The organism is Duganella sp. BJB1802 (assembly GCF_013369445.1).
In the GTDB taxonomy this organism is placed as follows: domain Bacteria; phylum Pseudomonadota; class Gammaproteobacteria; order Burkholderiales; family Burkholderiaceae_D; genus Rugamonas; species Rugamonas vulcania_A.
Window position 1 is genome coordinate 110,982 of the sequence record NZ_JABWEF010000004.1, and the last position, 55,589, is coordinate 166,570.

52 protein-coding genes, 1 tRNA gene and 1 riboswitch (2 of these 54 cut by a window edge) are annotated in these 55,589 nt (G+C 67.1%); of the genes, 28 read left to right on the forward strand and 25 right to left on the reverse strand.

Features of this window, described 5'->3' with window-relative positions:
- Window positions 1-435, forward strand: partial view of a nucleoside deaminase gene (locus tag HUX88_RS08215; protein ID WP_176361443.1) — the 3' portion only. Its footprint begins 45 nt before the window's first position; the window shows 435 of its 480 coding nt (coding positions 46-480); its start codon lies off the left edge, out of view; it ends in the stop codon at window positions 433-435.
- Window positions 436-676: 241 nt separating this feature from the next.
- Window positions 677-1,075 (forward strand): EF-hand domain-containing protein, encoded by a 399-nt coding sequence (locus HUX88_RS08220; RefSeq protein ID WP_229219246.1) that lies wholly within the window; start codon window positions 677-679, stop codon window positions 1,073-1,075.
- A gap of 18 nt (window positions 1,076-1,093) precedes the next feature.
- Here HUX88_RS08220 and HUX88_RS08225 read toward each other — a convergent pair whose 3' ends face one another.
- The 3 genes from HUX88_RS08225 to HUX88_RS08235 all read right to left on the reverse strand — a co-directional run bounded on the left by HUX88_RS08225 (window position 1,094) and on the right by HUX88_RS08235 (window position 6,780).
- Window positions 1,094-3,808, reverse strand: a complete 2,715-nt coding sequence (locus HUX88_RS08225) for a TonB-dependent receptor (RefSeq protein WP_176361444.1) — start codon at window positions 3,806-3,808, stop codon at window positions 1,094-1,096.
- 39 nt (window positions 3,809-3,847) lie between these two features.
- The gene (locus tag HUX88_RS08230; protein ID WP_176361445.1) at window positions 3,848-5,209 is read right to left on the reverse strand and encodes a glycoside hydrolase family 5 protein; all 1,362 of its coding nucleotides are present in this window, start codon (window positions 5,207-5,209) and stop codon (window positions 3,848-3,850) included.
- A gap of 74 nt (window positions 5,210-5,283) precedes the next feature.
- Window positions 5,284-6,780: a glycoside hydrolase family 30 beta sandwich domain-containing protein gene (locus HUX88_RS08235; protein ID WP_176361446.1), complete on the reverse strand. Its 1,497-nt coding sequence runs from the start codon at window positions 6,778-6,780 to the stop codon at window positions 5,284-5,286.
- Window positions 6,781-7,063: 283 nt separating this feature from the next.
- On the opposite strand from HUX88_RS08235, the gene HUX88_RS08240 reads away from it, so the two are divergent.
- From HUX88_RS08240 to HUX88_RS08250, 3 genes are all read left to right on the forward strand, one after another.
- Complete coding sequence (locus tag HUX88_RS08240) at window positions 7,064-11,431, forward strand: molybdopterin cofactor-binding domain-containing protein (protein WP_176361447.1); 4,368 nt, start codon at window positions 7,064-7,066, stop codon at window positions 11,429-11,431.
- A 179-nt stretch (window positions 11,432-11,610) separates the two neighbouring features.
- Window positions 11,611-12,192, forward strand: coding sequence for a ComF family protein (locus HUX88_RS08245; RefSeq protein WP_176361448.1), 582 nt, complete (start codon window positions 11,611-11,613; stop codon window positions 12,190-12,192).
- Window positions 12,193-12,195: 3 nt separating this feature from the next.
- Window positions 12,196-12,792: a hypothetical protein gene (locus tag HUX88_RS08250; RefSeq protein ID WP_176361449.1), complete on the forward strand. Its 597-nt coding sequence runs from the start codon at window positions 12,196-12,198 to the stop codon at window positions 12,790-12,792.
- Here the strand turns inward: HUX88_RS08250 and HUX88_RS08255 are convergent, their stop codons facing one another.
- Genes HUX88_RS08255 through HUX88_RS08265 form a run of 3 tightly spaced genes read right to left on the reverse strand, consistent with a single transcriptional unit; the run spans window position 12,793 to window position 15,091 of the window.
- On the reverse strand, window positions 12,793-13,218 hold the full coding sequence (locus HUX88_RS08255; protein ID WP_117012537.1) for a phosphate ABC transporter substrate-binding protein: 426 nt from the start codon (window positions 13,216-13,218) through the stop codon (window positions 12,793-12,795).
- A gap of 14 nt (window positions 13,219-13,232) precedes the next feature.
- Complete coding sequence (locus HUX88_RS08260) at window positions 13,233-14,330, reverse strand: hypothetical protein (protein WP_176361450.1); 1,098 nt, start codon at window positions 14,328-14,330, stop codon at window positions 13,233-13,235.
- A 20-nt stretch (window positions 14,331-14,350) separates the two neighbouring features.
- A complete protein-coding gene (locus tag HUX88_RS08265) occupies window positions 14,351-15,091 on the reverse strand; it encodes an ABC transporter substrate-binding protein (protein ID WP_176361451.1) in 741 nt (246 codons plus the stop codon).
- A gap of 192 nt (window positions 15,092-15,283) precedes the next feature.
- Here HUX88_RS08265 and HUX88_RS08270 point away from each other — a divergent pair, with 192 nt between their 5' ends.
- Complete coding sequence (locus tag HUX88_RS08270; protein ID WP_176361452.1) at window positions 15,284-16,183, forward strand: hypothetical protein; 900 nt, start codon at window positions 15,284-15,286, stop codon at window positions 16,181-16,183.
- A 3-nt stretch (window positions 16,184-16,186) separates the two neighbouring features.
- Here the strand turns inward: HUX88_RS08270 and HUX88_RS08275 are convergent, their stop codons facing one another.
- Window positions 16,187-17,011, reverse strand: a complete 825-nt coding sequence (locus HUX88_RS08275) for an arylamine N-acetyltransferase (protein WP_176361453.1) — start codon at window positions 17,009-17,011, stop codon at window positions 16,187-16,189.
- 114 nt (window positions 17,012-17,125) lie between these two features.
- Here HUX88_RS08275 and HUX88_RS08280 point away from each other — a divergent pair, with 114 nt between their 5' ends.
- Window positions 17,126-18,025 (forward strand): hypothetical protein, encoded by a 900-nt coding sequence (locus tag HUX88_RS08280; protein ID WP_176361454.1) that lies wholly within the window; start codon window positions 17,126-17,128, stop codon window positions 18,023-18,025.
- Between the two features lie 18 nt (window positions 18,026-18,043).
- Here the strand turns inward: HUX88_RS08280 and HUX88_RS08285 are convergent, their stop codons facing one another.
- The 4 genes from HUX88_RS08285 to HUX88_RS08300 are packed head-to-tail and all read right to left on the reverse strand — an operon-like array spanning window position 18,044 to window position 23,082.
- On the reverse strand, window positions 18,044-18,793 hold the full coding sequence (locus HUX88_RS08285; RefSeq protein WP_176361455.1) for a hypothetical protein: 750 nt from the start codon (window positions 18,791-18,793) through the stop codon (window positions 18,044-18,046).
- A 34-nt stretch (window positions 18,794-18,827) separates the two neighbouring features.
- Window positions 18,828-21,227 carry an apolipoprotein N-acyltransferase gene (lnt, locus tag HUX88_RS08290; RefSeq protein WP_373886765.1) on the reverse strand — a complete coding sequence of 800 codons (2,400 nt, stop codon included), beginning with the start codon at window positions 21,225-21,227 and terminating at the stop codon, window positions 18,828-18,830.
- Between the two features lie 56 nt (window positions 21,228-21,283).
- Window positions 21,284-21,967: a hypothetical protein gene (locus HUX88_RS08295; RefSeq protein ID WP_176361456.1), complete on the reverse strand. Its 684-nt coding sequence runs from the start codon at window positions 21,965-21,967 to the stop codon at window positions 21,284-21,286.
- A gap of 20 nt (window positions 21,968-21,987) precedes the next feature.
- Window positions 21,988-23,082, reverse strand: a complete 1,095-nt coding sequence (locus tag HUX88_RS08300; protein ID WP_176361457.1) for an SGNH/GDSL hydrolase family protein — start codon at window positions 23,080-23,082, stop codon at window positions 21,988-21,990.
- 304 nt (window positions 23,083-23,386) lie between these two features.
- Window positions 23,387-23,597, forward strand: a riboswitch (cobalamin riboswitch).
- 119 nt (window positions 23,598-23,716) lie between these two features.
- Here HUX88_RS08300 and HUX88_RS08305 point away from each other — a divergent pair.
- Genes HUX88_RS08305 through cobA form a run of 15 tightly spaced genes read left to right on the forward strand, consistent with a single transcriptional unit; the run spans window position 23,717 to window position 35,196 of the window.
- Entirely contained in the window at window positions 23,717-24,400 is a 684-nt protein-coding gene (locus tag HUX88_RS08305) for an energy-coupling factor ABC transporter permease (RefSeq protein WP_161098381.1), read from the forward strand.
- Entirely contained in the window at window positions 24,397-24,738 is a 342-nt protein-coding gene (locus tag HUX88_RS08310; RefSeq protein WP_117012523.1) for an energy-coupling factor ABC transporter substrate-binding protein, read from the forward strand. Before HUX88_RS08305 ends, HUX88_RS08310 begins: the two co-directional genes overlap by 4 nt.
- Window positions 24,728-25,462 (forward strand): cobalt ECF transporter T component CbiQ, encoded by a 735-nt coding sequence (gene cbiQ, locus HUX88_RS08315; RefSeq protein ID WP_176361458.1) that lies wholly within the window; start codon window positions 24,728-24,730, stop codon window positions 25,460-25,462. Before HUX88_RS08310 ends, cbiQ begins: the two co-directional genes overlap by 11 nt.
- Window positions 25,459-26,316 (forward strand): ABC transporter ATP-binding protein, encoded by an 858-nt coding sequence (locus HUX88_RS08320; RefSeq protein WP_176361459.1) that lies wholly within the window; start codon window positions 25,459-25,461, stop codon window positions 26,314-26,316. Before cbiQ ends, HUX88_RS08320 begins: the two co-directional genes overlap by 4 nt.
- The gene (gene cobM, locus HUX88_RS08325; RefSeq protein ID WP_176361460.1) at window positions 26,313-27,098 is read left to right on the forward strand and encodes a precorrin-4 C(11)-methyltransferase; all 786 of its coding nucleotides are present in this window, start codon (window positions 26,313-26,315) and stop codon (window positions 27,096-27,098) included. The genes HUX88_RS08320 and cobM overlap by 4 nt, the downstream gene beginning before the upstream one ends.
- Entirely contained in the window at window positions 27,095-27,997 is a 903-nt protein-coding gene (locus HUX88_RS08330) for a sirohydrochlorin chelatase (protein WP_161098377.1), read from the forward strand. Before cobM ends, HUX88_RS08330 begins: the two co-directional genes overlap by 4 nt.
- On the forward strand, window positions 27,994-28,671 hold the full coding sequence (locus tag HUX88_RS08335; RefSeq protein WP_117012518.1) for a precorrin-8X methylmutase: 678 nt from the start codon (window positions 27,994-27,996) through the stop codon (window positions 28,669-28,671). Before HUX88_RS08330 ends, HUX88_RS08335 begins: the two co-directional genes overlap by 4 nt.
- Window positions 28,668-29,858 carry a cobalt-precorrin-5B (C(1))-methyltransferase gene (locus HUX88_RS08340; RefSeq protein WP_176361461.1) on the forward strand — a complete coding sequence of 397 codons (1,191 nt, stop codon included), beginning with the start codon at window positions 28,668-28,670 and terminating at the stop codon, window positions 29,856-29,858. The genes HUX88_RS08335 and HUX88_RS08340 overlap by 4 nt, the downstream gene beginning before the upstream one ends.
- Window positions 29,859-29,860: 2 nt before the next feature.
- A complete protein-coding gene (gene cbiE, locus HUX88_RS08345; RefSeq protein WP_176361462.1) occupies window positions 29,861-31,177 on the forward strand; it encodes a precorrin-6y C5,15-methyltransferase (decarboxylating) subunit CbiE in 1,317 nt (438 codons plus the stop codon).
- Window position 31,178: 1 nt separating this feature from the next.
- Complete coding sequence (gene cobI, locus HUX88_RS08350; RefSeq protein ID WP_373886771.1) at window positions 31,179-31,973, forward strand: precorrin-2 C(20)-methyltransferase; 795 nt, start codon at window positions 31,179-31,181, stop codon at window positions 31,971-31,973.
- A complete protein-coding gene (locus HUX88_RS08355) occupies window positions 31,970-32,734 on the forward strand; it encodes a cobalamin biosynthesis central domain-containing protein (protein WP_176361464.1) in 765 nt (254 codons plus the stop codon). Before cobI ends, HUX88_RS08355 begins: the two co-directional genes overlap by 4 nt.
- Window positions 32,731-33,135, forward strand: coding sequence for a cobalamin biosynthesis protein (locus HUX88_RS08360; RefSeq protein ID WP_176361465.1), 405 nt, complete (start codon window positions 32,731-32,733; stop codon window positions 33,133-33,135). Before HUX88_RS08355 ends, HUX88_RS08360 begins: the two co-directional genes overlap by 4 nt.
- Window positions 33,132-34,115: a precorrin-3B C(17)-methyltransferase gene (cobJ, locus tag HUX88_RS08365; protein WP_176361466.1), complete on the forward strand. Its 984-nt coding sequence runs from the start codon at window positions 33,132-33,134 to the stop codon at window positions 34,113-34,115. The genes HUX88_RS08360 and cobJ overlap by 4 nt, the downstream gene beginning before the upstream one ends.
- The gene (locus tag HUX88_RS08370; RefSeq protein ID WP_176361467.1) at window positions 34,112-34,453 is read left to right on the forward strand and encodes a ferredoxin; all 342 of its coding nucleotides are present in this window, start codon (window positions 34,112-34,114) and stop codon (window positions 34,451-34,453) included. The genes cobJ and HUX88_RS08370 overlap by 4 nt, the downstream gene beginning before the upstream one ends.
- Window positions 34,454-34,479: 26 nt before the next feature.
- Complete coding sequence (gene cobA, locus HUX88_RS08375; protein ID WP_176361468.1) at window positions 34,480-35,196, forward strand: uroporphyrinogen-III C-methyltransferase; 717 nt, start codon at window positions 34,480-34,482, stop codon at window positions 35,194-35,196.
- 1 nt (window position 35,197) lies between these two features.
- Here the strand turns inward: cobA and HUX88_RS08380 are convergent, their stop codons facing one another.
- The 3 genes from HUX88_RS08380 to HUX88_RS08390 are packed head-to-tail and all read right to left on the reverse strand — an operon-like array spanning window position 35,198 to window position 37,717.
- The gene (locus HUX88_RS08380) at window positions 35,198-35,782 is read right to left on the reverse strand and encodes a TadE/TadG family type IV pilus assembly protein (RefSeq protein WP_117012509.1); all 585 of its coding nucleotides are present in this window, start codon (window positions 35,780-35,782) and stop codon (window positions 35,198-35,200) included.
- A gap of 4 nt (window positions 35,783-35,786) precedes the next feature.
- Complete coding sequence (locus tag HUX88_RS08385; RefSeq protein WP_158568756.1) at window positions 35,787-36,239, reverse strand: TadE/TadG family type IV pilus assembly protein; 453 nt, start codon at window positions 36,237-36,239, stop codon at window positions 35,787-35,789.
- A gap of 5 nt (window positions 36,240-36,244) precedes the next feature.
- Window positions 36,245-37,717 (reverse strand): pilus assembly protein TadG-related protein, encoded by a 1,473-nt coding sequence (locus HUX88_RS08390; RefSeq protein ID WP_176361469.1) that lies wholly within the window; start codon window positions 37,715-37,717, stop codon window positions 36,245-36,247.
- Between the two features lie 259 nt (window positions 37,718-37,976).
- On the opposite strand from HUX88_RS08390, the gene HUX88_RS08395 reads away from it, so the two are divergent.
- Entirely contained in the window at window positions 37,977-38,660 is a 684-nt protein-coding gene (locus tag HUX88_RS08395; protein WP_176361470.1) for a cytochrome b/b6 domain-containing protein, read from the forward strand.
- Here the strand turns inward: HUX88_RS08395 and HUX88_RS08400 are convergent.
- The 4 genes from HUX88_RS08400 to HUX88_RS08415 are packed head-to-tail and all read right to left on the reverse strand — an operon-like array spanning window position 38,657 to window position 44,488.
- Window positions 38,657-39,919 carry a TolC family protein gene (locus HUX88_RS08400; protein ID WP_229219248.1) on the reverse strand — a complete coding sequence of 421 codons (1,263 nt, stop codon included), beginning with the start codon at window positions 39,917-39,919 and terminating at the stop codon, window positions 38,657-38,659. The genes HUX88_RS08395 and HUX88_RS08400 overlap by 4 nt on opposite strands.
- On the reverse strand, window positions 39,916-40,236 hold the full coding sequence (locus HUX88_RS08405; RefSeq protein WP_176361472.1) for a DUF3240 family protein: 321 nt from the start codon (window positions 40,234-40,236) through the stop codon (window positions 39,916-39,918). Before HUX88_RS08405 ends, HUX88_RS08400 begins: the two co-directional genes overlap by 4 nt.
- A complete protein-coding gene (locus HUX88_RS08410) occupies window positions 40,230-43,316 on the reverse strand; it encodes an efflux RND transporter permease subunit (protein WP_176361473.1) in 3,087 nt (1,028 codons plus the stop codon). The genes HUX88_RS08405 and HUX88_RS08410 overlap by 7 nt, the downstream gene beginning before the upstream one ends.
- Complete coding sequence (locus tag HUX88_RS08415) at window positions 43,316-44,488, reverse strand: efflux RND transporter periplasmic adaptor subunit (protein ID WP_176361474.1); 1,173 nt, start codon at window positions 44,486-44,488, stop codon at window positions 43,316-43,318. Before HUX88_RS08415 ends, HUX88_RS08410 begins: the two co-directional genes overlap by 1 nt.
- Window positions 44,489-44,600: 112 nt before the next feature.
- Between HUX88_RS08415 and HUX88_RS08420 the strand changes: the two genes are divergently transcribed.
- The 4 genes from HUX88_RS08420 (at window position 44,601) to HUX88_RS08435 (ending at window position 49,258) form a co-directional block, all read left to right on the forward strand.
- Window positions 44,601-45,278: a response regulator transcription factor gene (locus HUX88_RS08420; protein WP_176361475.1), complete on the forward strand. Its 678-nt coding sequence runs from the start codon at window positions 44,601-44,603 to the stop codon at window positions 45,276-45,278.
- Window positions 45,275-46,687: an ATP-binding protein gene (locus HUX88_RS08425; protein WP_176361476.1), complete on the forward strand. Its 1,413-nt coding sequence runs from the start codon at window positions 45,275-45,277 to the stop codon at window positions 46,685-46,687. Before HUX88_RS08420 ends, HUX88_RS08425 begins: the two co-directional genes overlap by 4 nt.
- A 396-nt stretch (window positions 46,688-47,083) precedes the next feature.
- On the forward strand, window positions 47,084-48,091 hold the full coding sequence (locus tag HUX88_RS08430) for a porin (protein ID WP_176361477.1): 1,008 nt from the start codon (window positions 47,084-47,086) through the stop codon (window positions 48,089-48,091).
- Window positions 48,092-48,196: 105 nt separating this feature from the next.
- The gene (locus HUX88_RS08435) at window positions 48,197-49,258 is read left to right on the forward strand and encodes a type II asparaginase (RefSeq protein ID WP_373886622.1); all 1,062 of its coding nucleotides are present in this window, start codon (window positions 48,197-48,199) and stop codon (window positions 49,256-49,258) included.
- 59 nt (window positions 49,259-49,317) lie between these two features.
- Here HUX88_RS08435 and HUX88_RS32945 read toward each other — a convergent pair whose 3' ends face one another.
- Window positions 49,318-49,449, reverse strand: a complete 132-nt coding sequence (locus HUX88_RS32945) for a hypothetical protein (protein ID WP_301547061.1) — start codon at window positions 49,447-49,449, stop codon at window positions 49,318-49,320.
- Window positions 49,450-49,726: 277 nt separating this feature from the next.
- A tRNA-Arg gene (locus tag HUX88_RS08440) sits at window positions 49,727-49,802 on the reverse strand.
- A 204-nt stretch (window positions 49,803-50,006) separates the two neighbouring features.
- Here HUX88_RS08440 and HUX88_RS08445 point away from each other — a divergent pair.
- Window positions 50,007-50,558: a cytochrome c5 family protein gene (locus tag HUX88_RS08445; protein ID WP_176361478.1), complete on the forward strand. Its 552-nt coding sequence runs from the start codon at window positions 50,007-50,009 to the stop codon at window positions 50,556-50,558.
- Between the two features lie 55 nt (window positions 50,559-50,613).
- Here HUX88_RS08445 and HUX88_RS08450 read toward each other — a convergent pair whose 3' ends face one another.
- The 5 genes in view from HUX88_RS08450 to HUX88_RS08470 are tightly spaced (at most 22 nt apart) and all read right to left on the reverse strand, a layout consistent with a single transcriptional unit that may run on beyond the window.
- Complete coding sequence (locus HUX88_RS08450) at window positions 50,614-51,936, reverse strand: sigma-54 dependent transcriptional regulator (protein ID WP_176361479.1); 1,323 nt, start codon at window positions 51,934-51,936, stop codon at window positions 50,614-50,616.
- 1 nt (window position 51,937) lies between these two features.
- A complete protein-coding gene (locus HUX88_RS08455; RefSeq protein ID WP_176361480.1) occupies window positions 51,938-53,710 on the reverse strand; it encodes an ATP-binding protein in 1,773 nt (590 codons plus the stop codon).
- 22 nt (window positions 53,711-53,732) lie between these two features.
- Window positions 53,733-54,524 carry an ABC transporter ATP-binding protein gene (locus HUX88_RS08460; protein WP_117012497.1) on the reverse strand — a complete coding sequence of 264 codons (792 nt, stop codon included), beginning with the start codon at window positions 54,522-54,524 and terminating at the stop codon, window positions 53,733-53,735.
- Between the two features lies 1 nt (window position 54,525).
- Window positions 54,526-55,347, reverse strand: coding sequence for an ABC transporter permease (locus tag HUX88_RS08465; RefSeq protein ID WP_117012496.1), 822 nt, complete (start codon window positions 55,345-55,347; stop codon window positions 54,526-54,528).
- A gap of 15 nt (window positions 55,348-55,362) precedes the next feature.
- A protein-coding gene (locus HUX88_RS08470) for an ABC transporter substrate-binding protein (RefSeq protein WP_176361481.1) crosses the window boundary here: on the reverse strand, window positions 55,363-55,589 show its final stretch. 742 nt of this gene lie beyond the right edge of the window; only the last 227 of its 969 coding nucleotides appear in the window; its start codon lies beyond the right edge, outside the window; its stop codon occupies window positions 55,363-55,365.

Here is a 55,589-nt window from a genome sequence, read left to right on the forward strand (position 1 = left end):
CTGGCGTTGGCGCAGCGCTCGCGAGACGAGGGCCACCATCCCTTCGCCGCGATGGTGGTCGCCGCCGACGGCACGGTGATCGCCGAAGCGATGAACGCATCCAGCAGCGACCGCACCGCGCACGCGGAGATGAACGCGCTGCGCCAGGCGTCGCAGCGCCACAGCCCCGAGCAGCTGGCCACGGCCACGCTGTACGCCAACGCCGAACCGTGCGCCATGTGCGCCGGCGGCACCTACTGGAGCGGCGTCGGACGCGTGGTGTATGCGATGTCCGAAGCCAGCCTGCTGGCACTGACCGGCAGCGATCCCGAAAATCCCACCCTGTCGCTGCCCTGCCGCGAGGTGTTCGCGCGCGGCCAGCGTCCCACCGAAGTCATCGGCCCCATGCGCGAAGACGAGGCGCGCCTGGCGCACGTCGGCTTCTGGCACAAGTAAATTACTGATGCATTCCAACCGGACCCGGATCATAATTGTGATCCGGGCCGATGAGTCGCGCCCTGGTAAAGCGTGCGTCGTCGTCAATTTTTCTCAAAGATTAAGCAATTTGACAAGTGACGTTTCCAGACGACACTACAAGCCGAACCCTGCAATCGGATTTGATTAATTTCGTCAACAGCGTCACAGTGGCACCACCAGCCATGCGCCAGGCTGAATACACGGCGCGGGGGAGACGATAATGAAACAGTTCATCCACATTGCCATGCTGGCCACAACGGTGGCCTGCGCCTGCGCGCACGCTCAAATTCAGCAGCCCCAGCCGGTCGCCGCGCCGGCCCTGATGTCGGCGCCGGCCCATCCCGATCCCTACATCCCGCCGGCCATGCGCAAGCCACCGCGCGACGGCGCGCCCAGCCCCATGCTGCAATACCAGTCCATGCAGAAGCTGAAGCAGCGCTTTGAAGACGCCGACGTCGACAGCAGCGGCGGCCTCAGCCGCGAGGAAGCGCACAACGCCGGCCTGGGTTTCGTGGAAAAGAACTTCGACCATATCGACACCGCCCAGCGCGGCGTGGTCACCTTCGAGGATTTGAAGGCCTTCATCATCCAGCGGCGCGAAGAAGCGCGCTCGCGCTGAGCGGCGCGCTTCTCCGGCTTACAGCTTGTAGTTCACACCCAGCAGGAACTGGCGGCCGTAGGTGGTGTAGCGCTCCGGCGCATACGAACCGCCCGAGAACGGATCGCCCTGGCGCGTCTGGTACGGCGAGTTGTTCAGGTTATTGACCTGGAACAGGAACGACAAGCCCTTGTAGCGGCCTTCCTCGATCGCATAACCAAGCTGTAGATCAATTTGTCGCTCGGCCAGGATCTCGCTGAAGGAACGCTGCGCGAACAAACCGGTCACCTCGCCGCGATACGCCGAACGGTAGCGGCGGCTCACCCGCGCCTGATAGCCCGACTTCTCGTAGTACACCGTGAAGTTGGACACCACGCCCGACAAGCCCGGCAACTTCTCCTTGGTGCCCGGACCGTTCGGATGGATAGAGCTCTCGGTGCCAGACATGCTGCCCGTCACGCCGAAGCCTTCCAGCGGCGCGTACAGCAGGCCGCCGTCCAGCGCGCCCGACAGTTCCACACCCTTGACCAGGCCGCCGGCGCCGTTGGCCGGACGGTTCAGCGTGCCGATGTCCTGCAGCGGCACCACGGCCGACGGGTTCGGGAAGCCGGCGAAGCTGAACGCGGTCTGCTGGTTGTAGATGTAGCTCTGCAGTTTTTTATACCAGAGCGCGCCCGCGATGTAGCTGCGCTTGCCCATGTATTTTTCCATCGACAGGTCGTAGGAATTGGCGCGCCACGGTTCCAGCTGCGGGTTGCCGCCGCTGCCGTTCCACATGCGGGTGGTGGCGTCCACGCCGCCCGAAACGCCGGCGCGCATGTCCGACATCTGCGGCCGGGCCACGGTCTTGGCCGCGCCGAAGCGCAGGTTGGTGGTCTCCAGGTACTTGCCGAGGTCGAAGTTCAGGTTCAGGCTGGGCAGGTAGTCGGTGTAGTTGGAGCCGCCGGTGATCGCGCCCAGCTTGCCGGCGTTGACGATGGCGCCGCGCGACTTCTGGTCGACGTTGACCGCCTGCAGGCCGATGTTGCCGCGCAGCGGGAAGGGGCCGACGTCGGTGTCGATGCCCAGGCGGGCGTAGGCGGTGGTGACCTTCTCGGTCACGCCCCAGTCCTGCAGCGCCTGGTCGTCGGGACGGGCCGGCTGCATCGTGTAGTACTTGCCCAGCACGCCCATGACGTCATAGGTCAGCACGCTCGGGATGCCGGCGAAGGCCAGCGAGGTGGATGGCTGGATCAGGTCGGGCGACACCACGGCCGGCGTACGGCCGTTGTTCAGGTTCCAGTAATTGTTGGTGTCGGCGTGGGTCTTCTCGCGCTTGCTGTAGTTGACGCCGCCCTCCAGGCTGCGGAACATGCCGTCCAGGTCGCGCTTGGCCGACAGCTTGATCGAGCCCAGCTTGTCCTCCACCACCGGATGGTGCATGTCCGCGTCCTTGCCCCAGCCGCCGACGTCGGTCAGCTTGATGATGGACGGGTCGGCGAAGTTGATGCTCGGCGTGAAGGTCGGCAGGCCGCTGGCGGTCGGGATGCGGAACTGGAAGTTGTTGTCGGTGATGTGCGAGTTGGCCGGGCCCAGGCCGGCGTAGGTTTCCAGCACCTGCTCGCGGCGCTTGGCGGTCGAGTACGACGCGTCGCCCACCAGCGTCCAGCCGTCCTTGCGGTAGGTGTTGTTCCAGCCGACCGCGCCCAGCTGGTCCTTGCGGGTGTTGAAGTCGTTGCGGACGATGGGTTCCAGGTTGACCAGCGCGCCGCCCACCAGCAGGCGCGTGCCGCCCACGGTCTGGATCAGCGGGTTGTTGTAGGTGACGTCGCTCCACTGGTGCGAGTTCCACATCATGCCGCGCATGGTGGTGTCTTCCTTGAACTCGGAATAGTACAGGTCCAGCGTGGTGCGGAATTCCTTGGTCGGACGGTATTCGATCACGCCCATCAGGCCGTCGCGCTTTTGCTTGCGCGAGGTGGCCGTCACTTCGGCGCCCTTCAGCGCCACCACGTCCTCGTCGCCCTTGGGCAGCTTGTTGTCCGTGCCCCACCACCACGATTTGTATTCCTGCTGCTGGCCCGGCGAATCCAGGTGCGCGTAGCCGAACGCCACGCCCAGCGTGTTGTTCATGAACTGGTCCACGTAGGAGGCGCTGACGCGGTTGCCGTTGGCCGAGCTGTTCGAGTTCAGCTTGCCGTTGGAGTTGTGCTCGCCGCGCGCGTTGAACACGATGGTGCGCTCGCGGATGTCGAGCGGGCGCACGGTGTGCAGGTCCACCGTGCCGGACAGGCCGCCGCCGGCCAGCGACGCGTCCGGCGTCTTGTAGACGGTGACGCCGTTGATCAGCTCGGACGGATACTGGTCGTACTCGGCGCCACGGTTGTTGCTGGTGGAGACCAGCTCGCGGCCGTTCATCAAGGTGCCGGAGAAGTCCGGCGCCAGGCCGCGGATCGAGATCACCTGCGCCCGTCCCTCGACGCGCTGCGCCGTCAGGCCGGCCAGGCGGGCGATGGATTCGGCGATGCTGACGTCGGGCAGCTTGCCGATGTCCTCGGCGGTGATGGCCTCGACGATGGAGTCGGCGTCGCGCTTGACCGCCATCGAGGTCTCGATGCTGCGGCGGATGCCGGTCACGACGATCGTCTGGACCTCCTTGCCGTCCGCCGTGGCGGACGGTGCCTGTTGCGCCCATGCCGGGGCGGACGCGATCATCAGCGCCGCGCAGGCGGCGGCGATCGGTGTCAGTGCGAGTGCTTGTGTTGGCTTGCTCATCTTCTAGTCTCTCTTATAATTTTAGACGGGTTGATAGTGCTAACGGAAGGGTTGTGGTGCGGTGCTGCTGGTCATCCAGTCCTGCAGGGGCTGGTGGACCTCGTAAGCCTGGGTGCCGAACAACTTGAACAGGTTTTCGATGTCGGCGATGGGCGCTTTGGTGAAGTCGATGGCCGGCACGGCGGCGCCGGCCGCGTTGGTCACGAAGCCCCAGCTGCCGTTGCCCTGGCCGCCGCCGTTGCTGACCACCTTCCAGCTCCACGCCGTGGTGGCCCAGCCGTACTTGGCGTAGGTGTCGAACGAGGCGCGGCCGACCTGGCCGCCCAGGTCCAGGCCCATGCCCATCCACGGCTGGGTCTCGCCGATGAAGAAGGCGGTGTCGACGGTCTTGATCTTGTTGTCCCATTCGCAGACGCCGCTGTTGCTGCCGCCGGCGCAGGTGAGCCAGTCCTTGTGCACCTGCAGGCCGGTCTGGCCCCAGCCGAACAGGCCGGGATAGAAGTGCATCTCGAACGCGACATTGCTCATGCCCTGGTCGGACGGCTTGCCGTAGGCGGTGATGTTGCCGCTGTTGTGGCCGGGCAGGATCACCACGTGGTTGGGATCGACCGCGCGGATCGCCGTGTACAGGGTCTTGACCACGGCGGCCAGGTTGGCGGCGGTGGTGCCCCACGGTTCGTTGAGCACGCTGTAGCCGGCCACCGCCGCGCGGTCCTTGTAGCGGCCCGCGACCTGCTGCCACAGCCAGACCGTGCGGTCCTGGAATTCCGGCGTGGACCAGTACAGGTTCTTGTTGGCGCAGCCGCTGTGCTGCTCCCAGCCCTGCGATCCGACCGCGCCATGCAGGTCGAGGATCACGTACATGCCGCGCTTCTCGGCCTGGGCGATGGCGTCGTCCAGGTAGCGCCAGGCGTCGGCGCGCAGGTGGCGCGGGTTCTTCTCGTCCTCGACCACGCTGTAGATGAAGGGCAGGCGCACCACGTTCAGGCCGAACTTCTGCATCTGGTCCCAGTCGCGGGTGGTGATCCAGTTGTCGCGCAGCAGCTGCATCAGGCGCTGGCGCTCGGCGTAGCCGAAGCGGCTGTCGAAGTTGGCCTCCAGCTTGCACTGGTCGTCGATGCCGGCGCTGCCCTGGCCCATCATCCAGAATTCGTTGATCAGCCAGTTGCCGAGGTTGGTGCCCTTGAGCGCCACCTGGCCGCCGTCCGCCTTCAGCCACTTGGTGCCCTGCGTGTGCAGCATGGTCAGCGGCAGCGCCGGCACCGGCGTGACCGGGGTCGGCTTGATCACGGCCGGCGGTGGCGGCGCCGGCGGCGTCACCGGCGTCACCACCACGCTGGCGCCGCCGCTGCCGCAGCCGGCCAGCAACACCGCACACACCACACTCAGTAACTTGACCATCCGTATCTCCTCTTGTGGAAGCGCTTCCACTCCCGGGTTGAAAAAACTGCCGCGCGGTTGCACGGCAGTGCGTGTCAGGGTTGCCAGGTGAAGGTCGCGACGCTGGCGGCCGGCAGGGTGTAGCTGAAGCTGCGTAGTCCCGGCGCCAGGCGCACCGCGAAGCTGCGCGGCGCCTTGGCCGAGTTCACCACCAGCAGCGCCACCGAACCGTCGTCGGCGTTGCGGAAGGCCACCGTGTCGAGGTCGTCGTAGCCGCTGGTCGAGGCGATGCGGCGCGCGCCCTGGCGCACGAAGCGGCTGGCATGCGCCAGCGCGTAGTACTCCTCGTTGCGCGTGACCTTGCCGTCGCGGCTGTCGATGGTGACCACGCCGCGGCAATCCTTGCAGCCGCCCAGGTGCGGGCCGTCGTGCTCGTCCAGCGCCAGGTTCCACAGCAGCACGCCCCTGGCCCAGCCCCGCGTGGCGCCGATCACCAGCGTGCGGGCGAAGTGGTTCAAATTGTCCGACCACACCGGCGCCCACTTGCCGCCCGAGCATTCGGTGAAATACGTGTCCTTGTCCGGCCAGCGGTCGTGCAGCGCGGCCTGCACGCGCACGTCGCCGGCGTAGCAGTGCCAGGCCACGCCGTTGACGTACTTGCTCGCCACCGGATCCTGCAGCACGGCGGCCGGCGAGCCCGGCTCGTCCCAGTTGTGGTCCCAGTCCAGGATGCGGGTCTGCGGATGCTCCCTGGCCAGCAGCGGTCCCAGGTGGCCGCCGATGAAGGCGGCCCGCTGCGCCGGCTCGACCCGCATGCCGGGATAATCCTTGGGCTCGAAATGCGGTTCATTCTGCAGGGTCAGCGCAAAGATGGGCACGCCCTCCTGCGCATACGCGCCGACGTAGCGCGACAGGTAGGCCGCGAACGGCGCGTAGGCTTCCGGCTTCAGCGTGCCCTGGATCAGGCTGTCGGTGCTCTTCATCCAGCCCGGCGCGCTCCACGGCGAGGCCATCACGCGCAGTTTGGGGTTGATCGCCAGCGCGGCCTTGGTGACCGGCAGCACGTCGGCGCGGTTGGGCTCGATGGAGAAATGCGCCAGCGCGGGATCGGTCTGGCCGGTCGGCATGTCGTCGAAGCTGTAGTGGTGGCGCGAGAAGTCGGACGCGCCTATCGTCAAGCGGGTGAAGCTGAAGTTGGCGCCGGGCGCCTTGCCGAACAGGTCGTTCATCAGCGCGCCGCGCTGCTGCGGGTTCAGGCGGTTCTGGATCAGCCAGGCCGAGGCGTCGGTGATGGCGGCGCCGAAGCCCACCATCTCCTGGTAGCGCTGGGACGGATCGACCTCGATGACGGTGGCGGCCTTGGCGCCCGCGCCGAACGCGGCGTCGGCGCCGCGCGCCAGCAATTGCGCCTGGTCGCCGGTGGTGATCCATGCCTGCACCTTGCCCTGCGCCAGCGCGGCGCCGTGCGCGCACAACAGCAGGGCCGGGATGGCCAGCAGACACATCAGCCGGCGTGGCGGGCGCTGTGGATGGCGGTCGGGCGAGCGGCGCAAGGCCTGGTCGCCCGGCAGAGCGGGGCTGGCTGTGAACATTCTGTCTCCGTGCAGAAGGGTCCAGGCCCGTCTGTCTATGTGTTTTTTACGAGTGGAAACGCTTCCACTTATTAAATTCACTATAGCACCGTGAATTCTTGCATGTCAATCGCGGAAAATCGCGGACGGTGTTAATTGGTGAGTTTCTCTGGGAAAAATATGAGCAGAATAATGTTTATCGCCCGTCACGAAACCAGTATTCTTCCCGTGCGCCGCGGCCTGTTTGCCGCTGTCTCGAATTCGCCACGTTGAACCATGCCACCCATGTCACAGGAGCCTTTTCATGTCCACATCCGATCAAACACTTGACCTCGTGTTCTATCTCAACGGCGAGCGGGTCCAGCTGCCGACGGTCGACCCGACCGCGCTGCTGGCCGACTACCTGCGCTCGCCGGAAGTGGGCCTGACCGGCACCAAGATAGGCTGCAAGCAAGGCGGCTGCGGCGCCTGCACCGTCATGCTGTCGAGCTGGAACGAGGACACCCAGCAGGTCGAGCACCGCTCGGTCAATTCCTGCCTGCGTCCGGTGGCCTCGCTGGACGGCATGCTGGTGACCACGGTGGAGGGCACGGGCAGCGTCAAGTCCGGCTGCATCAGCAGCGTGCAGGACGGGCTGGCCTGCAACAACGGCACGCAGTGCGGCTACTGCACGCCGGGCTGGGTGATGAACATGACCGCCGCCGTGGCCCAGCGCGGCCCCAAGCCCGGCACCAAGCAGGAGATCGAGGCCATGTTCGACGGCAACATCTGCCGCTGCACCGGCTACCGTCCCATCCTGTACGGCTTCAAGAAAACCTTCGCCTCCGACTGGAATCCGCAGGTCGACGAGGCCGGCTGCATGACGTGCGAGGTCGATCCGGCCGAGAAGGTGGAGCGCGTCGCGCCGGTGGAGATCGCCTTCCCCGCCGAGCTGCGCAAGCCGCCGCGTCCGGTGCACTACTCGGCCAACGGCTACCACTGGTTCCGGCCGCTGACTGTGTCCAGCACCATCGGCCTGATGCGCGACTTCCACGACCGCGCCAACCTGCGCCTGGTCGGCGGCAACACCTCGATCGGCGTCTATCCGCGCACGGTGGAAAATCCGCACGTGTTCATCGACATCTCGCACCTGCCCGAGCTGCACACGCTGAGCCTGGCGGACGGCCAGCTGCGCCTGGGCGGCGGCCTGCTGTACGCCAAGCTGCTGGACTTCCTCGACGCCGCCAACGCGAAGGCGCCCAACGCCGGCCTGCAGGCGCTGGCCTACATGGCCGGGCGCACCGCCGGCGGCATCGTGCGCAACGCCGCCACGCTGGCCGGCAACACCATGCTGGTGGTCACGCACGCCGAGCAGGGCGTGCCCTTCCCTTCCGACCTGTACACGGCGCTGGCCGCGCTGGACGCCACGGTGACCGTGAGCGCGCCCGCGCATCCCGAGCCGAAGACGCTGCCGCTGCTGGACCTGCCCGCCTACTGGCGCCAGCACGCCGAAGGCTGCGTGCTGCTGTCCTACCAGGTGCGCCTGACCGGCGCCGACGAATACGCGCAGACCTACAAGACCGCGCAGCGCGAAGTCAACGCCCACTCCATCGTCAACAGCGGCATGCGCGTCAAGCTCGACGCGCAGCAGCGCGTGGCCGACATCGCGCTGGTGTACGGCGGCATGTCGCCGACCGCCACCCGCATGCCGCACACCGAGCAGGCGCTGCGCGGCCAGCACTGGGACGCCGCCGCGCTGGACCGGGCCATGCCGGTGCTGCGCCAGGAACTGGACGCGCTCGCCGACCGCTACGCCGCCCACTACGCGCAACTGCCCGACGAGGGCTACAGCGCCACCTACAAGCGCCAGCTGGCCGAATCCTACCTGTACAAATTCTTCATCGCGGTCAGCGAGTGGCGCGGCCTGCCGGTGCCGCCGGCGCTGCGCTCGGCCGGCGAGCGCGGCGAGCGGCCGGTGTCGAAAGGCACGCAGGCCTACAAGGCGTACGCCGACCAGTTCCCGGTGCACGTGCCCTACGTGAAGATCGAAGCCATGCTGCAGGCCACCGGCGAGGCCCAGTACATCCACGACATCCCGATGCCGCCGACCGGCATGAACGGCGCGCCGGTGCAGAGCATGGTCGCGCTGGGCACGTGCGTCTACCAGGTGCCGGGCGTGGACGGCCCGGCCTCGCCGGCCGAGGTGCTGGCGGCATTGCAGGCCGTGTATCCGGGCGTGAAGGACTACATCACCGCCATCGACGTGCCCGGCAAGGTGATCGACGGCATGGCGATGGACGATCCCATCTTCGCCGTCAGCGTGGCCGCCGCCGATTGCCCGGGCGGCGCGCTGCCGCCGAACTACGACGCGCGCGCGCCGCTGCTGCTGACCGGCTACGGCCAGTGCATCGGCATGGTGGTGGCGCGCAATGAGCAGCTGGCGCAGGAAGCGGCCAACCATCTGCAAACGCACTTCTGCCACTTCACCGCCCAGCGCCCGCAGATCGACCTGCCCGACACCGACGCCGAACGCAACAAGCTGGTCTACCTGGACAAGCCGGCCGGCGCGCCATGGTACTCGCACATCTGGAAGATCACCCGCAGCGGCACCAGCCTGGCCTGGATGCGGCCGCGCACGCCCGAGCAGCCGGACCTGTTGAAGCCGGTGGTCGACCACAAGATCTCCATCGACAGCGAGCTGTACGGCCCGGTCAGCTGCACCCGCGTGGCCAGCCGGCAGAAGGTCGGCAGCCAGGTCCACTTCTACATGGAGACGCAGTCGAGCTACGTCGAGCCGGTGGAGGACCGCCAGGTGCGCGTCTACGCCTCGACCCAGGACGCCAACGTGGTGCAGGGCGCGGTGGCCAGCGTGCTGACGCTGCCGGTCAACAAGGTCGACGTGCGGGTGCGCCGCATCGGCGGCGGCTACGGCGGCAAGTGCGGGCAGTCGGCGTTCGCCAGCACCATCGCCGCGGTCGGCGCGTGGAAGCTGAACCGGCCGCTGCGCATGGCCGCGCTGCGCCAGGTCGACACCGCCATGTTCGGCCACCGCCACCCGGCGCTGGGCAACTACAACATCGCCATCGGCGACGCCAGCAACCCGCTCACGCACGGCAAGCTGTTCGGCTTCCAGGCCGACTACTGGCTCGACGGCGGCCGCACCTACGACTGCAGCTTCATCATCAGCGACTGCATGGCGCTGCGCAGCGACTCGGCCTACTTCATCCCCAACTGGTCCTGCACCACCGACGTCTGCCGCACCGACAAGACCAGCAACACCTCGATGCGTACGGTGGGCATGATCCAGGGCGCCATCATCGTCGAGGACGCCATCGAGGCGGCGGCGCACGCGGTCGGCCTGACGCCCGAGCAGGTGCGCGCGCGCAACCTGTACGTGCAGGGCCAGGTCACGCCGTACGCCGAGCCGCTGGACTCGTGCTACATGCGCGAGGTGTGGGACTACACGCTGCAAAAATCCGACTTCGCCAGACGCGAGGCGGCGGTGGCCGAGTTCAACGCCGCCAACCGCTGGCGCAAGCGCGGCATCTCGGTGCTGCCCGTGAAGTACGGCTCGGGCTTCAACCTGGCGCTGCTGGAACAGGGCGGCGCGCTGATCGAGGTCTATTCGCAGGACGGCACCGTGCTGCTGCGCCACGGCGGCATCGAGATGGGCCAGGGCCTCAACACCAAGATGGCGCAGGTGGTGGCGTACGCGCTCAACGTCCCGATCGGCATGATCAGGGTGGCGGAGAACGACACCGCCGTCGTGCCCAATCCGGAAAGCACGGGCGCCTCGACCGGCACCTCGTTCAACGGCCTGGCCGCGCAGCAGGCCTGCGGCGAGCTGCGCCACCGGCTGGAGGCGTACTGCCTGAACCTGCTCACCACCGAGGGCCACGCCTGGTGCGTGAAGCAAAACATCAACTTCTGGGACTACAAGGAAGGCTGGCGCGCCAAGGTCATGCACAACGGCGCGATGACCATGATCTGGAACGTCATCGTCGGCATGGCCTTCAACGAACGGCTCAACCTGTCGGCGCAGGCGCGGGTGGCGATCGAGGGCGGCGAGCACCCCGACGGCAACCTCGAGTTCAAGCTGGTGGACGGCAAGCCGGCCAAGGAGGAAGTGGACTACTTCACCGGCTACACCTACAGCGCGGCCTGCGTGGAGGTCGAGCTCGACGTGCTGACCGGCGAGACCACCATCCTGCGCGCGGACGTGGTGTACGACGGCGGCAAGTGCCTCAACCCGGCCATCGACGTCGGCCAGGTCGAGGGCGGCTTCGTGCAGGGCCTGGGCTATGTGACCAGCGAAGACCTGAGCTACCAGCCGGCCGATTCGAGCACCGCGCCGAGCACCACGCGGCCGGCGCCGGGCGCGCTGTACACCACCAACACGTGGGAGTACAAACCGCCTGCGGCGCAGTCGATCCCCCTGGAGATGAACATCATGATGTTCCCGCGCGAGCTGGCGCCGAACGCGCCGGAGGAAGGCGACATCCTGTCGGCCAAGGAGATCGGCGAGCCGCCGATGACGTTGGCGGTGGCGGCCTTCTTCGCGATCAAGCGCGCCGTGCTGGCGGCGCGCCAGGACCGCGGCCATCACGAATGGTTCCAGATGGAGTCGCCGGCCACAGTGCAGCGCGTGCGCGAAGCCTGCCTGGTCGACACCGCCGACCTGCGTGCGGGCTAAGAGTCCGCGCGGCAGAGCATATGCGGCTATCTGGTTGCGGGGTGCAGGCGGAAATTAGGCGTTCACTACAACTGATTCAACCGCCTGCAGTGTTGAGAATTATTCGAGGCCAGCTTTTTGTGTTCCGGTACAGTGGGACCCGTACCTAGATCGGGTCCTACCACTACCAAGGAGCACGAATGAATACGCACCTCCGGGAAGTTCAAGGCGCTTTCGACGCGGGCTTCGTGCTCGACAAGCACACCATCCGCAGCATCCCCCTCGGCCCCAACGAGCAGGGCCACATGCAGTTCAACACGCTACGCACCGAGGTGGGAGAGGCGCTCTACCAGCTCAAGTACAGGCACGATCACAGCCAGGCGCTGGCGCTGGCAAAAACGCTGTATAACACCGTGGGGCCGAGGCTGCCGGTGGTCATCGACATCATCATTCCGATGCCACCGAGCACCGTGCGCGCAGTGCAGCCGGTAAGTGTGGTGGTGGCCCAGTTGGCACAGCTTATGCGCGCTCCTGTGCTGGATCTCGTACGGCGCCAGCCCGGTGGGCGCAAACTCAAGGATCTGCACACCAGAGAAGAGAAGGACGCGGAACTGTCCGGCAAGTTCTCGCTGCATGGCGCGGTCAGCGGACCAGGGAGTTATAATGTGCTGCTGGTCGATGACCTATACGACAGTGGCGCCACGGCCGATGCCGTCACCACCGTCCTGCGCAACGACCCCAAAATCAAAGGCGTGTACTACGTCGCCCTGACCTGGAAATAAACCATGACCACCGTCTTCGTCGCCGGCTCCATGTCCATCAAGCACCTTGATCTGCAAGTGCAGGAGCGCCTGATGAACATTGTCACCCTTGGGCATGACGTGGTGGTGGGAGATGCGGACGGAGTCGACACAGCTCTTCAGCAGTTTTTACTTGATTGCGACTACCGGAACGTTACTGTGTTCTGCACCGGCGCCCAACCCCGCAACAACGTCGGCAACTGGCCCGTACACATGGTGACGACTTATCATAAGCCAGGTACGCGCGCCTACTTTACGGCCAAGGATGTTGCCATGGCGGAGGCAGCCGACGCCGGCCTTATGATCTGGGACACAAAGAGTCCGGGAACGCTGAGTAACGTCATTGAGCTGCTAACGCGCAAGAAAAACGCTTGGGTGTTCGTCAACAAGGACAAGGTGTTCCACGCGATCAAAAATGTAACGGGCCTGGAGTCGCTGCTATCGTGCATGGCGCCCATAGCCCGCACCAAGGCCGACGATAAAATCGGGTTGACCGACAAGCTTGCCGCCTTGCAGTCTCGCGAACAGCAGATGGCTCTGTTGTCCGCCCGCCAACCTCAGGACGACCCCGCCCACGTTTGACTAGTGGATCGCCAGCACCGCGCGCACGCTGGCGTCGAGCGCGCTGCGGTCGATATAGCCCACCAGGTTGGGATTGTCGGCCACCAGGCGCTTGATGGCGGCGCTGTCGCCGGATTCCACCGGCGGCTGGCCGCGGCCGGTGAACAGCATGTGGGCCCAGTAGGCCTTCATCTGCGCCGGCGCCTTGCCGCTGCTCTTCAGGTAGAAGGCGTCGCGCACCGGCGAGCCTTCGCTCTGGTCGATCGGCACCGCGTGCAGGCCGTTGGGGAACTCGACCGCCTTGCCGAGGAACAGGTCGGACGCCTGCTCGCCGCTCAGGGCCTTGACCGGATTGCGGGCCGAGACGATCACCACCACCTCGGCGCTGCAACTGCCGGCCAGCAGCAGCGCCGCCAGCAGGCAATGGATGGAGACGGGTATGCGCATGATCGGCCTCCCCGTCAGTAAAGGAAGTCGGCCAGCAGGCTGACCACGTTCACATGGCCGCCGCGCGGCGTGCCGGCCACCACGCTCTGCAAGGTGCCGTAGGAATTGGCGCCCAGGTGCAGCTGGTCCCATTGCAGCTTGAGGTCGAGGTTGCGCGCCACGTCCCAGCGCATGCCGGCCGCGTAGGTGCGCTGGGCCACGGGGATGTTGCCGGTGTCGGTCAGCGGCCGCAGCTCGGACACGGTGACATACGGCGTCAACGTGCCGAAGCGCAGGCCGCCGTTCACATACCAGGCTTCGCGGATCGCCTTGACGCGCTTGCCGTCGAAGTTGGTGGCCCGCACCCATTCGCCGGCCACGAACCACTCGCCCGGATCCCACGACGCGCCCAGCGACGCGAAACGCCCGCGCGGCGGATTCTGGTTGTCGACATTGCGCTCCTGGTAGGCCGCGTGCAGGGTCAGCGGTCCCTTTTCCAGCGTGTCGAACACGCCCGTCACGGCGGTCGAATGGATGTCGACGCCACGCGTGTTGGTGACGGTGCGCTTGCCGTACAGGATGGTGGTGGTGTTGCTGATGTCGCCGGCGTGGACGCGGTACGAGGCGTCCACGCCATCGCTTTCCTTGAGCGCCAGCAGGCGGTAGACCTCGATCGGCGGACGCGCCGTGATGTTGCTGTAGCCGACCCGGCGCGAATCCGACAGCAGGAAGCTGGCCAGTCCGATCCGGCCCACGCGCACGCTGAGGTCCGGGGTGAACGCGTACTTCAGGTTGGCCCAGGTGACCAGCGGCCGGTAGCTGTCGTTCCAGCGGTACTCGGACACCACCTGCACCACGCCCGACAGCTGCGGCGTGAAGTTGGCGGTCAGCTGCACGCCCAGGCGGCTGTCGACATCGCCGGTCCACTGGCGGTTGCGGCCGGTGCCGTTCGGTTGCAGGTTGTCGAACACGTAGTCGGCGTTGTGCTCGTCCGAATGCGCCAGCCCGACCGTGCCGAAGCCGTTGACCGACAGCCACGGCCGCACCGGATCGGACGGCGCCTCGGCCGCCCGCGCGGACAAGCTCAGCAATGCCGCCAGCGCGGCCGGGATCAGGTAAGAGATGGCGGTCATCCGGGCTCCAGGCAGGTCGGTCATTGTTCCATGTAATGGTCCAGCAGCTTCTCCAGCTCCCGGGTCTTGGCCAGCCGCGCCAGGCCTTCGTTCAGCGTCTGCAATAGCCTGGCCGCGTCGGCGCCGCCGGCGGCCACGCCGAAGTACAGCGAACGCAGCGGCGAGTCCGGCAATGGCTGGCTCACCAGCGTGCCGTCCACCAGCAGGCTACGCAGCTTGGGATTGATCAGGTACTGTCCCGCCATGGTCTCGCGGCTGTCGATGAACAGGTCGCAGCGGCCCAGGTGCAGCTTGCCGATCAGCTGCTCGTAGCCGATGGTGGCGCCGCGGTCGACCTTGCTGGTGGGGATGCCGTAGACCTCGAAGTGATACCCGCCCAGGCCGCACAAGTGATAACGGCCGACGTCGCTCAACTTCTGCAGGCTGAGTCCCTGCGGCCGCGCGCGGCGCGAATAGAAGTACACATTGTGCATGGTGAAGTAGGCGTCGCTGAGCACCAGCTGGCTGCCGGCGTCGGCCTGGCTGACGTTGAGCGCGATATCGACGCGATGATCGGCCACCAGCGCCAGGCAGCGCGCCCACGGCAGCAGCTGCACGCTGACGTCCCAGCCCTGGCGCGCGCCGATCAGCTTGAGCAGGTCGACGCTGGCGCCCACCACCTTGGCGCTGCGCTGGCCGTTGACGCGCTCGGCGAACACGAACGGCGGGATTTCCGCCTGGTCCGCGCACACCTGCACCGTGCCCGCGCAGGCAGAGCCCATGGCAAGGCACAACAGCAAGCATGCGTATAAACGATTCATAACATTGGAGATGCCAGCAAGGATCGAATTCCATTCTAGCAAAATCGCGCCCCGCCGCCCCAACAAGTGTTGCGCCGATGAAAACTTTTTTTGCCGGACGAGTCGGCGGATTTGCGCTATATTCGTTGTCTTTTTCTTAAACCAAGACCAGCCATGCCTTTGAAATCCCTCGTCGCGCCCTTGCTGGCGGCCGCCATGTTAAGCGGCCTCGCCGGCTGCTCCCGCAAGGAGACCGCACCGGCGGCGCCGGCGCCGGCCAGCGCACCGCCCGCAACCGTAGCCGCCACCCCGCCCCCGGCCTCAGACTACGCGCCGCTGATGCAGGTGGTGTTCGGCCCCGCCTACCGCGCGGCGCAGGACGACGCCGTCGCCGACCTGCCCGACCCGGACCAGCCCGGCCACAAGATACACATGGCGCTGGAGGCGGTGGACATGGAACGCCTGCCCTCCGGCGACACGGTGCTGGTGGTGTCCGGCCAGCACGCCAACGCCGCCGGCGACGCCGACTCCGCGCACGTGAGCAGCGGCTACCTGAGCCTGTATCTGCTGCGGCAGGAAGGCAGGCAATGGAAGCTGGTGCGCCGCCACGACAACGTGGCCAGCCTGGGCTCGTCCGGCAATATCGGCGAGCTGCGCTGGATCGAGCTGGCGGCCGGCAAGCCCGGCATCGCGATGCTGCATGGCGGCGTGTGGCAAGGTTACGCCATCACCCTGCTCTCGCTGTTCGATCCGGCCGCGATGCAAGTGCGCGACCTGGCCGGCGCCATTCCCGTGCATTCGGATAACGAAGGCGGCTGCGGACCGTCGACCAAAAAGTGCTGGCAAGCCGAGGCGGCGTGGCGCTTAGCGCCCGCCGCCACGCCGGGCGGCTACGACGACCTGGTGCTGACGTTCTCGGGCGAGGAAAGGACCGCGCGCTCGGCGCCGGCATCATCCGATCAGAACGAGGACGTGGAACGCGACGTGCGCCCGTTCAACGGCAGCGCGCGCTACGTGTACGAACAGGGCGCCTACCATTTGCGCGAAGGCGTCAACCCGGTACCGGGGATCTGAACGCTAGCGGACCGGCTCGTCCCACACGGCGGCGGCCGCGCGCTCGATCACGGGACGCCAGTCCGGCGCCACCGGCAGCAGGAACACCTCGGCCAGCGCCCGCTCGATCTCGTCGGCGGTGAGGAAGCGGCGCTCGCCGGCGCCGTCCGCGCGGCGTATCGTCAGGCGGTTGCGCAGCAGCGCGTGGCGCGCCCCGGGCGTGGAGCGCGCCACGATCAGGTCGTGCCGGAAGTGCGATTGCGGATAGGTCGACGAGTAATAGTTGGCCATCACGTAGTCGCCGTCGCGGCAGGGCGCGGGCGAGACCAGGTAGACCGGCAGCCAGTCGTCGCCCAGCAGCGCCTCCAGCAGATGCTCGTTGCCCTGCGGCGTGATGCGGAAGCACTCGTGCGGCGTAGACTGCGGCGCCGTCAGGTCGAAGCGGATCGGCGCGGTCAGCACGCAGCTGCCGAAGCCGACGTCGCACAGCCAGGGCTGGCCATCGACGGTCACCCGCAACACCATGTGGGTGCGCGGTCGGTGCAACGCTTCCGGGCCGGCCATCCATCGCACCTGCGCGATCAAGGGCTCCACCGCGAAGCCCAGCGCGCACAGCACGCGCTGGAACAGGCTGTTCTGCTCGAAGCAGTAGCCGCCGCGTCCGGCCGCGATCAGCTTGGCGTCCACCGCCGCCGGCGCCAGCAGCACCGGCCGGTCCAGCAGCACGTCGATGGCCTCGAAGGGTATCGCGGCCGGATGCAGCTGCTGCAGGGCGCGCAGCGTGTCCAGCGTGGGGGTGCGCGGGCCGGTGTAGCCGATGCGCGCGCAATATGCGTCCAGTAGTTCCATGTTCCCGCCTGTTTGAAATGTTAGCGAAAGAGCCAGCATCATAGCAGGCTGAATCTGGCGTGCATGGCGCAAGATGTTGTACATTAACGTTATCGAATGAATAAGGATGAACGAATGAAGACCCCTGCACTCTTGATCGCCGCGTTGGCGTTGACGGTATCGGCCGCAAGCCAGGCCAACGGCGGCATCGACCTGAAACAGATCATCAAACAAGGCGTGGACAAGGGCCTGGGCAAAGACCAGGCCAGCGCCACGGCCACCGCCAACGGCGGCGGTACGCAAGCCGCCGCCGCCACCGGCAGGAGCATGCCGGCGTCGCTGCTCAACTCGGGTGGACCGGATATTGCCGGCATCCGGGTCGGCATCACCGCCAACGAGGCGCGCCAGGCGGTGCAAAAGCTCAATCCCGGTTACAAAATCATCCCCATCATCCAGCATGGCTCAAAGCGGGAGATCGGCTTCCAGGCATCGGTCGGAGTCGGACGCGGCGATCCCAAGGGCGCGGATTTCTTCAGTGTGCTGTTCAACGAGGGCGGCACAGTCTGGGCGATCAAACGCGACCAATCCCTGCCACCGGACAGGGCCATACTGAAAGATACCCTGGTCCAGTCGCTGAAGACAAAATACGACCAACCCGGCGGCCAGGTCATGTATCGCGACAAGATCACGGTCAACATGGCGTGGGTGTACGATATGGCGGGCAAGCAGATCGCGTCGTTCAGTACCAACTTCAATTACACTCCCTGCCGTGAAGTACCGTACTCAAGGTACTCCCCGGTTTCAGACAACATGAATGTTTATGATGAGTACGCGCCGACCTGCGCCATGACCATCACCATCGACACCTCGGCTTTGCGCACCGGCAGTCAGGACATGCTCGACCGGTATGCGGTCCAAATCGTCGCGCCGCCGCTGCAGCATGACGTCGGCACGCTCAATGCCGAGGCGGCCGCACGCGAGCAACAGAAAAAGAATCTCGAAAATACCGTGCGCGACAACAAGCCGCAGTTGTAGGACACGACTCCGCTTGAATTATCGAACCATGGCCAGGTTCACCTTGGACATCGGCACCGCCGCCTCCATGACCAGTTGCATCGCGAGGCAGGGGTCGATGACGGTCTTCGCCATCAGGATGACCTCCTGAATGGACAGCCCCAACAGCACCGGCCAGTGCTCGGGGTTCGGACAATATTTGACCACGACCGGCTTGAGCACAGGCCAGAGTGTGCGGACATAGTTGATCGGCTGATCCCGCGGCACATGGTTATCGGGGACGCGCGGTTTGCCGAACGCGTCCGTCCCCACCACGTCCGACGTGTGCCGGAAAATCGCCGCCAGGTCCGGCAGGCTCTTGCAGCCGGCCTCCTGCGCGCCGCCGCCGGCGATGCCCCACACCGAATATCGGGACTCGGCCAATGGCTTGTTGAGATCGTCCCCGAAGAAATAGGTCTGCCCATCCTTGGTTTGAACCGACGTCAACAGCGCGGTTTCCGGCAGCCCGCGCGCGACGGCCTGCGCGCGAACGCTGGCCTGGCACGCATATCCCGCCAGCGCTCCCAGCGCGCACAGCAGCGATTCGATATGGACGCCTTGCGCGGTCTTCATTCCCGCCAGCAGACGCTGGGTGACATCCTTGCCGCCCAGTTTAGCGCCGATCAGGGGATCGGACTTGCTGCGCTCGGCGATCTGGCGCAGCAGCGCCTCCTCGGCGGGCGAAGCGGATTGCGCAGCCTGTTGCACGGCGAGTGAGCCGCCAAAAAAAGCGAGGAGTTTTTTTAACATGACACGTCGTTTAATCTGCATTGCTATGTGAATTCTAGGTACCAAACAAGTTCGCCAGCAGCCATCCTGGCAAGCCGAGATACAGCGCCAGGCGGCCGGCGCGCTCCAGCCAGCCGCGCACTTCGACGGCCCGACCGGGCCGCAGCAGCGCCGCCATCAGCGTGCCGGCTTCGATCGCCGCGCGCAGCAGCGCCGCGCTCAGCACCACGCCGATGGACCACGCGGCCCACCACAGCGCAAAGGCCACCAGGTAAGCCTTCAGGCCAAAGGTGTAATACTCGCCGAAAGCACTGCCGTAGGCAATATGCTGATGCAGGTGGAAGGCGGGTATCGCCAACGCCAGCGGCAGCAGCACGAACTTGGCCAGCGGCAGGTCCAGCTTGCGGCGGCGCAGCGCCAGCCGCGCGCGTGCATACACGCCCATCACCGCGCCGGAGCGCTCAACGCTGCGCGGAACGCCGGCGACAGACAGCGCGGTGGCGAACGCCAGCGGGTTCGCCAGTGCCAGCCCGTAGCGCCAGCGCTGTCCCGAAGCCAGCCGCAGCGCGACGCCGGCGCCGGGAACCGGCAAGCGCCACAACTCGACGGCGGCGATGTCGCCCAGCGCAAGTTCGATGCGTTGCGCGCCGCGCGTAAGCACCAGTGCTGCACCGCCGATCGACGCTTGCGCGGAGAACGCCAGCAGCACGCACCACGACGCGGCTTCCGGCGCGAGGAAGAGTCCCGAGAACAAACGAATCTGCGCCAGGGTATTAGTCCGCAACGGTTCGTTCAGCAGCAGCGCCACGCAGATGCCGAGCAGGCCGGCGCGCGCGATGACGCGCAACAGCGCCGCCGCGACGCGCGCCGCCGGCGGCAGCACCGCCACCCGGACAGGAAAGCGCATGGCGGGCTGCGGCGCTGCCTCCGCTTGCGGACGCCACGACGGAATCGCCGCCCGCGCCGCCAGCAACAGCAGGAACACGACGGCGGCCGGTCCGACCCAGTCGCCCCAGCGCACCATCAAGGTCGGCGCCGGCCGGTTCACGCGCAATTCCGCCACCACCAGCGCCGGCTCGCCCATGCGCGTGCCGGCCAGGATGTTGCCAGCCGCGTCGAACACCGCGCTGTAGCCGTTGGTGGTGACGCGAAATTGCGGCAGCCGCGTCTCGATGCTGCGGAACGCCGCCGCGGCCTGGTGCAGCCGCGCGCCTTCGGGATCGTCGCTGAACCAGGAATCGTTCGACATCGTCAGGATGGCTTGCGCGCCTAGCCTGGCGCCTGCGATCGCCAGGCCGGCGTCGACGTCGTCGAGGCAGATCAGCGGCAGCACCGGGATCTCGCGGCCGTCGGCCAGGCGCAGCGGGAAGACGCGCGCGCCATTGCCCGCCCGCCAGTGGCCGGTCCACGGCAGCAGGCGCCGCAGGCGCGGCCCGTCCAGCCAGGCCGGCACGTATTCGGTGAAGGGGAACAGGCGCGTCTTGCGATAGAAGCCCGTCAGGCCGGTGGGCTGCACGAAGGCGGCCGCGTTGTATTCGCCATCGTTGTCGATATCGTAGGTGCCGAACACGAAGGGCACGCCGGCCGCCCGGACGTTGGCGAGGATCTCGCGATCGAACTCCGCGCCTGCCTCGCTCTTCGGATGGCCGAAGGTGGTGGGATAGGCCGTCTCCGACCACAGCACCGCGTCGGCGTGGCGACGCACCACCACGTCGTAGCTCATGGCGAAGTGCGTGTCGAGCACCTCGCGCACCACGGCGCGCGCGCCCTTCTGCTGGCGCATGCCCTCATAGTCGACGATGTTCGCCTGCACCAGGCCCATGCGCAGTGGCTTGCCAGCGGCGGCAGTGCCATCCGGCTGCGAGGCCAAGCCATAGCCCGCCAGCAGCAGCGGACCCAGCGCGGCCAGCGCGAGCGGCCGCAACATCGCACGCCAGCCGTCGCGGCGGCGCGTCAGCGATGCCGCCACGCCCTCGTTGGCCAGCAACAGCAGCAAGGTCAGGCCGGCGGCGCCGCCCACGGCTGCACCTTGGCGCAGCAGCTGCGACGGATACAGCCCGTAGCCAAGCGTGTCGCCGAGCAGCTTGGGCAGCAGCCATTCCGCCGCCACCCACGATGCGGCGGCGGCCAGCGCGCGCAGCAGCGGGCCGTGCCAGCGTCCGCTAAGATGGCGCACCAGCGCGAACACCAGGAACTGGGGCTGGAACAGCGGCGCGGCCAGCAGCAGCACGGCCAGTCCCGTACCGGCGCCGGCATGCGTGTAGCGTCCAAAGGCGGTACCGAACCAGGCGAAGGCGGCGGCCGTGAAGGCCAGCGACATCAAATAGGCCGAGCCCAGCGACGCCGCCAACGAACTGCTCGCGTTCAGCGTGCACAGCCACGGCGCCAGCATCACGAAGCCCAGCAACCAGCCAGGGCCACCGCGCGCGTACAGGGCCGACAGGACGGCGCTCACACAAATACCGGCCGCCATGCGCGCCGTGGAGGAATTCAAAAGTAGTCGCATGCGGATCAACGGCCGGGGGCGGCCGGTTCGATGGGAGGAGGAATGACGATGCGCCGTATCGGCAGTCCGGGCGGCGCCAGCTCGGGCGGCACCACGCGGTCCTTGGGCATCGCGATTGGATTGTGGGCGGCGTCGTACAGCTGGAAATCGGGCGCGAACATCAGGATCGCTTCGATGCGCTGGCCGTCGTCGGTGGCCTGGTGGTGGCGCACGTAGCCGGACGGCAGCTCGAAGTCCTCGGGCACCGCCAGCCCGACCTTGGGCGGACGCGTGCCCGGCGGCGAAAACGCGCCCAGGCCGCTGTACACGCCGCGTTCATGCAGGCGTTCGATCACTTCGGGCATGCTGGGATTGGCGCCGCGCGGCACGTAGCTTTTCAGGTCGCGCGTCGGGTCGGCGTCTCCCTCCGGCGGGCGCTGTTGATTTGACGCGGAGCCCGCCAGTGCTGAAGGCGCGGGGGCGGACCCAAGCGGCGGCCCTGCGGCAGTCGCCGCGCTGGCCGCAACCGGCGCCGGCGCGCCGCCGGCGGCGATGCCGGGATCCGGCGTGGTGACCAGATACACCAGCACGCCGCAGCCGATCACGGCCAGCACCAGCGCCACAGCCAGCAAGCCGGCGCGCGGGCGCCAGGCGCGGTCCGCGCCCGGTGTCTCGCTGCCGGCCTCTGGCCGCTCGGGAGGCTTGTCCAAGGGATCAGCTCACCCACGCATCAAGGCGTGGCGACGTTGTAGGTCGACACCGCCCAGCCCATCCGCTCGTGGCCGTACTGGTTCCAGATCGGGTTCTTGCCGGCCGAGAAGGACGTGTAGCGCGGCGCGCCCGAACCAGAGCTGCCGCCGAACAGGCCGGCCGTGACGGTGCTGCCGCTGTAGGTCGGATGGGTGTCGTCGGACTGGATGTAGTCGTAGCTGCTGCCGGACGAGACGAAGTGCGCGTTGGCGTCGCGCAGCGTCGAGCGCAGCGTGGTCGTGATGCGCGTGACATAGCTGGACTGGCTCTCGCCGGCGACGTAGCGCAGCGCCTCGGAGTCGATCTTGCCGTCGTTGTTGCTGTCGTAGTCGGCGCCCATGTACTGCGCGAAGTTGTCCGCGCAGGCGAAGCCCTTCTGGCGCGCCAGGTCGCACATGGCGAAGTTGATTCGCGCCAGCGACGGCAGGAACTTGTCCTGCATGTTCACGGTCTTGCCGGTGGAGGCGTCCTTGCACGAGCTCTGGACGTTGTCGGCATCGTAGCCCGGATAGTGCAGGTTGGACACCAGCTTGAGCTTGACGCCGGAATAGGCGTTGGCGTTGATGTAGTCCATCGCCGCGCCGACATAGGTCTTGCAGCTGCTTTCGGCGGCGGTCAGCACGCTGTCGTCGCAGGTGCCGGTCTGGCCCTTGAAGGCGGTGCGGGCCTGCAGGCCGTCGTTGCCGCACATCTCGAAGGCCACCACGCGGGTGTTACTCGCTTGCATATACGAACGCTCGGCCACGATCTTGTTGTTGTAGACGTCCGACGCCACCGCGCCGGACTTGGTGCGGCGCACGCTCTCGATGTCGGCGTTCCACAGCGCGGACAGGTATTCCGCATCCACCGTCGGCGCCGAGTACTTGGCGGCGCTGGTGACGGAGCCGTTGTAGCCGGCGAAGATCGAATCGCCGTAGGCCACCACGCGGTAGACGGTGGAGGTACCGGCCCGGTCGATGGTCCAGGAAACGTTCTGGTTCAGGGTGCTGGCCGCCGCGTGGTCCGCGACAGCGAGCAGGAAAAGCGAGGACAGCAGCGTAGGCAACGACTTCTTGTGAAAGCGGGTGTACGACATGGGGTGTCTCCGATCAGAGGATGTGCGAGATGGCGTATTGTTGGTTGTTCTCCTGCTACGACTAACAGCAACCTCGCCCGCGCGAGCCATCACGTCGCGGCGGCCTGGTTGCCGTCGTCCACTTCAACTGCGTGATATCGCCTGCCGACGCAATGTTAGCAAGCAGCTCATACTACCCCGCGAGCGCCCCGCGCACGCCATGACCCGCCAGCTGTCTCGCAAGAACAAGCGAATGTCTCCACAGGACCGGCCGCCTGTCGCGCCGCGATCACAGCCTGCGGTGTTGGCACATTGCGTAACGTTAGTGTAAGATCAATGCTTGGGTGCGAGCGTCTCCTTGGAGCGCTCGTTAAACGGGAAACCGGTGAAGCCGCTGAAACACGCGGCCATTCCGGTGCAGCCCCCGCTGCTGTAAGCCAGACGACTCCGTCATCACGTCACTGCATTAAACCGCGGGAAGACACGGAGAAGGACGAAGGCCAGCCAGAATACCGGCCCAAAAAAAATCAGCATCATCTCCGCGGGGTGACGGGAATTCGCTATCGATCGTTCGCGCACGCTCCCGTGCCGCCCGTCGACCGTCTTTCATCTCCCGCGTGGTTGTCCGTAAAAACCATTCGACGGGAGGTTTCGAATGCATATCATGGAAGGCTTTTTGCCTCCGGCGCACGCGCTCGGCTGGGCAGCCGTTTCCTTGCCTTTTCTGGCCTGGGGCTTGCGCTCCATCGGCCGCGACCTGCAATCGCATCCCGAGCGGCGCATGCTGCTCGGTGTGGCCGCCGCGTTCGCGTTCCTGTTGTCCGCTTTGAAGCTGCCGTCGGTCACGGGCAGTTGTTCGCATCCGACCGGCGTCGGCCTGGGCGCCGCCTTGTTCGGGCCCGCCGCGATGGTGCCGGTCGGCTTCGTGGTGCTGATGTTCCAGGCGCTGCTGATGGCGCACGGCGGCCTGACGACGCTGGGCGCGAACGTGTTTTCGATGGCGATCGTCGGGCCGTTCGTGTCGTACGGCGTGCTGCGCGCGGCGTCGGCGCTGGGCCTCACGCGGTCGCCGGCGGTGTTCCTGGCCGCCTGCCTGGGCGACCTGGCCACGTATGTCACCACGTCGATCCAACTGGCGCTGGCCTTCCCCGCCGCCGTGGGCGGCTTTAGCGTTTCGTTCTTCAAGTTCGCCGGCATCTTCGCGCTGACGCAGGTGCCGATCGCCATCAGCGAAGGCCTGCTCACGCTGCTGGTGGTGAACGCGATGGTCCGCTTCAACGCGCACGAGCTGCGCGCGCTGCCGGTGATGACGCTCGGCGCGCGCAAGGGTGGCGCATGAAGGCGCGCACCTGGTTGATCTGCCTGGCGCTGGTGCTGTTGACCGTGCTGCCCCTGTGGCTGGCGACCGCGCCGCCGGCGGCGCCCGGCGGCGAGGCGCCGGCCATCTTCACCGGCGCGGACAATCGCGCACAGCAGGCCATCGGCGCCATCGCTCCCGGCTACAAGCCCTGGTTCACGCCCGTGTTCGAGCCGGCCAGCGATGAAATCGCGTCGCTGCTGTTCGCGCTGCAGGCGGCCATCGGCGCCGGCGTGATCGGTTTTTGGCTCGGCACGTCCATGGCCCGCGAACGCGCGCGCCGCGAGGCCGCCTCCCCGCAGGACCGCCGTGCTGATTGAGTCGACCGCGTACGCCAGCCGCTGGCGCGATGTGGCGCCGTCGGCCAAGGCGCTGTTTGCGCTGGCCGGCGTGGTCGCGGCCTGGGTGGCCCGCAGTCCTTACGCGCTGGCCGCGCTGACGTCGGTGCTCGTGCTAGCCGCGCTGCTGGGCGCGCGCGTTCCTCTGCGCGCCTACGCGGCCACCGTGCTGCCGCCGCTCGGCTTCCTGCTGATCTCCTGCGCCGCCATGCTGTTCAGCCCCGACGCGCAGGGCGACTGGCGCTGGTCCGCCGCCATGCTGCCGGTCGTCGTCCACACCGCATTGCGTTCGCTGGCCATGCTGGCCGCGCTGTCTGGACTGGTGCTCAGCACACCGATGCCCGGCCTGCTCGCACTCATGCGCCGCCTGCGCATGCCGGAACTGCTGCTCGACATGATGGTGCTGTGCTACCGCATGCTGTTTGTGCTGCGCCAGGCGTGGGACGAAGGCGTGACCGCGCAAAGCGCGCGCCTAGGCTATCGCGGCTGGCGCCAGGCGTGGCGCTCGACCGGCTTGCTGGCCGGGCAAATGGCTGTACAAGTGTGGCAGCGCGCCGCAGCGCTGCAAATAGCGGCGGACGCGCGCGTCTGCCAGGGCGCGCTGCGCTTCCTGCCAGTGGTCTACCCGCAGGCGCGCCGCCAGTGCGCGCTGGCCGCGCTGGCCGGCGCGCTGCTGGTGGCGCTGGCCGTGGGAGACCGTCTGTGAGCGCCCCGATACTGGAACTGCAAGCCGTCGCCCACGTCTACCCCGACGGCAGCAAGGGCCTGCACGATTGCAGCCTGACGCTGCACCGTGGCCGCCGCTACGCGCTGTTGGGCGCGAACGGCGCCGGCAAGACCACCGTGCTGCAGCACCTGAACGGCCTGCTGCGCCCCACCGCCGGCCAGTTGCACATCGACGGCCAAGCCTTCGACTACAGCCGCACCGGACTCACGGCGCTGCGCAGCCGCGTGGGACTGGTGTTCCAGAACCCGGACCGCCAGCTGTTTTCGGCGCTGGTCGAGGAGGACGTTTCATTCGGCCCGCTCAACCTCGGCCTGGATGCGGACGAGGTGCGTGCCCGCGTGGCCGCCGCGCTGGATGCGGTGGGCTTGCGCAATCACGCGCGCCGCGCGGTGCATCAACTGAGCTTCGGCCAGAAGAAACGCGTCTGCATCGCCGGCGTGCTGGCGATGGAACCGGACGTGCTGCTGCTGGACGAACCCATGGCGGGCCTCGACGCGCCCATGCAAACCGAACTCGCCGCCCTGCTCGACGGCCTGGCCGCGCGCGGCGTCACCGTGCTGCTGTCCACGCACGACATCGACTTCGCCTTCCGCTGGGCCGACGACATCCACGTGATGGCTGCCGGCCATTGCATCGCCTCCGGCCCGGCGCAGACGCTGTGCGCGCATGCCGACGTGCTGCACGCCGCCGGCCAGCGTCCCCCGGCCGCGCTGGCGCTGCACGCGGAGCTGGTCGATCTCGGCGTGCTGCCGGCCGGCCCCGCACCGCGCAGCGTCGACGCCTTGCTCGACACGCTGCGCGCACAAAAACATTCAGGAGTAATCACCGCATGACATCTCTCGGCAAAATCTGGTTCGTGGGCGCAGGCCCCGGCGACCCGGAACTGATCACCGTCAAAGGCCAGAAGCTGCTGTCGCAGGCGGGTGCCGTGCTGTTCGCCGGCTCGCTGGTGGACCGCGCCGTCACGCTGTACGCGCCGCCCGGCTGCGCCATCCGCGATTCCAAGGACATGACGCTGGAGGAAATGACCGCATGGCTGATCGAGCAGGCGCGCAACCACGCCACCGTGGTGCGCCTGCAAACCGGCGACCCCGCGCTGTACGGCGCGCTGATCGAACTGGCGCGCCCGCTCGTCGACGCCGGCATCGAATGGTCCGTGGTGCCGGGCGTGTCGTCCGCGATGGCATCGATGGCGGCGGCCGGCGAATCCATGACGCTGCCCGAGGTGACGCAGACCGTCATCCTCACCCGCGTCGAAGGCCGCACGCCGATGCCGGAGGGCGAAGACCTCGCCAGCCTGGCCGCGCACCGCACCACGCTGTGCATCTTCCTGTCGATCACGCTGATGCACAAGGTGGAAACCGCGCTGCGCGCCGCCGGCTGGGCCGAGGACGCGCCGATGCTGGTGGTGCACAAGGCCAGTTGGCCCGGCGAGCAGAAGATCGTGCGCGGCACGCTGGCCGACATCAAGCAGCGCTGCCGGGAGGCCGGCATCGCCAGCCAGGCGATGATCGTCGCCAGCCCCACCCTGGGCGCGCTGCATTGGGAGACACTGGCGCGCTCCAAATTGTATGACCCCACATTTACCCATCGTTTCAGAAAGGCGAGCGCATGAACCCAGTAAGCAAGGACACAATCCTGATTGTCGGCCATGGTTCCCGCGAGGATTCCGGCAACCAGGAGATCCGTGAATTCACCAGCCAATGGCGCGCGCGCCGCCCGGATTGGCGCATCGAGTTGTGCTTCATCGAATTCGCGCCGCCGGAGATGAACGCCGCGCTGCTGGACGCCGCGCGCAGCTCGCGCCGCGTGCTGGTGGTGCCGCTGATCCTGAACGCGGCCGGCCATGTCAAGATGGAGATACCGGAAGCGATCGAACACGCGCGGCTCGCCTGCCCGCAGACCGAGATCCTGCTGGCGCCGCACCTCACCGCCTGCGATCCGATCCTGGCGATCCTCAAGCGCCGCCTGCGCAAGGCGATGAACACTCTGGACATGCCCGATCCGACCAGCACCGGCGTGGTGGTGCTGGGACGCGGCTCGTCCGACCGTGGCGCCAACGGCGAGATGGCCAAGATGGCCCGCTGGCTGCTGGAGGAAGGCGACCATGAGCTGGTCGACCTGGCCTTCACCGGCATCACCTGGCCGCGCCTGGAGAAAGTGGTGCAGCGCCAGGTCACGCTGGGCATGCGCCAGATCGTGGTGCTGCCCTACTACCTGTACACCGGCACCCTGATGCAACGCATACACCGTCAGGTTGAGCATCTGCGCGGCCAGTATCCGCAGGTGCGCTTCGCCTGCTCCGAGCATTTCGGCTTCGAGAACGAGATCTTCGAACTGATGGACCAGCGCGTGGAAGACCTGCGCGCCGGCGTGCCGGACAGCCGCCTGCCCTGCGACGGATGCAGCTACCGCGAGATCGCGCATGACCTGGGCCACGGCCACTCCCACGCGCACACGCACGAGGTTCACGTGCATCCGCATCACGACCACGCGGAGGCGCAGCCGGCATGAGCACCGTGAACACCGTTACCGAACAACTGACCCGCGCCGGGCAGGCGATCGAGCATGACAGCTTCGCCATCATCGACGCCGAAGCCGGCCCGCACGGCTACACCGAAAGCCAGTGGCCCATCGTGCGCCGCATGATCCACGCCAACGCGGACTTCGACTTCAACGGCCTGACCGCCTTCCATGCGGACGCGGTGGAAGCCGGCATCGACGCGATGCTGGCCGGCGGCGCGCCGGTGGTGGCCGACGTGGAGATGATCTGCTCCGGCCTGTCGCAGCCGCGCCTTGCGCACTTCGGCATGAAGACCCACCAGTTCATCAGCGACGCCGACGTCATCGCCACCGCGCAAAAGGAAGACACCACACGCGCCGTGCAGGCCATGCGCAAGGCGCACCGACTGGGCTTGCTGGACAAGGCCGTCATCGGCATCGGCAACGCGCCCACCGCGCTGATTGAGCTGGTGCGCCTGATCCGCGAGGAAGGCGTGCGCCCGGCGCTGGTGGTCGGCATGCCGGTGGGCTTCGTCTCCGCCGCCGAATCCAAGGACTTGATGGCCGAAGTCGGCGACGTGCCGTGGATCGTCATCCGTGGCCGCAAGGGCGGTTCCACGCTGGTGGTGGCAACGCTGCACGCGCTGCTGGCGTTGGCCGAAGCACGTCAAAAGGCGATGGCATGAAGGAGAAAGCGGCTGCCGAACGTGGCACCCGCACCGGTTTCACCACCGGCGCCTGCTCCGCCGCCGCCGCGCGCGCGGCGGTGCTGGGCCTCGTCCACGGACGGGTGCCGGAAGAAATCGAGAGCCTGCTGCCCAACGGCAGTCGCGTGGTGTTCGCCATCCACGACGGCCGTTGCGAGCCAGGCCGCGCGCACGCCATGGTCGTCAAATTCGCCGGCGACGACCCGGATTGCACCGACGGCGCCCACATGACGGTCGACCTACGCCTGCTGCCCGGCCAGGCCGGCGAGGTGACCTACGTGGCGGGCGACGGCGTCGGCACTGTCACGATGAAAGGCCTGGGCCTGGAAGTGGGCGGCCCGGCGATCAACCCCGCCCCGCGCAAGAACATCGCCGACAACCTGCGCGAAGCTGCGCCGGAGCTGCTGGCGCAACACGGCGTCGAAGTGACCATCAGCGTGCCGGACGGCCAGGTGATGGCGAAGAAGACCACCAATGCCCGCCTGGGCATCCTGGGCGGCATCAGCATCCTCGGCACCACCGGCATCGTCAAGCCGTATTCGACCGCCGCGTGGCGCGCCAGCGTGGTGCAGGGCATACAGGTGGCAGCCACCGCAGGCCACGGCGTGGTGGCGCTGACCACCGGCGGCCGCACCGAGACCTTCGCCATGACCGCGCTGCGCGCGGAACGCCCGGAGCTGCCGTCGGCCTGCTTCGTGCAGATGGGCGACTTCCTGCGCTACGCGCTGGATGAAGTGGTGGCGCAGGGCATACAGCTGGTGGTGATGGCCGTCATGGTCGGCAAGCTGACCAAGATCGCGCAGGGCGAAACCATCACCCACGCCAACCGCAGCGAGGTCGATACCGACCTGGTGGCCGAGGTGGCGCGCCGCATCGGCGCCACGCCGGAGGACTGCGCCGCCATGGCCGCCGCCGAAACCGCGCGCTTCGGCGCGGAGCTGATGGTGGAACGCGGCCTTGGCGACGCCTTCCACCACGCGCTGGCGCAAGCCGCCATCGACACCCTCACCGCGCCGGACCGCTACGGCCGCGCATTCCAGCTGCGCGTGCTGGTGTGCGATTTCAGCGGCGTGCAGGTGGCCGACGTATGGTCGGCCCCCGCCGAGCCGCATGAGCGGCCCGCCAGCGCCGGCCGCATCGGCATCGATCATCTACCGGAAGCATAAGCATGCATACACAAGACCCCAACCCCTGCCGCGTTATCGGCGTACTCGATGACGGCATCGCCAGCCTGAGTCCCACCGCGCTGGCCTTGCTGCGCAGCGCGGACGTGTTGATCGGCGGCGCACGCACGCTGGCCCTGCTGGAGCGCGAGTTCAAACCCGGCGCCATGCGCCACGACCTCACCGGAAAACTGAAGGAAGTGCCCGAATGGGTGCGCGCCGCGCGGGCAGACAACCTGTCCTGCGTGGTGCTGGCCACCGGCGATCCGCTGTGCCACGGCATCGCGCCCTATCTGGCGCAGCACCTGTGCGTGGAGGCGCTGGACATCCTGCCCAACCTGTCGACGCTGCAGCTGGCGTGCGCGCGCATCGGGCTCGCATGGCAGGACGCGCGCATCGTCTCCGTGCACGCGCGCGACGCCGGCGAATGGCAGCGCGGCAGCGTGCCTGGCCACGGCCTGTACGCGCTGGCCCAGGCGGCGCGCCAGCATGCGCGCCTGCTGGTGCTGACCAGCCCTGACAATAGCCCCGACCGCATTGCGCGGCTGCTGCTGGCCGAAGGCCTGGGAGACGATTTCCTGATGGCGGTGGCGGAGAACCTTCTGCAACCTGAGGAGCGCGTGCTGGCCGAGCTCACGCCGCAGCAAGCGGCCGGCATGCGCTTCGCCGCGCTGAACGTGGTGCTGCTGTGGCGCGTGACGCCGGCGACGCAGCCGGTGCGCTTCGGCCTCGCCGACGCGGAGTTTGCGCAGCGGCAGCCGGAAAAAGGCCTGATAACCAAGCAGGAGGTGCGCGCCGTGAGCCTGGCGCGATTGCAGCTGCGCGCCGACAGCGTGGTGTGGGACATCGGCGCCGGTTCGGGATCGGTGGGCCTGGAAGCGGCGCGGCTTTGCCCGCAAGGCCATGTCTACGCGACCGAAAAGAACGAAGCCGATTTCGCCATCGCTGGGCAGAACCACGCGGCCTTCGGCGTCAGCAACTACAGCCTGTACCTCGGCAAGGCGCCGGAAGGACTGGATGCGTGGCCCGATCCCGACGCGGTATTCATCGGCGGCTCGGGCGGCGAGCTGGCTGGCTTGATCAGCGGCGTGATCGCCCGCCTGCGCCCACGTGGGACGCTGGTGATGAACTTCGTCACGCTGGAAAACCTCGCCACCGCCACCGCCACGCTGGAAGCGATGGAAGGCGTGGAATGGGACGTGCTGCAACTGCAGGCCGCGCGCAGCAAGCCGATTCTGCACATGCACCGCATGGCCGCCGAAAATCCCGTGTGGATCGTCTGCGCCCGCCGCGCCGAAGCGAAGGTGGCCGCCGATGAATGACATGACCAAACCCGGCACCCTGTGGGGTATCTCGCTCGGCCCCGGCGATCCTGGCCTGATCACGCGCGCCGCATGGGACGCATTGCAACGGCGCGATACCATCTGGGTCTACCCCGCCCGCAGCGGCAAGACGCCGAGCTACGCGTTCGACATCGTGCAGCGCGCCGGCCTGCCGCCGCCGGAGCAGCACACGCAGCTGCTGTTCCCCATGACGCACGACGGCGAGAAGCTGGGCCGCGCATGGCTCAAGGCCGCCGACACCGTGCTGCCCTGGCTGCGCGCCGGCCGCGACGTGCTGTTCCTGGTGGAGGGCGACGCCAGCACCTACGCCACCTTCGGCCACCTGGCCCGCACCGTGCGCGCGATCGATGAGGAAGTGCCGGTGAAGATCATCGCCGGCGTCAACGCCTTCACCGCCGCCTGCGCGCAGGTGCCGGTGCCGTTCGCGGAGCAGGACGACACGGTCGCCATCGTGCCCGCCGCCTACGGCGTGAGCGCGGTGGACCGCCTGCTGCCCGACTTCGACACGCTGGTACTGATGAAGGTGAAGCCGTTGATGGATGAGCTGATCGACTGGCTGGAACGGCGCGAGCTGCTGGACGGCGCGCACTTCATCGAACGCGTCGGCGCGCCGGACGAACGCCGCTTCAGCGGCAACGACATCCTGTCGCTGCGCGGCACCAAGGTCAGCTACCTGTCGCTGCTGATCGTCAAACACACGCACCGCATACGCGGTGAACGCATCAAGGGCTGCCTGAAGAAGGACGGCCCTCAACCTCTGACGGAGACCGCATGACCACAGCGACCACCACCAACCAGGCCGCCCCGCGCGTATGCCTGGTCGCCATCACCAAACACGGCGCCGCGCAGGCCGCGCGCCTGGCCGCCGACCTGCCGGAAGCGGACATCTGCACCTCGGCAAAGTTTGCCGCCACCTTCGCGGAAGCCTCCAACACCGTGCGCGCCTACGACGGCGCGCTGCGCGACGAAATCGGCCCGCTGTTCGCCGGCTATGACCAGATCATCTTCTTCGTCTCGCTGGGGGCCGTGGCGCGCCTCATCGCGCCCCACCTGCGCAGCAAGGACGAAGACCCCGGCATCATCGTCGTCGACGACGCCGGCCAGTACGTGATCCCGGTCCTGTCCGGCCACGTCGGCGGCGCCAACGAGTGGAGCGAGCGCGTGGCCGATCTGCTGGGCGCCGCGCCGGTGCTGACCACCGCGTCCGACGTCGGCCGCACCATCCCGGTCGATATTCTCGGACGCCACCTCGGTTGGAAGGTGGAGGCGCCGAAGATCAACATCACGCGCGTGTCCGCACACGTGGTCAACGGCGAGCCGATCGCCTTCGTGCAGGAAGCCGGCAGCGCGGACTGGTGGACCCGGCCCACGCCGCTGCCTGAAAACATTCATCGCTTCACGCGCTTCGAGGAGGTTCCGCTGGACCGTTACGCAGCGCTGTTGTGGGTCACGCACGCCGAGGTGACGGACGAACGCTGGCAGGCGCTCAACGAGCGGCTGGTGGTCTATCGTCCGCCGCAGGACAACGCGGCATGACGCGATACGCCATGGGCCTGGGCTGCGACCGCGGCGTGGCGCTCGACACCGTGCGCGAGGCGGTGCGCGACGCGCTGGCCGCTGCGGGCGCGCAACCGGCGCAGGTGGTGGCCGCCGCCAGCATCATGCTCAAGAAGGACGAAGCGGCCCTGCTGGCGCTGGCGCAGGAACACGGCTGGCCGCTGCATTTTTATGAAGCGCACGAACTGGCGGCGGTGGAAGTGCCGCATCCGTCGGAGACCGTGCGGCACTACACCGGCACGCCGTCGGTGAGCGAGGCGGCGGCGTTGCTGGCCGCCGGACCCGATACGCCGATGACCGCGCTGGTCGTCGAAAAACACAAACACAAAGGCGCAGATGGCCGCAACGCCACCGTCTCCATCGCAAGGATACAACCATGAATGAAACAAGCGCAGGCAAGATCATGCTGGTCGGCATAGGCCCCGGCAGCGTGGAGCACATGACCCAACGGGCGCGCGACGCCATCGCCGAAGCCGACGTGGTGATCGGCTACGTTACCTACATCAAGCTGGTGGCCGATCTGATCGAGGGCAAGGAGATCATCCGCAAGTCCATGACCGAGGAGCTGGACCGCGCCGTCAGCGCGCTGGAGGCGGCGCGCGCCGGCAAGAAGGTGGCGCTGATTTCGTCGGGCGACGCCGGCGTCTACGGCATGGCCGGGCCGACCTACGAGGTGCTGTTCCAATCCGGCTGGACGCCGGACGACGCGGTGCAGGTCGAGATCATCCCCGGCGCCTCGGCGCTCAACAGCTGCGCGGCACTGGTCGGCGCGCCGCTCACGCACGACTTCTGCGCCATCTCGCTGTCGGACCTGCTGACGCCATGGCCGACCATCGCGCGCCGGCTGGACGCGGTGGCCATGGCCGATTTCGTGGTCGCGCTGTACAACCCTAAGAGCGGCCGCCGCACGCGCCAGATCGTCGAGGCGCAGCGCCTGTTCCTGCGGCACCGCCGCGCCGATACGCCGGTGGCTATCGTCAAGAGCGGCTACCGCCGCCGGCAGAACATCGTCTTCACCACGCTGGACCACATGGCCGACGCCGACATCGGCATGCTCAGCACCGTCTTGATCGGCAACAGCAACACCTTCGTGCGCCACGGCCTGATGGTCACGCCGCGCGGCTACGCCAACAAGTACGACATGGAGGAAGGCGGCGCCACCCGCGACGGCGAACGCGCTGGCCGCTCGCTGTCCACCGGCCTTCTGGGCTGGCTGGACACGCTGCAGGCCGAACACGCGGCCGGCGACAGCATCGAGCTGCTGGCCGCCCGCCACCGCCTGCCGGCCGACTACATCCGCGCCACGCTGGAGGAACCGTGGGAAGCTGAGGCGCCCGCCGTCGAGGAGAGCGAAACATGACGGAAGCCGTCGTCAAGCCGAAGATCGGCAACTACCACCGCCACCTGCTGGTGTGCACCGGCCCGCGCTGCAGCGAGGATGGCGCCTCGCAGGCCTTGTTCGACAGCCTGGGCGGAAAGCTCAAGGAGGCCGGGCTCAATGAGGGCGAGTTGCGCGTCAAGCGCAGCCGCGTGAGCTGCTTCGCCGCCTGCAAGGGCGGGCCTATCGTCTGCGTGCAGCCGGATGGAACCTGGTACTACAACGTCACTTCCGATAATATGGACCGCATCGTGAACGACCACCTGCGCGACGGCAAGCGGGTGGAGGACTTGATATTCCACCAGGCCGGCGAAAGCTGAGCGCAAGCAGTCAACGAAAGAAGCAAATGGCAGGGAAAGTGTATTTGATCGGCGCCGGCCCCGGCGCCCAGGACCTGATCACCGTGCGCGGCGCGCGGCTGCTGGCGCAGGCCGACATCGTGCTGCACGACGCGCTGGTCACGCCAGAGATGCTGGCGCTGTGCCCGCAGGCGGAGCTGATCGCGGTGGGCAAGCGCAGCGGCCAACGCTCCGTGGCGCAGCAGGTCATCAACCAGCATTTGCTCGAATGCGCCGCGCGCGCCGGGATGGTGGTGCGCTTGAAGGGCGGCGATCCGATGCTGTTCGGCCGCGCCGACGAGGAGTTGCGGGCGCTGGAGGAAGCCGGCATCGAGGTCGAGATCGTGCCGGGCGTGACCACGGCCGTCGCGGCGGCGGCGGCGTCCAAACAGCCGCTGACCAAGCGCGGGGTGGCGCGCAGCGTGGCGTTCTTCACCTCCTCCACCGCGCCGGAGCACGCGGAGCTCGACGCGATCCCCAACACGGACACGCTGGTGCAGTACATGGGCGGCCGCGAAGCCATCGCCACCGCCGAACGCCTGCTGGCGCATGGCCGCAAGCCCGATACGCCGGTGGTGGTGATCGAGAACGTGAGCCGCGCCGACCAGCGCATCCACCGCATGGACATCGCCGCTTTGTCGCAGGGCCTGGGCATGCCCGCCGGCCCGGTGCTGGTGATGATCGGCGAAGCGATGCGCGCCCGCGTGCATCAGCAGGTGGACTAGATCAGGGACACGGCGCGGCGCCGAGCGTGGCGCCCAGCGTTTCCGCGTTGGCGATGGCGGTCGCATTCGGCAAGCTCAACGGCAAGCTCACCAATGACAGCAGCGCCTGGTACTGCACGCGGTTGCAGGTGTCCGTCACCGCCGGATCGCATATCCGCGCGCGCACAAAGCGGATGCAGCTGGCATCGTTGGGATCCTTCATGCAGGTGATCCGGTTGTTGACGGTACACGCCGGCAGCGAAGCGGCAGGGATCTCGGTCATCGCCGGCGCGCCGGCGTAGGTCAGCGCCAGGTAGTCGATGCGGACATGCGCGTCCGTGATCGGGGCGCCCAGCATCAGGGTGCCGGCGCTGCTACGAAAGACGGCTTTCTGACGCACGGCGTTCATGGCGGCGGCATCGCGGAAATCCGCGTTCGCGGCCAGGCTCGCCGCGCGCTGGGTCACCATCTCCAGGGTGTTGTACAGATACATGGCGCGCGCGCATTCGATCACGCCGACGGCCATGACGAGAAACAGCATCAGCACCAGGCTGAACTCAACGGCAACCACCCCGCCTTGTGCCTGGATTTTTTGTTGCGGGAACATATGGCTACCTTCCCACGTAAGGATAGGTGACATTGACCGTCAACGGTATCGTCATCAACGTCACGTTGGAAAAGAAAATGTCCGTCAACTGCAGCTGGATTGCCACGTTGACCGTCGTGGGCACAGCGAAGCCTCCGCACTGGACCGCATCGCATCCGATCGTCACGAGAATCGCATCCGGTCCGGGTGCAAGCTCGGCTAGTTCGGCATCCACGATGGACCGGGCGACTGCGGCAAGGGCGGGCGCCCGCGCGGTATTCTTGATCTCGCTCAGCGGTATGACGGAAAGGTAGCGGACGGCATCCTGCGCTGCGCGGTTCATGACGCCGTAGTGCCAGAACAGCCTGCCGAAGAAGAGCGGGAATACCAGCAGTATCAGCAGGACAGGCAATATCAGCGCCAGCTCGACGGCGGCGATCCCGCGCTGGCGGCCGGTGGCATGGGGGGCGCGGTCCATGGGTCTCATTGAACCAACTCCACCGCGCCGCCCAGCGATTGCTCGGTGGCCAGGCCGCCGAATTCAGCGAAAAGCGTGGTCGTGGTCGCCGGAACGGTCATCAGGAACTTACCTATGCCGAGCACGGTGGCGGTGGTGGTCGTCCCCGCTCCCACCGGGCAAGACAATAAAGCCACATTCAGCACGCGGCGATTGGCGATGCCTTTGTGGGCGGCGGACGGCGCCTGGAAAAAGCTGACACTTAACGTGGTGTAGGGCGTCAACACGCCGGACGGATAGGAGGCGGTGGCGACCGGCACACCGGGCTTGTACAGCGAGCTCCAGACACTGGTGTTAAAGGGTGTGTAGCCGTTGGCCGGTTCCGCCGCTCCCGGCACATAGGAGCTGTAGGGCACCGCCCGCGCATAGGCCCACAGCGGGCCGTACATCGCCGCGGTCGTGCCCGCGAGGGCCGGCAGGGGATCGGCGACCGTCCACAACTTGCCGCCGCTGGTCGTCGAGGCCGCGCCTTGGGCGCCGGGCGTGGTGGTCATCCACGAGATCGCGGTGTTGTAGACATAGGACTTGATATTCGCATCCGGCGGCGCGGTGACAAAGGAGCAAAGCGATCCGCTGAACTGGTCGAGGCGCGAATTGAGCTGGTTGACCAGCGACGCGAGGGGAAACGGCCGGCCGACCGTGATCGGCGCGCCGGTAACCCTGGGTATCGCCAATTTGCCCGTGCAAGCGTAGGGGCCGACAACGCCAGGCGCCGTGTTACTTGCCGTTCCGTAGACACCGGGCGGATCAAACGGATCGACAACGAAATTCTCGGGCGTCGTGCCATTGGGATTGAGCTGCATGAGGTCGTAGGCGACACCGCGCCGGAAACCGTATTCGGTCAATTCGCTGTACGCGGGCGGTCCTGGATTGACGCGTGCGGCGGCGGCGGTGTTGGACAGCGCGCACACCGCGATCGGCGCGACGCCGATCGTCGAGCGGCCGGCCACCGCTGTCACACCGACGCTGCTGGACGTCAGCTCATCCGAAAGGACACGCATGAACACCAGGCTGATGGTGGCAAGCGAGGCGTCCAGCTTGCTGGTGTCGGCCTTGACGAATAGCAGGCCGCTGGGCGCGGCTTGTGCGGAGCCCGCATCGACCCAGCCGCCGGTCGATGAACTGCTGAACGACAGCGCGGCGCTGTTCCAGCTGATCGATTGCTGGTTGTACTGGTATTTCAACGCGCTCGCCGCACTGGCGGCCTGGGCAAGCGCGTTCGTCACGCCGGCCGAGGTGCCATTGAGTTGGCGGGCCGCCGCGAGCGCGGTGGCATTGGCCAGGGCCTGGAGATCCAGCTTGCGGTTGTACACCCGCCCCAGGTCGAGCGACATGCCGACGAATCCGACGAGGACCACCAGCATCAGGGCGAACATGAGGGCGATGGCGCCCTGCTGCCGATCTCGTCCCTCTCCAAGCGATCCAGCCGTCCCGGTCATGCCGCCTCCAAAAGCCTTAGCTGTCGAATCGAATTGCCGCCGCGAAATACGCGTGCTCAAGCGCCGATTCTAGTCAGTCTGCGGCCGATGGAATTGATAAAAGGCAAGAGGATCCCTGCAATGCCATGCATGGCGACGGGATGCGCTTGGACCCAGTTCAGAATTCCTTAATGTTCGACGACGACGATCAGCTTGTGCCAACGCGGTGCCGCCCTCGATCCGGTCCTGCGGATTGGCAACCAACCTACAGGAGCATCACATGAACGACATTTATTCCGGGGCCACGCCCCCTCAAATTCGCGTCTGGGATCTGCCAGTCCGCATATTTCACTGGCTGATGGCCTTCAGCTTCGCCGGGGCCTACCTGACGGCCGAGGCGGACAACTGGCGCCGGGTCCACGTCACGCTGGGCTACACCATGGCGGCGCTGGTCTGCTTTCGCATCCTCTGGGGATTTTTCGGCACGTACTACGCCAGATTCGCCAGCTTCGTGCGGGGACCGAAGGCGACGCTGAGCTACCTGCGATCCATGCTGCACGGACGCCCGCAACATTTCACCGGCCATAATCCGGCCGGTGCGGTGGCCATCGTGCTGATGCTGGGCATAGCCATGGCGCTGGCCGGGTCCGGCTGGCTGCTGTACACCGAGCGGGCCGGCGAATGGATGGAGGACGTTCACGAGCTGATCGCCAACCTGATGCTGGCCGTGGTCCTGGTCCACATCGCCGGCGTGCTTGTTGCCAGCTTTATTCACCGCGAGAACTTGGCCAAGTCCATGCTGACCGGACGCAAACACGCCGCGCCCGGCGTCAAGGCACAGGGGCTGCGCACCGGCACCGCCCTGCTGCTCTTGCTCGCGGTGCTGGCGTTGTGGTGGTGGCAAGGGAGCCATGCGGACGCACCGGCAGCCGGCCGCGAGGCCGCGGAACACACCAGGTCTTAATCGATTGCCCACAGCGCGTGGGCGTCAAGCTGCACCCTGGCGCTGGCGGCGACGGCCGCGATCCTCGCGATCTGCGACGCCAGCGCCGCCTCCATCGCGAGGCGGCGGCCAAGCAGCGCTTCGGCCAGCGTGTATTCACCGGCCTTGTAGCCCAGTTCCATCAAGCGCGCCTGGCGGTCGCTCTGCTGTTCGACCGCGCGAAGGCTGGTCCATACCTGGTAGCTGTATTCCTGCTCGGTCACGGCCCGCTGCGCCGCCAGCGTGACCTTGGTTCTTACCTGGGCCACTCTTTCGTCCGCCATCTGCGACCGGATGTAGGCAGCCGAACTCTCGGCATCGCGGGCGCCACCCGGCAGTGCCATCGACAGCGTCAGGCCGATGGTGCGTTCCTGGCCCGCGCGTTCGCGGCCGGCGCGTATCGCGATCGTCGGATCGGGCATCCGCTCGCTGGCCGCGCGCTTTGCCTTCAAGCCGTACCACTGGGCCTCCACCTGCGCCAATTCCAGCTCGTGATTGTCATCCAGGATGCGCGCGAGCTGTTCCGGCCGCTGCAATGGCATCGGCTGCGGATCGGGCACCTGGGCGAGCTGCGGCGCCGGCAGACCGGGATAATTGGTGGCCAACAAGGTCAGCGCGTGCTGCACTTGTTGATCGGCCTGCTCGATCAAGGCATCGGCCCGCCGCAACTCGGTATCTGCCTGCATCAGTTCAAGCCGCGCGCCGTCGCCGGCCTTCACGCGCACTTCGGCGATCGATCTCAACTGCTTGATCAGCGCATGCTGTTCCCTTAAACGCTCAAGCGTGGCTTGCGCCTTCAGGGCCTCATACCAGTCCTGCATCAGCGCGCGGCCCGCCTCATGCCAGGCGTCCGCCCGTTGCGCCTGCGCCAGCGCCATGCCCTTTTCACCAACCGCGCGGTCCTGTTCCGCCTTGCCGAACCAGCGCACGCTGCGCTCGACCGCCAGTTCCTGCTCGCGATAGCGGTCTCCGTCGAGCACGCTGCGCCGGCTCACGCCGCCCCGCACCACCCATTCGCCGGGGCCGGCCGCCAGTTTCGCCTGCTCCGCGCCGGCGAGCTGGTTGTTGAGGGCGCCGATGCGCAGCTGCGGCAATTGCGACAGCAGCTGCCTCACCGTTTGCTCCCGCGGCAGCCCGAACAACATGTCGCCCGCGAGCGGCAATGCCGTCCCACCGGCCCACGCGTTGGTGTTGCCCAGTGCCGCCAGGGCGAACGCCAGTTTGGCAAGCCGGAGTCTCATGCGAGCCTCCCGCAAGCGCTTAACGGACTCAGCCAGTACGTCACGTCGGGGCTGGGAATCTCGTTGGCCAGGGCCTCCAGCAGCAACTGGAGATGGGCGCCGACGCCGGCGACCAGGACCAGCTTTCGGCCGCTGCGTCCCTGCACCAGCTCCATCGCCGACCGCAGCACGGCGCCCTTCCCCATGCCCTGCGCCGCGACCACGGAGAAGCCCGTCGCCCACTCCGGGTGCAACAGCAGGAAGTCCAGCACGTCCTCTTCAAGGGCGGCCGGGATCGCCAGCGTCAGCAAGCTATCGTTGGAAATTTGTTTCAGCATGATGGTCCCGCTTGGGTTGCTGCCGGGCCCTTGACGCCGAAGCGGCGGAAGAGCAGAGGCAAAAGTATCAGTGTCAATGAGGTCGCGCTGAGCAGCCCGCCGATCACCACGATCGCCAGCGGCTTCTGGATTTCCGAGCCGGGGCCGGTGGCCAGCAGCAGCGGAACCAGGCCCAGGCCGGTGATGCAGGCGGTCATCATCACCGGCCGGAAGCGGCGCAGCGCGCCCTGGCTGACCACCTCCGGCAACGCCATGCCGCGCGCCACCAGCTGGTTGAAGCAGGTGATCATCACCAGTCCGTTGAGCACGGCGATGCCCATCAGGGCGATAAAGCCGACCGACGCGGGCACCGACAGGTATTCGCCGGTGACGGCCAGCGCCACCACGCCGCCGATCAGCGCGAAGGGGATGTTGACGAAGACCAGCAGCGCCTGCCGCATGCTGTGCAGCGTGCTGAACAGCAGCAGGAAGATCAGCGCCAGCGCGACCGGGACCACCAGCGCCAGCCGTGCGGCGGCGCGCTGCTGGTTCTCGAACTGCCCGCCCCAGCTCAGGCGGTATCCGGCCGGAAGCTGGACTTGCCTGGCGACCGCCAGCCTGGCCTCGTCGACGAAGCCCACCAGATCGCGGCCCCGCACGTTCGCGCGCACCACCGCCAGGCGGCTGCTGTTCTCGCGTTCGATCTTGACGGGGCCGTCCACGTGCCGCAGCGTCGCAAGCTGGCTGAGCGGCACGGACTCGCCGTCGGCAAGCGGCAGGCGCAGCTGTCCGAACAACTCGGCGGAAAGCTGCAGCCGCTCGCCGCCACGGATCAGCAATGGCAGGCGCTTGCCGCCCTCGATCACGACGCCGGCCACGCGGCCCTCGATCAGGGTGCGCAGGTCCGCCTGCACCTGCTCGGCGCTCAGGCCCAGGCGCCCGGCGGCGACCCGGTCGATGTCGACCTGCAGATATTGCACGCCTTCGTTCTTCACGGTCAGCACATCCTCGCTGCCCGGTATCGCCTGCACCACGTTGACGATGCGCGCCGCCAGCGTGCCGAGCGTCGCGGAATCGGCGCCGTAGACCTTGACCGCCAGGTCGCCGCGCACGCCCGACAGCATTTCCGAGGTACGCATCTCGATCGGCTGGGTGAAGCTGATGTTCACCCCGGGGAAGTCGGCCGTCGCCTTGCGCAGGGCGTCGATCAAGTCCTCCTTGCGCTGGCTGCGCCATTCGGCGCGCGGCTTGAGGACCAGGAAGGTGTCCGTCTCGTTCAGGCCCATCGGGTCCAGGCCGAGCTCGTCCGATCCAAGCCGCGCCACGATGCGCCGCACCTCGGGCACTTCGGCCAGGATGCTGCGCTGGATCGCCATGTCGAGGCGCGCCGATTCGGCCAGGTTCACCGACGGCAGCTTTTCGATTTGCATGATGATGTCGCCCTCGTCCAGCACCGGCATGAACGATTTCCCGACCACCATGAACAGGCCGGCGGCCACGGCCAGCGCGGCGACGGCGACGCCGGTCACCAGGCGCTCGTGCCGCAGCGCCCGGCCCAGCAGCGTCCGGTAGCCCTCCTCCATGCGCCGCACCAGGCGCGGCGCCGGGCCGTGCTGGGCCTTGAGCAGCAGCGACGACAGCACCGGAATGACGGTCAGCGACAGCAGCAGCGACGCCGCCAGCGCGAAGATGATGGTCAGCGCGACCGGCGCGAACAGCTTGCCCTCCAGCCCTTGCAGCGTCAGCAGGGGCAGGAAGACGATCATGATCACCACCATGCCGGCCGTCACCGGCACCGCCACCTCCCGCACCGCGCGGTAGATCACATGCAGGCGCGACATGCCCGGCTGGGCCTTGCCGCTGTGGGCCTCGATGTTCTCCACCACCACCACCGCCGCGTCGACCAGCATGCCGATGGCGATGGCCAGGCCGCCGAGCGACATCAGGTTGGCGCTCAGGCCGTAGTGGCGCATCAGCAGGAAGGTGCCCAGCGCCGACAGCGGCAGGATGCAGGCGACCACCAGGGCCGCGCGCAGGTTGCCGAGAAAGACGTACAGCAGCACCACCACCAGCACGGTCGCCTCCAGCAGCGCCTTGGCGACGGTGTGGACGGCGCGCTCGACCAGGTTGCCCCGGTCGTAGAAGGTGCTGATGGTGGTGCCGGCCGGCAGCGAGCGGCCGATCTCGGCCAGCCGGGCGCGCACCTGGTCGACGACGCTCTGGGCGTTGGCGCCGCGCATCGCCAGCACCAGCGCCTCGACCGCCTCGCCCTTGCCGTTCTGGGTGACCGCGCCGTAGCGCGTCAGCTGGCCGATACGCACGGTGGCGACCTGTCCCACCGTGACGGCGGCGCCGCCACGGTTGACGATCGCGATGGCGGCGACGTCGGCCAGCGTGCGGATGCTGGCGTCGCTGCGGATCAGCAGGGATTCCTCGTTGCTGCCGAGCCGGCCCGCGCCGTCGCTGCGGTTGTTGGCCTCCAGCGCCTGCTGCAGCTGCGCCAGCGAAATGCGCCGCGCCGCCAGCGCGGCCGGATCGGGCACGACTTCGAAGCTCTTGACCTGGCCGCCCAGCGAATTGACGTCGGCGACACCGGCGATGTTGCGCAACTGCGGGCGGATCGTCCATTCCAGCAGCGTGCGCTTTTCCATCAGCGACAGCGGCCCCTCGATGGTGAACATGAAGATCTCGCCCAACGGCGTGGTGATCGGCGCCAGCCCGCCGCTGACCGACGCCGGCAAGTCCTTGAGCACCGAGGCCAGGCGTTCGCTGACCTGCTGCCGCGCCCAATAGACGTCGGTGCCCTCTTCGAAGTCCAGCGTGATGTCGGCGATCGCGTACTTCGATTGCGAGCGCAGCACCGCCTGGCGCGGTATGCCCAGCAGCTCCTGTTCGATCGGCGCGACGATGCGCGCCTCGACCTCCTCCGGCGTCATGCCGGGCGCCTTCAGGATCAGCTTGACCTGCGTGCTGGAGACATCCGGAAACGCATCGATCGACAGTTCGCCGGCGGCCTTGATACCCGCCGCCACCATCAACGCCGCCAGCACCAGCACCAGCAGGCGCTGCGCCAGGGATAAAGCGATCAACCGGCCCAGCATCACGGTTTCCCCTGCGGCGCGGGGGCGCCGGCCGGTTCTCCCAGGCCGGCCCAGGCGCCCTTGAGCGCAACCAGTCCGCGCACCGCGACCTGCGCGCCGGGGGCGATCGCGCCGCGCACCCAAAGCTGGTCGCCGGCTGCCGCGCCGCTGACGACCGGCACGGCCTGGAAGCCGGCGGCGTTGCGCACGAAGACGTAATTGGCCGTCCCGCGCCGCACCAGCGCGGCGGCGGGCACCAGCAGCGACGCGCCCTGTGCCGGCGGCCTGACCAGGCGCGCCTCCACGAAGGCGTTTATTTTCAGGCACCCTTGCGGTTCGAGCTGGCGGGCGCGCACCTGCGCTGTCTGGTTGGCGCTGTTCACCTGCGGCGACAGCGCGATGATCCGCAACTGGCCGCACTGTGCGACATCGAGCAGATCGCCCACCGCCAGCATGGACATCTGCCGCGCCGACGCTTGCAGCTCCACCCACAGCGGACCGTCGCGGCTGATCTTGGCCACCGCCATGCCGGCGTCGAGCTGCTGCCCCACGGTGACCGGCAACTCGATCAGCGTCCCCGCGCTTTGCGCGCGCACGGTCAGCAGCGGGCTCGGTTGCGCACCGGCCGACAGCGCCTGGATGGCCGCCGCGTCCAGGCCGCCGGCACGCAGCATCTGCGCCCGCTGGTCGGCCGCCAGCCTGGCCAGCTGCGCGGCGGCGCGGCTTTCCTCCACCCGCGCGCGGGAGATGACGCCCTCGGCGAACAGGTTTTCGTCACGCTGCCGCTTGTCGGCCGCCAGGCGGGACTGCGTGGACAGCTGGACGTATTCGCGCTGCGTTTCCATCCACGCTGGACTGAACAAGGTGACCAGCGCCGAGCCCGTCCGCACGCGCTGCAGCGAAACACTGTGCACCTGCTGAACCACCCCGCCGGCGGCCGCGGCGGCGAGGACCACCGCATCGGCCGGCGCGACCACGGTGCCCGACAACACGACGGCATCGCCGACGGACATGGCCGCGCCGGCCTGGGCGGCGACCGCCGGCGCGGTCGCGATGCCGGCCCGGCTGATCTGCTTTGCGTTCATCGGCAGCTGCGCCACGGCCTCCGCGCTCCAGGCGCGGGCCGGGCCGGCCAGCAGGGACGCCAAGGCCAGCAGGCGGAGCAAGGCCGCAGGGGATGGAGGGTACATCATGGAGTAATTTCCTTGGAGGGCATCAGTGGGTATGATGGTGGTGAGCAGATATTAAGAAGTTCTTAACAACTGCCGCCTACGCTGGACAGCAGCCAAACGACGAGATCGCATCATGCGTATATTGCTCACAGAAGATGACCCCCAGCTGGGACGCGCCACACAGATCGGGCTGGAACAAGCCGGCTACGCGGTGGACTGGGTGCAGTCGGCCGAACACGCGCACACGGCGGTGCGGCTGCACGACTATGGCTGCATCCTGCTCGACCTGGGCTTGCCGGGTCAGGACGGCATGCAAGCGTTGCATGCGCTGCGCAAAGCCGGCTACGGCGGCGCCATCCTGATCGTGACCGCCCGCGACAAGATCCCGGAGCGCATCGCCGGCCTTGACGGCGGCGCCGACGATTTCATCGTCAAGCCATTTGATCTGGATGAGCTGGCGGCCCGCATCCGCAGCGCGTCGCGGCGCGCCGCCGGGCGCCTGCGCGAGGAGCTGGTGCACGGCGACCTGGTGCTCGACGTCGCCGCCCGCCAGGTGACCCAGGCCGGCAAGCCGGTCGCGCTGACCAGCCGGGAATTCGGGGTCCTGCTGACGCTGGTCGAAAACAGCGGCCGGGTGTTGAGCCGCGAACAGCTGGAGCATCAACTCTACAGCTGGGGCGAGGAGGTCGAAAGCAACGCGGTCCAGGTCCACATCCACCACCTGCGCAAGAAGCTGGGGCGGACGCTGATACGCACGGTGCACGCGGTCGGCTACTGCATCGACAAGCCGGCGCCGGAGGCGGGCGCATGAGCGCGGCCGCCGTGCCGCGCTGGTCGCTGCGGCGTTTGCTGCTGGGCGTGCTGCTGGCGTTGACGCTGACCCTGTGGGGCGGCAGCGCGTTCATCGTCTACCGCGAGGCGCAGCGGGAAAGCCAGGAACTGTTCGACCAGTCGCTGGCGGAAACGGCGCACCTGCTGTTGTCGCTGGCCGAGAACGAGGCGAGGGAGCATGGCACCTCGCTGGCGATCGACCTCAAGATCTCCGAGCACCCGGACCACCACCGCTACCTGATGTTCCAGATCCGCGATGCGCAGCGGCGCCTGCTGTACAAGAACGGCGGCGCGCCCTCCACCGCGTTCTCGGTCGACGCACCGGAGGGATATTCGTGGGCGCGGGTGGACGGCCACCGCAGCCGCCTCTACACCAGCTGGAACGCGGGCCGCACGGTGCAGATCCAGGTGGCCGAGCCGAGCAGCCACCGCGATGAAATCAGCACCCGGTTTTTCTACAAGGCCGGCGGCCTTGGCGTGGTGCTGGCGATGCTGGCCGGATTGGCGATCTGGCTGTGCATCGACCGGGTTTTCCGGGTGCTGCAGGTGTCGGCCGACGAGGTCGGCGCGCGCACTCCCAACGATCTGGCGGACGTCCCGCTGGAGGGCGCGCCGAGCGAGGTGTTTCCGCTGCTACAGGCGATCAACCGCCTGTTTGGCCGGGTCCGGCAAACCATGGAGTACGAACAGCGCTTCACCGGCGACGCCGCGCACGAGTTGCGCACGCCGCTGGCGGCCATCAAGACCAATCTGCAGGTCATGCAACGGGCGCGCAGCGCGGCCGAGCGCGAGGAATTCATCGCCGGCCTGAACGCCAGCGTGGACCGCGCCAGCAGGCTGGTCGATCAATTGCTGACGCTGGCGCAGCTCGATCCGCAGGACAGCCACGGCGTGGCGCTGGAGCAAGCGGACCTGGCGACGCTGCTGGCCGAGGAGCGGCCTCATTGGCAGAGCCTGGCGGCCGGCCATCAATTGCAGGTGGACGTTGCGCGCGCCCCGTGCCGGATCGAACGGGAAAGCCTGCGCATGTTGTTGCGCAACCTGGTCGACAACGCGGTGCGCTACACGCCGGCGCCGGGGCGTATCGTGGTCAGCTGCGGCCAGGCCGGTGGGCACAGCTATCTGCGCGTGGCGGACTCGGGGCCGGGCATTCCGCCGGCGATGCGGGAGCGGGTCTTCGAACGGTTCTTCCGCCTGCCCGGCGCGAAGATGCCGGGCAGCGGACTGGGCCTGTCCATCGTCAGCCGGATCGCCGCCATGCACGGGGCCTCGGTCCGGCTCGACGACGGCGTGGACGGTGTCGGGCTGGCCGTCACGGTCAGCTTTCCCGCTTCGGCGGATCACGGCGGCGATAAGGAAATTGAGAATCGGCTCAATATCCGGGTATGAAAATTCATACTCCGGCACCGGCGCCCGGCCCCACCCATCTCAAAAAAACCTCATGTAATCAATGGCCTGGTTCAACAGCCCGGCGTGCCATTCCCATGGCATGGATAGTGCTATCTCTGTTGTGAAAAGTTTATTCGATGGCGGTGGTCCGCTTCGAATCGCTTTTTACTATAAATAAAACGGAGACAAAATGAACACAATTATTCCCGCACGAACGCGCAGGCCGGCTTCCTGACGCAAGCGCCGGCACCGCCAGGCCGGCGGCGCCGATCGCGCGCCACTCCATCGCTAACTTCACGGCTGACCGAGCCCGGACCTTGGTCCGGCGGGGATCGCTGCATCCTCGATTTCCCGGTCGCGTCGTGACAACCATCGTATAGTCTTATTGGATCGTTTATGAAAACATCATTAGTAGCTGGCCTCTTGATCGCCTCCGCAGCCGGTGCCGCCTCCGCGCAATCCGGCGTCACCGTCTACGGCATACTGGACGCGGGCATCACCCGCGAAACAGGGGGCGCCGAGGGCGCGGTCACCAAGCTGGCCAGCGGCGTGCAGTCAGGCAGCCGGCTGGGCTTCAAGGGACAGGAAGACCTGGGCAATGGCATGAACGCCCACTTCGTGCTGGAGAACGGGCTCGATCTCGACACCGGCAAGGCGCGCCAGAACGGCGCCCTGTTCGGCCGCCACGCCTATGTCGGCCTGACCACCAGCGCCGGCACCGTCAACCTGGGCCGTCAATGCAACCCGATCTTCATCGCGCTGGACGGCATCGACCCGTTTGAAACCGGCTTTACCGGCTCCGCCACCAATCTGATGAGCATCGGCACGGCGCGCACCAACAACACCGTCAGCTATGCAACGCCCAAGCTGAATGGACTATCGGCCACCGTGATGTATGGCTTCGGCGAACAGCCCGGCGACAGCACCCTGGGCCGCACCATCGCTTTCTCCATCGACTACGCCGCGGGCCCGTTGGTGGGAACCCTGGCCTATGACAGCCTGAAGGTCACTTCGTTCAACACGTTGAAAGAAGTCCTGCTGGGCGCCAGCTACAACTTCGGCCCCGCGACCGTGCACGCCGCGTTTGAAACCGAAAAGGACGACGTCGGCGGCGATTTCCGCGACTTCCTGCTGGGTGCCTCTGTGCCGTTCGGACAGGGCAAGCTGCTGGCCTCGTATGTGAAGAAGCAGGACCGTTCCTCGACCGAGCGGGGCGGAAGACAGTTCGCGGTGGGCTATACCTACGCGCTGTCCAAACGCACCAACCTCTACAGTTCATTCGGCACCATCCGCAACGAATCGGCCGCCACCAATGTGGTGGGCGACGCCTCCAGCGGCGGCAGCGCGCCGGCTGCCGGCAACGGATCGCGGGCACTGTCGGTCGGTATCCGCCATAAGTTCTAAGCCACAAAGCACCACCGGGGTTCGTTCCCTGTCGGGACCAGGCCCCATCCCAAACCACTTGTTTATTTTGGAGACACTATGTTCGTTCCTATTTCCTCCCGTCTGATGTCCGCGCTGTGCGCCATGGCGCTGCTGGCAGGGGCCGTTCCTGCGGTCCACGCCGCCGACGCCGCGCCATCGGCCCATGTGACCATCCTGGCCACCGGCGGCACCATCGCCGGCAGCGGCGCCACCACCACCACCACGGTCGGCTACACCGCCGCCACGGTTGGTGTCGACCGCCTGATCCAGGCCGTGCCGGAACTGGCCAAGGTCGCGCAAGTCAAGGGTGAGCAAGTATTCCAGATCGCCAGCGAAAACATGAGCAACGAACACTGGCTGGTGCTGGCCAAGCGCGTCAACACGCTGCTGGCGCAGCCGGACGTGGACGGCATCGTCATCACCCACGGCACCGACACGCTGGAAGAGACCGCCTTCTTCCTCGACATGGTGGTGAAGAGCAATAAGCCGGTGGTGCTGGTCGGCGCCATGCGTCCGGGCACCGCGCTGTCGGCCGACGGCCCGATCAACCTGTACAACGCGGTGCTGCTGGCGGCCAGCAAGGAAGCCATCGGCAAGGGCGTGCTGGTGGCGCTGAACGACCAGATCCAGGGTGCGCGCGACGTCACCAAGACCAACACCTCGACGCTGGACAGCTTCAAGACGCCGGAGCTGGGCATGCTGGGCTACATCCAGGGCAACAAGCCTTACTTCTACCATGTGTCGACCCGCAAGCACACGGTGGACACCGAGTTCGACATCAGCAAGCTCGACGCGCTGCCGCAGGTCGACATCGTCTACGGCTACGCCAACGTCGGCCCTGTCGCGCTGAACGCACTGGTGGCCGCCGGCGCCAAGGGCATCATCCACGCCGGCGTCGGCGACGGCAGCCTGGCGTCCAAGGTCGCGCCATCGTTGACCGCGGCCCGCAAGCAAGGCGTGCTGATCGTGCGCTCGGCCCGCGTCGGCCAGGGCATCGTGGCCCGCAACGGCGAGGCCAACGACGACGCGCTGGACTTCGTCGTGTCCGACACGCTGAACCCGCAAAAAGCGCGCATCCTGCTGATGCTGGCTCTGACCAAGACCAGCGACAGCAAGGAAATCCAGCGCATGTTCTACACCTACTAAGACTTGGGAAACGCCGGGGGGCCAGTCTGCCCGCCCCGCCGGCGCGTCTGTGCCGTGCTCTACTTGGCGAAGTTCTTTTCGAAAGCCTTACTCCGCTCCTGAGCCGTATTCTTCTCGCTCCGATCCAGCGCTAAGTAGCCCGCGATTAAGGCAAGCAAAACAATAATGGCGATGAGCGGCAGTTTTCGCATGATGACTTCCCCAAATTGAAATCGTTACTGCATTCAGTGCATTAACGATAATGCTGTGTTTTTCACCACACTACCACCAAATACAACTCACACAATTGGGCCGATCCATTATTTCGCTCGCTGCTCTGATGCAAGCTGAAGAGCAGTGGACAATGCCTGAAACGCAACACCGCAACCCCCACAACTTTGGCACAGTTAGTGTGCCAACGTGCGCGAATTAACGCATCACATTGCCGAGCAACGCGATAGTTAAATCATTGATATACATGAGGAATTTTGGTGCGGCTGGCGGGGATCGAACCCACGACCCTTGGCTTCGGAGGCCAATACTCTATCCACTGAGCTACAGCCGCGCTGGGGGAATTTCTGAGGTGTGCCGTAGGATACCGGTTTTATCGAGAGTCGTCCATGGAAAGTGTCGTTTTGAGCATCTTTGCGTTTCCATGCAGGCATTTTTGAGTCTATAATCGCCCGTTTGGTGAAGGTTTTGCAAGGCAGCTGGTTGATACATTTCTTCTCTCGCCACCCGGCTTCGAAATTAGTCTGTTAAGGAAATCATGAGCGACGCACACAACGAACACGAATCCCCCATCAGAACGCCTAAGCAGCTGGTTGCTGCCGTCGTCGGCTTCTTTGGTGTTGTAGTCATCGGTATCATCCTGCTGGTGCAGTACGTCACCACGGACAAGTTGACCGGCGCCGGCTCCAACAGCCAGACCGCCGAAGAAGTCGCGACCCGCATCGCGCCCGTTGCCGACACCGGCTTTACGCTGAAAGATGCCAACGCACCTAAGGTGCTGCAGACCGGCGAAGCCATCTACACCTCGACCTGCGCGGCCTGCCACGGCAGCGGCGCGGCAGGCGCTCCCAAGTTCGGCGATGCCGGCGCCTGGGGCCCACGTATCGCCCAAGGCTACGATACCGTGCTCAAGCACGCCATCGAAGGCCTGCGCGCCATGCCGGCCAAAGGCGGCAACCCTGATCTGGACAACGTGGAAGTGGCCCGTGCCGTGGTCTACATGGCCAACAAGGGCGGCGCCTCGTTCAAGGAACCTCAGGCACCAGCCCCTGCGGCCGCCGCGCCAGAGGCTTCGGCGCCAGCCAAGTAAGCGCCCGCCTTTCCTGAAGAACCGGCCCCAAGCGGCCGGTTTTTTTACGCCCCGACTATTTGCGGCCGGCGGCGATCTGGTATTTCTTCAGCTTGTCGTACAGGGTTTTGCGCGGCACCATCAGGTTGTCCGCCGCCAGCGCGACGTTGCCGTCCACCGCCGACAGCGCCTGCACGATCAGCTCCCGCTCGTGCTGGTCGACCTGCTGCGGCAGCGACAGCGTCCCGGCTTCGGCCTGCGCCACCACCGGCGGCGCGGCGGCGGCCACGCCCAGCACCAGCCGCTCTGCGAAATTGCGCAACTCGCGCACGTTGCCTGGCCACTCGGCCGCCTGCCATTGCGCCATCTGCTGCGCGCTCCACTGCGGCAGCGGGCGACGGTAGCGGGCGGCCGCGTCGGCGGTGAAGTGGGCCAGCAGCAGCGGAATGTCGTCGCGCCGGTCGCGCAGGCGCGGCAGCTCGATGCCGACCACGCTGAGCCGGTAGTACAGGTCTTCGCGGAACTGGCCCTGCGCGCTCAACTGTAATAGATCAAGTTTGGTGGCGGCGACGATGGTGCAGTCCAGCGCGACGGTGTCGTTGGCGCCCAATCGTTCCAGCCGCCGTTCCTGCAATACGCGCAGCAACTTGACCTGCAAGGCCATCGGCATGCTCTCGATCTCGTCGAGGAAGACGGTGCCGCCCTGCGCGTACTCCAGCTTGCCGATGCGGCGCTTTTGCGCGCCGGTGAAGGCGCCCGCCTCGTGGCCGAAGATTTCGCTCTCGAACACCGATTCCGGCAGCGCGCCGCAATTGATGGCGACGAAGTTGCCCTTGCGGCCGCTGGCGGCGTGCAGCAGGCGCGCCGCCACTTCCTTGCCGGTGCCGGTCTGGCCGTTGATCAGCACGTCCACGCCGGCCGGGGCGATGTTGCGGATCAGGACTTTCAACTGTTCGATGGCGGCCGAGCGGCCGACCAGGTCCGGCACGTCGGGATGCTGGGCGCGGTCGCTGCGCAGCTGGCGGTTTTCCAGCACCAGCCGGCGGCGTTCCTGCGCGCGGCGCACCGCGTCCAGCAGGCGCTCGGCCGCGAACGGTTTTTCGATGAAGTCGTAGGCGCCGCTGCGCATCGCGGCCACCGCCATCTCGACGTCGCCGTGGCCGGTGACGACGATGACCGGCAGTTCCGCATCCAGCGCGGCGGCCTGCGCCAGCAGCTCCAGGCCGGAGCGGCCCGGCAGCCGCACGTCGGTGACGATCACGCCGGGATAGTCGGCGCGCAGCAGCGCCAGCGCTTCCTCGGCGCTGGCACAGGCCTGCACGCTGAAGCCGCCCAGTTCCAGCGTCTGGCTGGTGGCCAGGCGCAGCGCGGCTTCGTCTTCGATCAGGATTGCCTGCACTTCAAGTCCCCTCGGTTTGCAGCGGCAGGCGCAGCTCGAAGCGCGCGCCGCCGCCAGGTTGATTATGCGCCGTCAGCTGGCCGTTCATGGCCTGCACGATGGACGACGAGATCGCCAGCCCCAAGCCCAGTCCCTTGCCGGACGGCTTGGTGGTGAAGAACGGTTCGAACAGGTGCGCCACCACCTGCTCGGGGATGCCGGCGCCGCTGTCGCTGATGCTGACCAGCGCGCAGGCGCCTTCGCGTTCCAGGCGGATGGCGACCTCGCGCCGCTCGGCCGTCTCGACCGCGTCGAGCGCGTTGCGCAGCAGGTTGATCAGCACTTGTTCGATACGCACGCTGTTGCCGGTGACGTTCAGGCCGTCGGTCACGGCGATGTCCAGCGCGACGGCGTGGCGGCGGAATTCGCTCTCGAGCAAAAACGCCGAGGCTCGCACCGAGGCCGCCAGGTCGACCACGGCCACCGTCTCGTCCTTGCGCGCGAAGCCCTTGAGCTGGCCGATGATGGCGCCCATGCGCGCGCTGGCCTCGCTGATGTGGCCGAGGTTGCCCTCGACCTGCGCGCCCTGCCCGCGCGCCAGGAACACGCGGGCGTTGTCGGCGAAGGCGCGGATCGCGGCCAGCGGCTGGTTCAGTTCGTGGGTGATGCCGGCCGCCATCTGGCCCAGCATCGCCAGCTTGCCCGCCTGGACCAGCTCGTTCTGCGTGGAGCGCAGCAGGTGTTCGGTCTCCTGCAACTTGGCGTACTTGCTTTCCAGGTGCTGGTTGGTGGTGCGCAGCTGCTGCGTGCGTTCGACGATCTTGTCGTCCAGCTCGGCGGCGGCCTGGCGCAGCGCGGCGGCCGAGGCCATGCGTTCCTCCATGCGGCGGCGGCGCTGGTGCAGCGCCCAGCTCGACGCGGCCGCGCAGGCGACCAGCAGCACCGCGGCCGCCGCCCACTGCATGCCGGCGCGCAGCACCCGCTGCTGCGAAGGGAACAGCATCAGCTGCCAGCCCAGCTGGCCGACTGGTTGCGTGACGAATAAATCGGAATGCCCTTTCAGCGGCGTGATCTTCTGGCCGGTGTATTGCTGGGTGTGCGCCAGGTGGCGCTCGGTGGCCGCGTCCAGCGCGTGCAGGCTGCGGTAGATCCAGTCCGGCCGATTGCTCAGGAAGATGACGCCGGAACTGTCGGCCAGCACGATGGCGTCGTCGCTGCTGCGCCAGGTGCGTTCGAAGTCGGCCAGGCTGATCTTCACCGCCACCACGCCGGCGACCGGGCCGCCTGCCGTGCCGTCGCGGTACACAGGCTGGGCGATGAAGTAGCCGGCCTCGTTGGTGCTGGTGCCGATGCCGTAGAAGCGCCCCGCCCTGCCCTGCAGCGCGGCGTCGAAATAGGGACGGTAGGAAAAATTCTTGCCGACGAAACCCAGCGGCTGGTCCCAGTTGCTGGCGCCTATGGTCAGGCCGTCGCGGTCCATCACGTAGATGGCGCCGACCTTGGCTTGTTGCTGGATGGTTTGCAGCGTGCTGTTGAGGCGGGTGATGGCCGGCGCATCGGACGGATGCGCCAGCGCTTCGATCAGGTCGGGCTGGAAGCCCAGCACGAACGGCAGGGTTTCGTATTTTTGCAGCAGCGACTGCAGGTCCGGCGCCATCAGTTGCAGTTGACGCTGGCCCTGCTGCCGCAGCTCCTCGCGCGCACGCCAGGTGCCGGCCATGTATGAACCGGCGATCAGGCCCAGCGCGCAGGCGAAGGTGACGACAAACAGCAGCAGGTTTTTTTGGGCGCGCATGGGCAGATTCTACTGCACCCGCTCAGTCCACCGCCGCCATCCGCATCTCGTCGTTGTGGTGGCGCTGCTGTTCCTCCATCACCAGCTGGCCCAGCTCGCGCTTGAGGGCGTTGAACTCGGCGGCGGACGGGTCGCGCAGGCGCGGCAGGTCCACCATCATGTCGCGCTTGACGGTGCCGGGGCGGTAGGTCATCACGACGATGCGGTCCGCCAGGTAGATCGCTTCCTCGATGCTGTGGGTGACGAAGATGATGGTCTTCTTCAGCTCGGCCCAGATGCGCAGCAGCTCGTCCTGCAGGTTGCGGCGCGTGAGCGCGTCCAGCGCGCCGAACGGTTCGTCCATCAGCATGATCGGCGAATCGAGCGCCAGCACGCGGGCGATGGCGACCCGCTGTCGCATGCCGCCGGACAGGTCTTTCGGGAAGCGGTGCTTGAAGTCGCCCAGCGACAGCATGCCCAGCAGCTGGTCGACCTTGGCCGCGATCTCGGCCTGCGGCATGCCCTTGATTTCCAGGCCGAAGGCGATGTTCTTTTCCACCGTCATCCAGGGGAACAGCGCGTACTCCTGGAACACCATGCCGCGTTCCGGGCCGGGGCCGGTGACCAGCTTGTTGTCGGCGGTGATGGTGCCGGACGACGGCAGCGAGAAGCCGGCGATGGCGTTGAGCAGCGTGGACTTGCCGCAGCCCGAGGGCCCCAGCAGGCAGACGAACTGGCCTTGCGGGATCTCCAGGTTGATGTCCTTGAGGGCGATCACTTCGCGGCTGTCGGTCTTGAAGACCTTGTTGACGGCCTTGACTTCGATATGGGTCATGTCAGTTCTCCAGGCCGCGGTGCCAGCGCAGCAAATGATTGTTCAGTTTGTTCATGCCGACGTCGATGATCAGGCCCAGCAGACCGATGCTGATCATGCCGGCGATGATTTTGTCGGACCAGAAGTATTCGCGCGCTTCGAGGATGCGGAAGCCCAGGCCGTTGTTCACGGCGATCATCTCGGACACGATGACCACGATGAAGGCGGTGCCGATGCCGATCCGCACGCCGGACAGGATGTAGGGCACGGCGGCCGGCAGCATCACGCGGACAAACATGGTGCGCTGGCTCACGCCCAGGTTGCGGGCGGCGCGGATGTAGATGCCGTCCACCTGGCGCACGCCGGCGATGGTGTTGACCAGCACCGGGAAGAAGGCGCCCAGCGCGATCAGGAACACGGCCGGCGCGTTGCCCAGGCCGAACCACAGGATGGCCAGCGGAATGTAGGCGATCGGCGGAATCGGCCGCAGCACCTGCATCAGCGGATTGAACCACGCGTACATGCGCTGGCTCGATCCCATCAGCAAGCCCAGCGGCAGCGCCAGGCCGGCGCCGATGGCGAAGCCGACGATCACGCGGTACATGCTGCTGAAGGTGTCGCCCAGCAGCTCGCCGGACAGCGCCCAGGCCAGCCACGATTGCGCGGCCGGATCGTAGGCGGTCAGCGGCAACAGGTATTCGATCCACTTGTGCACCACCGCGAACGGCGACGGCAGCACCTGCGGATTGACCCAGCCCAGCATAGCGCTGGCTTGCCACAGGGCGACGATAACGATGGGCACAACCGCGCCCGAGGCGGCTTGCCGCCAGTCTTGCTTGCTCATGGTGGGTCTCCGTGGTTATTGGATGTTGAGGCTTTTCTTGGCCGCTTCCAGCAGGTCGGTCTTGACCCAGTCCTTGGCCACAGGCGCGGCGCGCATCTTGCCGGTGCCGTGCTTGGCCATCACGTCGGTGGTGATCTGGATGTGCTCGGGGGTGATGTCGTAGCTGTACGGCGAATTGCTGATGGCGTCGTCGAAGTCGTCCTTAGTGATCTGGTTCTTGAAGATCACCTCGCGCACGTACT

Excerpts from the sequence above, each read along its gene's own strand:
- HUX88_RS08265 (WP_176361451.1), bottom strand. The coding sequence starts at position 15,091 with ATGGGCTCTGCCTGCGCGGGCACGGTGCAGGTGTGCGCGGACCAGGCG.
- HUX88_RS08380 (WP_117012509.1), bottom strand. The coding sequence starts at position 35,782 with ATGTTCCCGCAACAAAAAATCCAGGCACAAGGCGGGGTGGTTGCCGTT.
- HUX88_RS08250 (WP_176361449.1), top strand. The coding sequence starts at position 12,196 with ATGACCACCGTCTTCGTCGCCGGCTCCATGTCCATCAAGCACCTTGAT.
- HUX88_RS08445 (WP_176361478.1), top strand. The coding sequence starts at position 50,007 with ATGAGCGACGCACACAACGAACACGAATCCCCCATCAGAACGCCTAAG.
- HUX88_RS08455 (WP_176361480.1), bottom strand. The coding sequence starts at position 53,710 with ATGCGCGCCCAAAAAAACCTGCTGCTGTTTGTCGTCACCTTCGCCTGC.
- HUX88_RS08415 (WP_176361474.1), bottom strand. The coding sequence starts at position 44,488 with ATGATGTACCCTCCATCCCCTGCGGCCTTGCTCCGCCTGCTGGCCTTG.
- HUX88_RS08280 (WP_176361454.1), top strand. The coding sequence starts at position 17,126 with ATGAAGACCCCTGCACTCTTGATCGCCGCGTTGGCGTTGACGGTATCG.
- HUX88_RS08360 (WP_176361465.1), top strand. The coding sequence starts at position 32,731 with ATGACGCGATACGCCATGGGCCTGGGCTGCGACCGCGGCGTGGCGCTC.
- HUX88_RS08390 (WP_176361469.1), bottom strand. The coding sequence starts at position 37,717 with ATGACCGGGACGGCTGGATCGCTTGGAGAGGGACGAGATCGGCAGCAG.
- HUX88_RS08400 (WP_229219248.1), bottom strand. The coding sequence starts at position 39,919 with ATGAGACTCCGGCTTGCCAAACTGGCGTTCGCCCTGGCGGCACTGGGC.
- HUX88_RS08420 (WP_176361475.1), top strand. The coding sequence starts at position 44,601 with ATGCGTATATTGCTCACAGAAGATGACCCCCAGCTGGGACGCGCCACA.
- HUX88_RS08245 (WP_176361448.1), top strand. The coding sequence starts at position 11,611 with ATGAATACGCACCTCCGGGAAGTTCAAGGCGCTTTCGACGCGGGCTTC.
- HUX88_RS08260 (WP_176361450.1), bottom strand. The coding sequence starts at position 14,330 with ATGACCGCCATCTCTTACCTGATCCCGGCCGCGCTGGCGGCATTGCTG.
- HUX88_RS08460 (WP_117012497.1), bottom strand. The coding sequence starts at position 54,524 with ATGACCCATATCGAAGTCAAGGCCGTCAACAAGGTCTTCAAGACCGAC.
- HUX88_RS08370 (WP_176361467.1), top strand. The coding sequence starts at position 34,112 with ATGACGGAAGCCGTCGTCAAGCCGAAGATCGGCAACTACCACCGCCAC.
- HUX88_RS08220 (WP_229219246.1), top strand. The coding sequence starts at position 677 with ATGAAACAGTTCATCCACATTGCCATGCTGGCCACAACGGTGGCCTGC.
- HUX88_RS08285 (WP_176361455.1), bottom strand. The coding sequence starts at position 18,793 with ATGTTAAAAAAACTCCTCGCTTTTTTTGGCGGCTCACTCGCCGTGCAA.
- HUX88_RS32945 (WP_301547061.1), bottom strand. The coding sequence starts at position 49,449 with ATGCGAAAACTGCCGCTCATCGCCATTATTGTTTTGCTTGCCTTAATC.
- HUX88_RS08300 (WP_176361457.1), bottom strand. The coding sequence starts at position 23,082 with ATGTCGTACACCCGCTTTCACAAGAAGTCGTTGCCTACGCTGCTGTCC.
- HUX88_RS08425 (WP_176361476.1), top strand. The coding sequence starts at position 45,275 with ATGAGCGCGGCCGCCGTGCCGCGCTGGTCGCTGCGGCGTTTGCTGCTG.
- cobI (WP_373886771.1), top strand. The coding sequence starts at position 31,179 with ATGACCAAACCCGGCACCCTGTGGGGTATCTCGCTCGGCCCCGGCGAT.
- HUX88_RS08275 (WP_176361453.1), bottom strand. The coding sequence starts at position 17,011 with ATGGAACTACTGGACGCATATTGCGCGCGCATCGGCTACACCGGCCCG.
- HUX88_RS08395 (WP_176361470.1), top strand. The coding sequence starts at position 37,977 with ATGAACGACATTTATTCCGGGGCCACGCCCCCTCAAATTCGCGTCTGG.
- HUX88_RS08335 (WP_117012518.1), top strand. The coding sequence starts at position 27,994 with ATGAGCACCGTGAACACCGTTACCGAACAACTGACCCGCGCCGGGCAG.
- HUX88_RS08405 (WP_176361472.1), bottom strand. The coding sequence starts at position 40,236 with ATGCTGAAACAAATTTCCAACGATAGCTTGCTGACGCTGGCGATCCCG.
- cbiE (WP_176361462.1), top strand. The coding sequence starts at position 29,861 with ATGCATACACAAGACCCCAACCCCTGCCGCGTTATCGGCGTACTCGAT.
- HUX88_RS08240 (WP_176361447.1), top strand. The coding sequence starts at position 7,064 with ATGTCCACATCCGATCAAACACTTGACCTCGTGTTCTATCTCAACGGC.
- HUX88_RS08310 (WP_117012523.1), top strand. The coding sequence starts at position 24,397 with ATGAAGGCGCGCACCTGGTTGATCTGCCTGGCGCTGGTGCTGTTGACC.
- HUX88_RS08225 (WP_176361444.1), bottom strand. The coding sequence starts at position 3,808 with ATGAGCAAGCCAACACAAGCACTCGCACTGACACCGATCGCCGCCGCC.
- HUX88_RS08230 (WP_176361445.1), bottom strand. The coding sequence starts at position 5,209 with ATGGTCAAGTTACTGAGTGTGGTGTGTGCGGTGTTGCTGGCCGGCTGC.
- HUX88_RS08465 (WP_117012496.1), bottom strand. The coding sequence starts at position 55,347 with ATGAGCAAGCAAGACTGGCGGCAAGCCGCCTCGGGCGCGGTTGTGCCC.
- cobM (WP_176361460.1), top strand. The coding sequence starts at position 26,313 with ATGACATCTCTCGGCAAAATCTGGTTCGTGGGCGCAGGCCCCGGCGAC.
- cobJ (WP_176361466.1), top strand. The coding sequence starts at position 33,132 with ATGAATGAAACAAGCGCAGGCAAGATCATGCTGGTCGGCATAGGCCCC.
- HUX88_RS08355 (WP_176361464.1), top strand. The coding sequence starts at position 31,970 with ATGACCACAGCGACCACCACCAACCAGGCCGCCCCGCGCGTATGCCTG.
- HUX88_RS08255 (WP_117012537.1), bottom strand. The coding sequence starts at position 13,218 with ATGCGCATACCCGTCTCCATCCATTGCCTGCTGGCGGCGCTGCTGCTG.
- HUX88_RS08235 (WP_176361446.1), bottom strand. The coding sequence starts at position 6,780 with ATGTTCACAGCCAGCCCCGCTCTGCCGGGCGACCAGGCCTTGCGCCGC.
- HUX88_RS08430 (WP_176361477.1), top strand. The coding sequence starts at position 47,084 with ATGAAAACATCATTAGTAGCTGGCCTCTTGATCGCCTCCGCAGCCGGT.
- HUX88_RS08435 (WP_373886622.1), top strand. The coding sequence starts at position 48,197 with ATGTCCGCGCTGTGCGCCATGGCGCTGCTGGCAGGGGCCGTTCCTGCG.
- HUX88_RS08340 (WP_176361461.1), top strand. The coding sequence starts at position 28,668 with ATGAAGGAGAAAGCGGCTGCCGAACGTGGCACCCGCACCGGTTTCACC.
- HUX88_RS08305 (WP_161098381.1), top strand. The coding sequence starts at position 23,717 with ATGCATATCATGGAAGGCTTTTTGCCTCCGGCGCACGCGCTCGGCTGG.
- HUX88_RS08330 (WP_161098377.1), top strand. The coding sequence starts at position 27,095 with ATGAACCCAGTAAGCAAGGACACAATCCTGATTGTCGGCCATGGTTCC.
- HUX88_RS08410 (WP_176361473.1), bottom strand. The coding sequence starts at position 43,316 with ATGCTGGGCCGGTTGATCGCTTTATCCCTGGCGCAGCGCCTGCTGGTG.
- cobA (WP_176361468.1), top strand. The coding sequence starts at position 34,480 with ATGGCAGGGAAAGTGTATTTGATCGGCGCCGGCCCCGGCGCCCAGGAC.
- HUX88_RS08385 (WP_158568756.1), bottom strand. The coding sequence starts at position 36,239 with ATGGACCGCGCCCCCCATGCCACCGGCCGCCAGCGCGGGATCGCCGCC.
- HUX88_RS08270 (WP_176361452.1), top strand. The coding sequence starts at position 15,284 with ATGCCTTTGAAATCCCTCGTCGCGCCCTTGCTGGCGGCCGCCATGTTA.